Here is a 55,751-nt window from a genome sequence, read left to right as displayed (position 1 = left end):
ACGCCCATCAGCCGGGCCAGCAGCGAGTGCTCGAAGTACGCCGAGTTGTGCACACCGGGAGTGAGCACGACGACCATCGGGTCGGCGACGTTCGCCGCGGCCGCCGCGCGCAGTGCCCGCAGCAGGTGCGACGCGTAGTCCCCGACCGGCCGGACGCGGTGCTGGGCGAACAGGTCCGGGAAGACCCGCGCCATGGTCCGCCGGTTCTCCATCACGTACGACACCCCGGACGGGTTGCGGAGGTTGTCCTCCAGCACCCGGAACGTGCCCTCCTCGTCGCGCACCAGGTCCACTCCGGACACGTGGATGCGCACACCGTTCGGCGGGTTGATGCCGAACGCCTCCCGCTGGAAGTGCTCGCACGAGGTGATCAGCCGCCGCGGCAGCACGCCCTCGCGCAGGATCTGGCGGTCGCCGTAGATGTCGGCGAGGAACGCTTCGAGCGCGCGGACGCGCTGGGCCACACCCCGCTCGAGCTTCGACCACTCGGCCGCCTGGATCACCCGCGGCACCAGGTCCAGCGGGAACGGACGCTCCTGGCCGGACAGGGAGAACGTGATGCCCTGGTCGACCATCGCCCGGTCCAGCGCGAGCGACCGCGAGTTGAGGTCGTGGGCGTCGAGTGCGGCGATCGACTCGTACAGCGCGCGGTACGGACCGCGGACCGTGCCGTCGGCGGCGAACATCTCGTCGTACGCGCCGGCGTGCGGCCGGTCCGGCGAGAGGTAGCCGTCGAACCGGGCTCCCGGCCGGGTGATCCGGCGGGTCGTCGCCTTCCTCGCGCGTCGACCGGAGGGGGGCAGCCGGGGCGGGGTCGCGTTCATGAACGACATCCTCACCCACGTGCCCCTTCGTGCGCGACACTCCCACACCGGTGGGCGCGGTGCGAAACGTCGCTGTAACTCGACAGTGCTGTGCTTTGGTATGGATGAGTGGCAATATGCGTGCTCTCACGAACTGAGAACTACGAGGAGTGACGACGTGGCCCGAGGACCCCAACTCAAGGCGCTCGCCCTGCTGCCTGCTTTCGCCCTGGTCGGATTGACCGTGGCCTGTGGCGCGGGGGGAAGCGGTGCCGGCGACGTCGGCTCGAGCAGTGCCGCTCCGGCGGCCACTGGTTCGGGTGACGCAGGCACGGTCGCGAAGGACGACGCGCTCGCCGCGCTGGTGCCCGCCGACGTCAAGACCGACGGCAAGATCGTGGTCGGCCAGGACCAGAGCTACCCGCCGAACGAGTTCGTCGACGGCGGCAAGGCGACCGGCTTCGACGTCGACCTCGGCACCGCGATCGGCCAGGTGCTCGGCGTGCAGATGGAGTTCCAGAACTCTTCGTTCGACGGCATCATCCCCGGCATCGGCGCCAAGAAGTACGAGCTGGGCATGTCGTCCTTCAGCATCAACGCCGAGCGGCTGCAGTCGGTCGACATGATCTCCTACTACAGCGCGGGTACCTCGCTGGCCGTGCTGAAGGGCAACCCCGACGGCCTCAAGGTCGACGACCTCTGCGGCAAGAAGATCGCCGTGCAGAAGGGCACCACGCAGGTCGAGGACCTCGACAAGAAGACCGCCGCCTGCACCGGCGCCGGCAAGCCCGCCATCGAGGTCACGCAGCTGCAGGCCCAGACCGACGTCAACCTCGCCCTCACCGCCAAGCGCGTCCAGGGCGAGCTGGCCGACTCCCCGGTCATCGACTACGCGGTCAAGCAGACCAACGGCCAGCTCGAGTCGGTCGGCGCGCCATACGACACGGCGCCGTACGGCATCGTGCTGCCGAAGAACAGCGGCGACTACGGCAAGGCCGTGCAGGGTGCGATCCAGAAGCTGATCGACAGCGGCGCGTACAAGAAGATCCTGGACAAGTGGGGCCTGAACGCGACCGGCGCGGTCACCAAGTCGGAGATCAACCCGGCTTCCTGAGTTAAGGACTGAGTTCGTGAGTTCCTCCGAAGCGCCTCCCCCCGAGGCGCCGATCGACGCCGAGCCCATCAAAGCCATCCCGGTGCGCCACTACGGGCGCTGGGTGGCCGGCGTGATCATCCTGTTCGTCGCGTTCATCGTGGTGCGCAGCGTGATCACGAACGACGCCCTGCAGTGGCCGGTCGTCGGGGACTACCTCTTCGACGACCGGATCCTGCGCGGCCTGCAGAACACGCTGATCCTCACGGTGATCTCGATGCTGATCGGGATCTTCGGCGGGATCCTGCTCGCCGTGATGCGGCTGTCGCCGAACCCCCTGACGTCGGGCGCCGCGGCCATCTACATCTGGCTGTTCCGCGGGACCCCGCTGATCACGCAGCTGATCATCTGGAACTTCCTGGCGCTGGCCTACCCCCGGCTCGGGCTCGGGGTGCCGTTCGGCCCGGAGTTCGTCAGCTGGGACACCAACCAGCTGATCACGCAGTTCACGGCGTCCCTGCTCGGCCTCGGGCTCAACGAAGCCGCGTACATGGCGGAGATCGTGCGAGGCGGTATCCAGTCGGTGGACTCCGGCCAGCTGGAAGCGTCGAGCGCGCTCGGCATGAGCCGCACGAAGACGCTGCGGCGGATCATCCTGCCGCAGGCGATGCGGGTGATCATCCCGCCGACCGGCAACGAGACGATCTCCATGCTGAAGACGACGTCGCTGGTCGTCGTCATCGGGTACTTCGAGCTGATGGTCGCGGCGCAGACCATCTACTCGCAGAACTACAAGACGGTGCCGCTGCTCATCACGGCCGCGGCCTGGTACCTGTTCATGACGTCCGTGCTGACGCTGGTGCAGATCCAGATCGAAAAGCGCTTCGCACGCGGTACCTCGCGCGACGTCCAGGAACGGCCTGGCTGGCGGCGCCGCCTGTTCGGGCGAGGCGGAGGAGGAAGGGCATGACCCCGGTCGTTTCCGCGCAGAAGATCTGCAAGAGCTTCGGCAGCGTCGACGTCCTCAAGGGCATCGACCTCGAGGTGCACGAGCGCGAGGTGCTCTGCCTGATCGGGCCGTCCGGCTCGGGCAAGTCGACGCTGCTGCGCTGCATCAACCACCTCGAGAAGATCGACGCCGGCCGGCTCTACGTCGACGGCGTGCTCGTCGGCTACCGGCAGCGCGGCGACAAGCTGCACGAGCTGCGCGAGAAGGAGGTGGCGTTCCAGCGCAAGGACATCGGGATGGTGTTCCAGCGGTTCAACCTCTTCCCGCACATGACCGCGCTGGAGAACGTCATGGAGGCGCCGATCCAGGTGCGGCGCGAGCCGAAGTCCCAGGTGCGGGAGCGCGCGCTGGAGCTGCTGGACCGCGTCGGCCTCGGCGACAAGGCGAAGAACTACCCGGCGCAGCTGTCCGGCGGGCAGCAGCAGCGCGTCGCGATCGCCCGGGCGCTCGCGATGAAGCCGAAGCTGATGCTGTTCGACGAGCCGACGTCCGCACTGGACCCGGAGCTCGTCGGCGACGTCCTGGGCGTGATGAAGCAGCTCGCCAAGGACGGCATGACCATGGTCGTCGTCACGCACGAGATGCAGTTCGCGCGCGAGGTGGCGGACAAGGTCCTGTTCATGGACGGCGGTGTCGTCGTCGAAGAGGGCCCGCCGGACCAGGTCATCGGGAGCCCGCGCGAAGAGCGGACGAAGTCGTTCCTGGCCCGGGTGCTGAACCCGAACGCCTGACGAATTCCGTTCGCGTTCGCTACCTTGGGAGTGGGTGAGGGAGGGGGCTGCCGTTGTGACGACCGAAAACGCGCTGCCTCCTCTCGACCCGTTCGCGGGCATCCCCGACCGCCGCTACGAGGTCAAGGCGTCCGACCTGCTCAAACCCGGCAACGGCGGGTTGCTGCGCTGGCGGCGGCAGGCCACGAACGCGCCGATCGTCTACGTCGAAGACGCCTACATCACCGGCACGCTCGACCTGCGTGCCGCGGACCTCAAGTACCTCTTCCGGTTCGAACGCTGCCGCTTCGAACAGCCACCGGACGTGCGCGAGGCGCACCTGCTCGGCCTGGTCTTCCGCAAGTGCTGGCTGCCCGGGCTCAAGGCCCGCAACATGCGCAGCCGCAACGACGTCCGGCTGATCCGCAGCGTCGTGCAGGTCGACGGCGCCGACCGCGAGATCGAGGAGACGACCGTCCAGCGCGGCGACGACCGCGAACGCGGGATGCCGAACGCCGCGGTCAACCTGACCGACGCCGTGATCGAGGGGTCGCTGGTGCTGACCCGCACGGTGATCGCCCACCCGCACGGCAAGGCGATCCACGCCGACCGGCTCGTGCTGAACGGCGCGCTGCTCGCGTACCGGATGGTCGCGAACGGCGAAGTCCGGCTCCCCGGCCTGCGGACCGGCGGTAACGTCAACTTCTCGGGCGCCACGCTGAACAACCCGGACGGCTTCGCGCTCAACGGCAACGGCCTGCACATCGGCGGCAGCCTGCTCTGCGAAGTCGACAACTACGGGCCGGCCAGCCAGCGGAAACGCTTCTCGGCCACCGGGATCATGTACCTGCCGAGCGCCACCGTGGACAGTGACATCGTGCTGCGCGAGGCCAAGCTGACGGTGTCCCAGCAGGGCCCGATCGCCGTCGACGCGTGGAAGTCCAACGACCCCTACCTCGACCCGCGCCCGGCGCTGGTCGCCGACCGGATGCGCGTCGACGGCAACGTCGAGCTGTCGGACGGCCTGCAGGCGCTCGGCACGCTGCGGATGGTCAACGCCCGGATCGGCGGCTCGCTGCGGCTGGCCGGCGCCGAGGTCAGCGTGGTGCGCGGCAAGTCGCAGCCGTACTACGACCGCGCGCTGCACCTGGACGGCACCGAGATCGGCGGCGACATCGAGGCGACGAGCCTGCGCGTCCCGGCCGGTCAGCTGCGGCTCGCGGACGTGACGGTCGGGGGCAACTTCCTGGCGTGGAACTCGATGTTCCGCCACCCGGGCCGGGACGTGTTCTCCGCGCGCCGGTCGAAGATCGCGGGCAACTTCCAGCTCACGGACGCGACGATCCACGGCACGCTGCGGCTGCAGGGCGTCGAGGTCGGCGGCTCGATCAACCTGGCCGGGACGCGGCTGACGGAGCCGGGCCTGCGCTCGACCAGCAGTTTCTCCCTCGACATCCGCACCGGCCGGATCGGCCGCGACCTGACGCTCCGGGACAACAACAGCCGCCCGTTCGTCGCCGAGGGCGGTGTCAACCTCGACGGCGCCCAGGTCGCCCGCAGGGTGGATCTGCGCGGGTCCGAGCTGGGTTCGCTGCCCCCGTTCCTGGTGGCGCTCGACGCGGGCGACGTCGCGGCGGACGAGTTCACGCTGACGCCGAACGTCCCCCCGACCGGCCGGGTGGTGCTGCGCCGCGCGCACTGCGGAACGCTGACCGACAACGAGGCGTTCTGGGCCGCGTCCGGCGGCATCGAGCTAGAGGACTTCCGCTACGACGCCCTGGGCAAGAGCATCCCGCTGGCCGACGACAAGGCACTGGACCACCGCATCGAGCTGCTGAGCAAGGCCATGCGCGGCTACCGGCCGGGCCCGTACGACCAGCTCGCGCACATGCTCCGCGCGGCGGGGAACGAAGAGCACGCGTCGACGGTCGCGTTGCGCAAGCAGCAGTTCAGGTACGAGGCGCTGGCCCGCGGGTTCAAGTTCTTCGGGCCGGGCGTGCGCCTGTGGAGCTGGCTGCAGCGGTCGATGGTCGGCTACGGCTATCGCCCGGTGCGGGCGCTGGGCTGGCTGTTCACGCTGCTGGTGCTGGGCAGCCTGTGGTTCGGGCTGGGCACGGACGACTGCACCGCCTGGAAGACGGACGAGGTCCACCAGATCATCGCGAACGGGCCGCGCTGCGTGGTGAACCAGCAGGACACGGGGCTGCAGTGGAACCCGGTGATCTACACAGCGGACCTGCTGGTCCCGATCGTGGACTTCGGCAACAAGTCGCGCTGGTACATGCACGGAACGGACAACTGGGTGGCGGCCGGCTTCACGGCGTCGGGCTGGATCCTGGCGACCACGGTGGCGGCGGGCGTCAGCCGCATGCTGCGTCGGGAGAATTGATCCCTCTTCGGCTTTCTAGCGCTGAGGCAATAGTGCGCCAGAATCACCAATTCATGCTTCACCTAACCGCGGTCTCTGACATACCCTCGGTATGCCCCTCGACGTGGAGGTCCCATGACTGCGCCCAACGCCACCGGCCGGATCGAGATCGGTGCCGCGCCCGAAGTCGTCTACGCCCTGGTCAGTGACCCTGGGAAGCTGGCCGAAGTGGCCGAGGAGTACGCCGGGCACCGGTGGGTCGGCGGCTTCGACGGACCCGCCGTCGGGGCGAGGTTCCGGGGTCGGAACCGCCGGGGTTTCCGGCGGTGGAGCACCCTCTCCACCATCACCGATGCCGATCCCGGGCGGCGGTTCGGCTTCGAAGTCACCTCGGTGGCGGGCCTGCCCGTCTCGCGCTGGCAGTACGACTTCGAGCCCGCCGGCGGTGGCTGCGTCGTCGTCGAAAGCATGTGGGAGCGGCGGCCGGCCTGGTTCAAGGTGCCCACCTCGACCGTCACCGGGGTCTGGGACCGGGACTCGGCCAACGCCGGGAACATCGCCGCCACGCTCGCTCGGCTGAAGCGGGCCGCCGAGGTCAGTCGATGAAGCGGGACCAGAAGTCTATGTACCTCGGACCGTCCGGTGGGGCGGTGCTGATGCCGCCCGTCGCGAACTCGCGGTTCAGGTAATCCCGCAGGTCGCAGCCGTAGACGATGATGTCCGTCTGGTACACCGACAGCACCGGGTAGCCCGCCGTTCCGGCGAAGCCCGGGAGGTACCGGTGCCCGCACACCGGCACCAGCTGCGGGACGTCGGCCAGGCGCCGGCGGGCTTCGCGGACCGCGTCCTCCGGGCCGACCGGGCGAGTGCCCCACTCCGGCAGCCAGAAGCCGTTGTGCTCGACGTCGTACAGCACGCCGTCGACCGGCCAGGCCAAGCGTTTGCGCAGCTGTTCGGCGTTTCCGCAGCGCCAGTCGGGCCAGCGGTCGCCGATCGGGACGCCGGCGGACAGGAACGTGCGGTGGTCCGCGGCGAAGCGGAAGCCGAACCGGCGCTCGACGTCGTCGAGCTCGGGTCCGGTCAGCCCGGGACGCACCGGTTCCCGGAGGTTCTCCTGCAGGTGCCGTGCCTCCTCGAAGGTGAGGGCGCCGGCCGGCTGGACGGGGGTCATGGTCCGAAGCCTAAGCGGCGGCTCACCCCGCCGCGCGTTCTTTTCCGCCGTTTTGGCGGGGCACCCCCGTGGGGTGAGTTTGTTCTCTCATCGGCTGAACTCCGGAACAGAGCGTGAACAGTTGTAGTTCACTCTTGCCGTGACTTCACCCCGACCGCAGGCTCGCGTGCGCGCCCCCGAGCTGCGCGGCGACGTCTGGCTGAACACCGGTGGCCGCCCGCTGACCCTCGCCGAGCTGCGCGGGCGCATCGTCCTGCTGGACTTCTGGACCAGCGGCTGCATCAACTGCCTCCACGTGCTCGACGAGCTGCGTCCGCTCGAAGCCGAGTTCGCGGACGTGCTCGTCACGATCGGCGTCCACTCGCCGAAGTTCCTGCACGAGGGCGAGCGCGCGTCGATCGAAGCCGCGGTCCGGCGCTACGAGGTGCACCACCCGGTCGTCAACGACCCGAAGATGGAGCTTTGGTCGCAGTACGCGGTCCGCGCGTGGCCGACGCTGGCCGTCGTCGACCCCGAGGGGTACGTCGTGCACGTTGCCGCGGGCGAAGGGCACGAAGAGGCGCTTCGCCGCGTCATCGCGGACCTCGTTACGAAGCACGAGGCGAAGGGGACGCTTCGCCGCGGCGGCAGCCCGTATGTCCCGGTCGAGGAGCAGGTCAGCGAGCTGCGGTTCCCGAGCAAGGCCGTCGCGACGGCCGAGGGACGCGTCCTCGTCGCGGACACCGGGCACCACTCCGTCGTCGAGTTCGCTTCGGATGGTGAGACGGTCATCCGGCGCTTCGGCAGCGGAGAGCGTGGTGGCCAGGACGGGCCGTTCGACATCGCGACCTTCGCCGAGCCGTCGGGCATCGCGCTGCTGCCCTACGACGTCGCCGAGCGCGCCGGTTACCACGCCGTCGTCGCCGACACCGCCGGTCACCGGCTGCGTGGCCTGGACCTGATCACCGGCGAGGTGACCACGGTCGCCGGCACCGGCACGCAGTGGCGCACCGGACCGGACTCCGGCAAGGGCGTCGAGGTCGACCTGACGAGCCCGTGGGACGTCGCCTGGTACGGCCCAGTCGGCGGGATCGTCGTCGCGATGGCCGGCAACCACACGCTGAGCGTGTTCGACCCGGTTTCCGGCACCATTCGCCGCTTCGCCGGCACGACCGTCGAAGGCCTTCGGGACGGCGACGTCGGCGAAGCGTTCTTCGCGCAGACGTCCGGTCTCGCCGCGGACGGCGACAAGCTGTGGCTCGCCGACGCGGAGACGTCGGCGCTGCGCTGGATCGAGCCCGACGGCGAGTCGTTCACGGTGCACACGGCGATCGGCGTCGACCTCTTTTCGTTCGGCCACACCGACGGCCCGGCCGACAAGGCGCTGCTGCAGCACCCGCTCGGCCTTGCCGTGCTGCCCGGCGACAAGATCGCGATCGCCGACACCTACAACGGCGCCGTGCGCCACTTCGACGTCTTCACCCGCGAAGTGACCACGATCGCCACGGGGCTTTCGGAGCCGCAGGGCCTGCTGCTGCACGACGGCGAGCTGCTGGTCGTCGAGTCGGCGGGCAACCGGATCGGCCCGCTGCCCGCGGGCGAGCCGACGCTCGTCGCGGGTGACGCGCACGCCGTCCGCAGGCCGCCGACGGTGCTCGCACCGGGCGAGATCGACTTTTCGGTGGTGTTCACGGCGCCGCCGGGCGAGAAGCTCGACGACCGCTTCGGCCCGTCGACGCGGCTGGAGATCAGCGCGTCGCCGCCCTCGTTGCTGGCCGACGGCGTGGGCACCGGCACCGACTTGAAGCGCAAGATCCGGCTCGCCGACGGCGTCACCGAGGGCGTGCTGCAGGTGGTCGCGCAGGCGGCGAGCTGTGATGACGGCGGTGAGCACCCAGCGTGCCGGATCACCCGGCAGGACTGGGGCGTCCCGGTCCGGCTCCAGCCGGATGGGGCGCGCGAGCTGAGCCTGGTCATGGCGGGTGAGCCCGCCGAGTAGCATGCGAACCGTGTCTGACGGGGCGAAACTCGAGATCCAGATGCTGCACGACCGCGTGCTGGTGCGGCTGTCCCCGGACGAGGGCGAGCGCCGCAGCAGCGGCGGCATCGTGATCCCGGCGACGGCGCAGGTGGCGCGCCGGCTCGCGTGGGGTGACGTACTGGGCGTCGGGAACAGCGTGCGGAACGTCAAGACGGGCGACCGCGTGCTCTTCAACCCGGAGGACCAGCTCGAGGTCGAAATCAGGGGCGAGGGGCACCTGGTGATGCGCGAACGCGACATCCACGCGGTGGCGACCGAGCAGACCGAGCAAGGGACGGGGCTCTACCTGTAGGGCGGGGTCGTGGCAGACAACGAGGCGCGCGAGCGTGCCGAGGAGCGGGAGTCGGAGCCTGTGGCCTCGGAGTCGCCTCCGGAAGCCGAGCCCGTCGAGGGGCCGACCGATGGGGCCGAGCCCGCCAAGCCGGCTGCCGCAGCCGAGCCCGGTGTGGAGCCCGCCGAGCCTGGCGAATCGCCTGCCGCGGAGCCTTCTGCCGTTGCCACTGATCTCTTTGCCGATGATCTTCTCGGCGAACTGCTCGAAACCCCCACTCCGCCGCCCGTGCCGGAAACTCCCGCGCGGAAGCTGCGGACCGGCCTCGCCCGCGTCATGATGTCCGTCGGGATCGCGCTCGGGCTCTTCGTCATCCTCTACGCCATCGATCTCGTCGCCAGCGCCGGGGATGTTCCGCGGGGCGTGACCGTTGCCGGGATCGAGGTCGGCGGGCTGACCCATGACGAAGCCGAAGCCAAGCTGCGCAAGGAGCTCGAGCCGCGGCTCACCCGGCCCGTTGTCATCCACGGCGGCGATGTCCAGGCCCAGCTCGTGCCTTCGGAGTCCGGGCTCGGGCTCGACTGGCCGAACACCCTCGGGCTCGCCGGGCACCAGCCGCTGAGCCCGATCACGCGCGTCATGTCCTTCTTCACCACTCGCGAAGTCGGCGTCGCGACGCGGACCGATCCGAACCAGATCGGCCAGGCCGTGCGCGAACTCGCCGAGCGCAGGCTGAACCACCCGGCCACCGAAGGCTCGGTCGGGTTCATGGCGGTCCAGGGCAGCGATGGCGGTGTCACGCCCTACCCGGTCCTGCCGCGGCAGGGGCAGCAGCTGGCCGACCTCGACGGCGCCGTGCACGCCGTCACCGAGCACTGGCTCGACCCCGGCGGCGTCAAGCTCGGCATGGCGATCACGCCCGTCAAGGCGACCGCGGCCGGTGTGCAGGCCGCCTACCAGCAGATCGTCGTGCCTGCCGTCGCGAAGCCGGTCGTCGTGCACGGGCAGGGCAAGGACGTTCCGCTCACGCCCGCCACGATCGCGTCGTCGTTCCAGTTCGCCGCGGTCGAGGGCGGGGCCGTCGAGGTCCGCATCGACCAGGGCAAGCTGCAGGCCGCCCTAAAGGACGGGCTCGCGAGCACCGAGACCGACGGCAAGGACGCCCAGATCGTCTTCACCGGCGACCAGCCGGCCGTCGACCCCTCCGAGGACGCCCGGAAGGTCAACTGGGAGAAGACCTTCCTGCCGCTCATCGACGTGCTCAAGAAGACCGACGGCCGGGACCTGCCCGTCGTCTACAGCGCATCGAAGCCCGGCGTGACGACCGACGCCGCCGGTGCGCTCGGCATCAAGGAGGTCGTCGGCGAGTTCACCACCGGCGGCCTGGCCGGCCCGGCCGCGACGAACAACCGGACGCTCGCCGCCCGCTTGTCCGGCACGATCGTCAAGCCCGGCGAGACGTTCAGCCTCGGCGCCCGCTCCGGCCCGCGCACCGCCGACAACGGCTACGTGCCCGCCCCGGCCGACGAAGACGGCACCGGCGCGACCGTCGTCGGCGGTGGTGTCTCGCAGCTCGCGTCCACTTTGTACAACGCGGGCTACCTCGCCGGTCTGACCGACGGCGGCCACCTCGAGCACGACCACTACCTCGACCGCTACCCCGTCGGCCGCGACGCCAAGGCCGTCAACGCCGACGGCAGCCCCGTCGAGCTCAAGCTGACCAACGACTCGCCGACCGGGATCGCCATCCAGGCCATCGTTTCCGGCGACTCCGTGACGGTCCGGATCTGGGGCACCCGCCACTACCGCGTCGACGGCCAGACCGGCGCCCAGACGCCCGGGGACCCGCCGCCGGTCCAGTTCGGCGGGACCAGCCCGTGTCAGCCGTCGATCGGCACGCCCGGCTTCAGCGTCACCGACACCCGCGTGCTCTACGACATCGCGAGTGGCGCCGAAGTCCGCCGGTCATCGCACACCGCGACCTACGGCCCGCGCCCGACCATCCTCTGTTGAGTTGTCAGCGAAGGACCATGCACCCCGCCTCCTCGAAGTCGCGCAGCCACGCCGGCTCCCGCAAGTGCTTGTTCCACCGCAGATCCAGTTTGTCCAATTTGGACAGCCGGGCGATCGACGCAGGAAGGGAGACCAGCAGGTTCTCCCGCAGGTCGAGCTGACGCAGCTCGCCCAATGAACCGATCGACGCGGGCAGCGCCGCCAACCGGTTGCCCCGCAGGTGCAGCTCCCGCAGGGCACCGAGCGTGCCGATCGACTCCGGCAGCGCGGTCAACGCGTTGCGGTACAACCGGAGTTCCCGCAACGAAGAGAACCCGGAGAGGTCGGAAGGCAATTCGGTGAGCCGGTTGTCCGTGCACCCAAGGTACTTCAGCGTCCCCAGCCGGCACCACGCCGGCGGAAAAGCCGTCAGCCGGTTGTCGCTGACGTACAGGTATTCGGTGAGCCCGGCCAGCTCACCCAGCTCGTCCGGCAGCGAGCCGAACTCGTTGTGCGCCAGGTCGAGCGTGTGCACGGACTTCAACGCGGAAATCCCCGGTGGCAACGAAGACAGCCGGTTCGTCGCCAGGTTGAGCACCTCCAGCCCGGTGTGCTCCCACAGCGAGGCGGGTACCGACGAGAGCGAGTTCCGGTAGAGGTCGAGCCGGGTCACGCCGGCCGGCAGCGAGGGGAACGAAGTCAGTCCCTGGCCGCTCAAGTCGAGCGACGTCATGACGGCCTCCGCGTCGCAGGCAGCAACGCCCAGGTGGCCGCATCGTCCGGAGTGGACACCTGGATCCGCAGGCCCGGCACCTCCGACACCGCCAGCTCGGTCAGCCGGAGAGTCATCCGCCCGGCCCGCGGGTGGTGCAACCGCCGCAACCGCGCCCGCGGCTCCGCCACCTCGTGCCGCTCCCACAGCTCGACGAACTCGGGACTCAGCGCCGACAGCCGCCGGATGTCCTCTTCCCAGCCCGGGTCGCCGACGTGCCTGCCGTACTCGGCCCGCATCCGCGCGACCATGTGCGGTACCTCCTCGTCGTAGTTCAGCAGGAACGCCCGCGCGTTCGGTTCGGTCACGCAGCACCACAGCAGGTTCTTGTGCAGGCACGGCATGCTGTGCCACTCCCAGAACAGCTCCTCCTGCGCCGCGTTCGACGCCAGCACGTCGAACCGGCCGTTGACCACCGTCGCGGGCACCGGTTCCAGCGCGCGCAGCACCTCGCGCACCGCGTCCGGCACCACCTCGGATGACGACGGCAGCCGCGACGGCGTCAGCTCCGCCAGCCGGTACAGGTGCTCCCGCTCCGGGTGGTCCATCCGCAGCGTGCGCGCCACCGCGTCGAGCACCTGCGCGCTCGCGTTGATCGGCCGCCCCTGCTCCAGCCACGTGTACCAGGTGACGCCGACGCCGGCGAGCAGCGCCACCTCCTCGCGGCGCAACCCGCTGAGCCGTCGGCGAGGGCCGGGCGCGAGCCCGACCTCCTCCGGGCCGATCCGCGCCCGGCACGCCTTGAGGAACCCGCCGAGTTCCTCCCGGCGGTTCGTGCGGACCTGGGTCTGGGTCATGCGGACATGGTGCCGGAGGGGTACGACAGTTTTTGCCCAAGCAGGTACTCCCAGCACCAGCACCACCAGGCTCTCTCCGCCGGGAACCGGAGAACCGCAAGGTCAGGGACATGACACTGACCACCCCTGCCCCGGCCACGGACCGGGAAGCCCGGCCGGACCGGCGGCCGTGGTTCATGCTGGCCGTCCTGCTGCTCGGCCAGTTCATGGCACTGCTCGACGTCACCGTCGTGAACGTCGCCATGACCGACATCCGCACCGACCTGCACGCGTCCGGCGCCGCGCTGCAGCTCGTCGTCTCCGGCTACACCGTGGGCTACGCGATGCTGCTGATCACCGGTGCCCGCCTCGGTGAGCTGTTCGGCCGGCGCCGGCTGTTCGTCACCGGCACGATCCTCTTCACCGCCTGTTCCGCACTCTGCGGCCTGGCGCCGGACGAAAAGATCCTCATCGTCGCGCGGATCGCCCAAGGCGCCGGAGCCGCGTTGATGATGCCGCAGGTCATCAGCGTCATCCAGGCGCAGTTCACGGGCGCCGCGCGGGCGAAAGCGCTCAGCGCGTACACCGCGGTCATCGCCGTCGCGTTCGTCGCCGGTCAGGTCGTCGGCGGGGTGCTCGTCGGCGCGGACCTGTTCGGGGCGGGCTGGCGGCCGGTCTTCCTGGTGAACGTCCCGATCGGCGTCCTCGTGGCCGTGCTCGCCGTCAAGCTGGTGCCCGGAGGTGCTGCGAAGGCGGGCCGGCGGCTCGATCTCGCCGGGCTCGCGATCGCCGTGCCGGCGGTGGTGCTCGTCGTGCTGCCGCTGGTGCTCGGGCACGAAACCGGCTGGCCCGCCTGGACGTTCGGGTCGATCGCCGTCGGCGCGCTGCTGGCCGTGCTCTTCGTCGTCGTGGAACGCCGCGTGCGCGATCCGCTCGTCGACCTCGCCGTGCTCAAGATCCGCGGTGTCGCGCCGGGCTTGGCCACGCTCGGGGCCGGCGTCGCGTCCTACGGCGGATTCCTCTTCTGCGTGGCGCTGCACCTGCAGTCGGGCCTCGGCAAGACGGCGCTGGCCGCCGGCTTGGCGATGGCGCCGGGCGGGGTCGTCTTCGGCCTGTGCGGGTTCTTCTGGAACCGGCTGCCGCGGCGGGTGCACGCCTGGCTGACCCCGTGCGGTTACGTCGGATCGGCGATCGCCTACGTGCTGCTCGGGCTGGGCCGGGACGGCGGCACGCTGTTCTTCGTGGCCCTGCTGCTCTTCGGCCTGTCGATGGGACCCGCGTTCGGCTCCCTGATGGTGAACGCGCTGACGCACGTCCCGCTCGAGCGCGCGGCGGACGTCAGCGGCCTGCTCACCACCACGTTGCAGCTGGGCCAGGTCATCGGCGTGGCGACGTTCGGCAGCGTGTTCCTGACGCTCGCCACGACGTCGTCCGCGCACGCCCTCACCACGACGATGGCCTGCGCCGCCGCGCTGCTGCTCGCCGGCGCAGGCCTGGCCGTCAGGCGGTAGTGCGGCTGCCGCCCTTGACCCTGCCGTAGATCGCCGAGGCCGCGATGACCCCGACGACGGCGGCGACGATCTGGAAGATGTGCCGGATCCAGTCGATGCCATTGGTGTCGCGAACGCCGAACACCCCGGCGAGCCAGTTGCCGATGAACGCGGCCACGATGCCCACGACGATGGTCAGCCAGATCGGGATCTTCTGGTCGCCCGGCGCGAACAGCCGGCCGAGCACGCCCAGGATCAGGCCCACGATGATGGTCGAGATGATGCCCCAAAGTCCGCCGAGCACAGCTGCCTCCTCGGATAGCGCAATAAGCGCCACGGTGGCACCGATCCCGGCGCATCGCCCGCGCAGACCCCCGATGGAGTGAGACACGGAAAAGCCCGGCCCGGCGCACCCGCGAGGGTGCACCGGACCGGGCCTTGGTCCGAGGTGTTACCTGGTCACGCCGCGACGGCCGTAGGCGCCGGCGGCGATGCTGACCCCGATCGCGGCCAGGACGACCTGCGTCAGGATTTCCAGCCAGTCGATGCCGTTGGTGTCCGCGTAGCCGAGACCACGGGCGATCGCCGTGCCGATGAAGGCGGCGATGATGCCGATCAGGATGGTCAGCCAGATCGGGATGCTCTGCTTGCCGGGGGCTACCAGCCGGCCGAGAACTCCGATGATCAGCCCGACGATGAGTGCGCTGACGATGCCGGCGACAGTCATCACTTTCTCCTCTCAAGGATCCGCGAACCCGGCCATTCGGGTCCGTCGGACTCGGTGAGCGGAGTGCCCGCACCGGGTGACCCCGAAACGCGAAAAGGGCCCTCCTCACGTGAGGAGAGCCCTTTTCGTGACCATCAGAAGGCGGCTTCGTCGAGCTCCATCAGCGCGTTGTCGGCGGCCTCGACGATCGCGCGGCGGGCGGTCAGCTCCGGCAGCACCTGCTTCGAGAAGAACGACGCCACGGCGATCTTGCCCTCGTAGAACGGGACGTCCTTGGCGGACGCGCCCGCGTCGAGCTTCGCGATGGCGACCTCGGCGTGCTTGAGCAGCTGCCAGCCGATGAGCAGGTCGCCGACCGACATCAGCAGGCGGACCGTGTGCTGGCCGACCTTGTTGATGTTCTGCGGGTCCTCCTGCGACGTCGTCAGGTAGCCGATCAGCGAGCCCAGCATGCCCTGGGTGTCCTCGAGGGCCTGCTTGAGCAGCCCGCGCTCGTTCTTGAGCCGGCCGTTGCCCGCCTCGGACTCGATGAACTTCGTGATCTCGCCGGCGACGAAGGCCAGGGACGCGCCCTTGTCGCGGACGATCTTGCGGAAGAAGAAGTCCAGCGACTGGATCGCCGTGGTGCCCTCGTAGAGCGAGTCGATCTTGGCGTCGCGGATGTACTGCTCGATCGGGTAGTCCTGCAGGAAGCCGGACCCGCCCAGCGTCTGCAGCGACTGCACGAGCTGTTCGGTGGCGCGCTCGGAGCCGACGCCCTTGACGATCGGCAGCAGCAGGTCGTTCACGCCGTGCGCGACCTTCTGGTCACCCTCGCCGGTCCACAGCTGGTCCTGGAACGACGCCGTGTACAGGTACACCGCGCGCAGGCCCTCGGCGTACGCCTTCTGCAGCATCAGCGAGCGGCGGACGTCCGGGTGGTGGGTGATGGTGACGCGCGGGGCGGCCTTGTTCAGCATGTTCGGCAGGTCGGCGCCCTGGACGCGCTCCTTGGCGTACTCGAGCGCGTTGAGGTAGCCGGTCGACAGCGTCGCGATGGCCTTCGTGCCGACCATCATCCGGGCGTACTCGATGACCTGGAACATCTGCGCGATGCCGTCGTGGACCTCGCCGAGCAGCCAGCCCTTGGCCGGGGTGCCGTGCTGGCCGAAGGTCAGCTCGCACGTCGTCGAGGCCTTGATGCCCATCTTGTGCTCGACGTTGGTGACGTAGGCGCCGTTGCGCTCGCCCAGCTCACCGGTCTTGGTGTCGAAGTGGAACTTCGGGACGAGGAACAGCGACAGGCCCTTGGTGCCCGGCTTGGTCTCGATGCCGGGACCCTCGGGGCGCGCCAGCACGAGGTGCATGATGTTTTCGCTCATGTCGTGCTCGGCGGAGGTGATGAACCGCTTCACGCCGTCGATGTGCCAGGAGCCGTCCTCCTGCTTGGTGGCCTTGGTGCGGCCCGCGCCGACGTCGGAGCCGGCGTCCGGCTCGGTCAGCACCATCGTGGCGCCCCAGGCCCGGTCGATCATGAGCTGGGCCCAGTGCTTCTGCTCTTCGGTGCCGTTCTTGTTCACGATCATGGCGAAGTTCGGGCCCGCCATGTACATGAACAGCGGGGCGTTGGCGCCGAGGATGAGCTCGGACGCGGCCCACTGCACGGTCGGGGGGAGACCGAAGCCGCCGAGGTCGTCGGTGAGGCCGAGGCGCCACCATTCGCCGTCGAGGAGCTGCTTGTAGCTCTTCTTGAACGACTCGGGGATCTTGACGCTGAAGGTCTTCGGGTCGTACACGGGCGGGTTGCGGTCGGCGTCGGCGAAGGACTCGGCGAGCGGACCGGTCGCGAGCTTGTTGAGCTCGGACAGCACCCCGCGGGCGGTCTCCTCGTCGGACTCGGCGAGCACACCCTTGCCCAGGCGTTCCTGGACGCCGAGCACCTCGAAGAGGTTGAACTCCAGGTCTCGGACGTTGCTCTTGTAGTGGCCCATGTCGTCACTCCAATGTGTTCGGCTCCCCGGCCGGGCACATGTTCGCCTTACTCGCCGGTAACTTCAGGATATTACCTGCGGGTAACTGGAGCAAGCAGATCCGCACTTCCGAGTACGGAAATCCGGGCCTCTTCAGGGGTCAGCGCTGCCCCGGGAGGGCTGTTGTGTCGGCTGTCACGGGCACGTGGCCGTCTTCGGCACGGGCGACCAGTATCCCGCCGCGGAAGGCGATCGTCACGGCGTGCGTCCGGTCCCGCGCGGACAGCTTGCGCAGGATGCTCTTGACGTGCGTCCGGACCGTCTCGACGGACAGGAACAGCAGTTTCGCGATCGCCGAGTTCTCCAGCCCTTCGGCGACGAGCTGGAGCACCTGGTACTCGCGCCGGGACAGCGGCATCCCGCCGCGCGGCGCCGGCGGGCTGTCGTGGGCGAGGTCGCCCTTGGGCACGGTCGACCGCTTCGGCCGGGCGGTGAGCGCGGCCAGCGCCGGGTCGATGTACCGGCGCTCGGTGTGCGCCCGCCGGATCGCTTCGGCGAGCCGTCGTGAGTCGATCGACCGCGGCACGATCGCGTGCGCCCCGGCGGCGATCGCGGCCGCGAGGTACTGCTGGGTGCGGTTCGTGTCCCGGATGAGCGTGACGAGGATCAGCGCCGGGTCGCCGGCGTTGAGCAGCTTCGTCAGGTGGCAGTTCGGGTCGAGCGCCGAGTCGAGCACGACGACGTCCGGCTTGACCTGCTCGCACAGCTGCAGTGCCGCGTGGTGGCTGGCCGCCTGGCCCGCCCAGTGCAGCCCCTGGCTGCGGTGGACGAGCGCGGCGAGGCCGTCGCGGAAGATCGGGACCGGGTCGACGACCGCCACGCCGAGACTTCGCCCGCCGGGTCCGGTCGGCCCGATCGGCCTGCGGGTGGGCTCGATGCCGTGCATCGTGGGCCTCCGTCTCTGCGCCGTCGCTCTTGGGACGCCTGACGCGACCCCTCGGTTCACGCGTCCGGCACCGTCCGGTCTCCCCTGCCGGGACCGGCCAAAAGTGACTCCTCCTGCTTGGTACGAGTCGCGATTGCGCAGCTCATGACGCCATCTCCCCCTCATGGCCTAATCGCTCGGTCACAGCAAACTCTGGGTAGAAAACCTTCCGGGGAAGTGGGCTCGACCGGGCTGGAAAGGACCTGATGGGGCGGTTGGCGCTACTGAGGGTGGCCCGCCTCTTGTTCAACGATTTCGACGATGTTCGGATGCGGTCCGCAGCTCCGCGAACTCGGCCGCGAGCCCGGCCGGCGTCCAGTGCGCGTTGAGGCCGCTCGGGTTCGGCAGCACCCACACGTGGGTGTCCCCGATCCGGTGCTCCTGCCGCCCGACGCGCGCCTTCGGGAAGCCGAACGCGGTCCGGTAGGCGGTGATCCCGACGACGGCCAGCCACCGCGGCCGGTACTCGAGGACTTTCGCTTCGAGCAGCTTGCCGCCTTCGCGGAATTCGTCGGCGGTGAGCTCGTCGGCGCGGGCGGTGGTCCGGGCCACGACGTTCGTGATGCCGAGCTTCAGGTCGAGCAGCTGGTCTTGTTCGTCCGGTTTGTAGAGGCGTGGGGTGAACCCGCTTTGGTGGAGCGCCGGCCAGAAGCGATTGCCGGGCCGCGCGAAGTGCTGCTTCAGCGCGCCGGAGTAGAGACCGGGGTTGATGCCGCAGAAGAGGACGTCGAGACCGGGGGCGAGGACGTCCGGGATGGTGGTGTCGTACGCGGCGGCCAGCTGGTCCTTCGTGGGTCGGGTGCTCACCCGCCCAGTCTCCGGCACCCTCGGGGGATGGACGTCACCGCGGACGGGTGCTCGGTCGAGGTCTACCTGCTGCTGCCGCCGGCCGGGGAGCCGGAGATCGTGCACGCGGCGGTACCGGCGGGGGCGTCGATCCTCGAGCTGGGATGTGGGACCGGACGGGTCACCCACCCGCTGGTGGAGCTGGGCCACGCCGTGGTCGCCGTGGACGATTCGCCGGAGATGCTTGCGCACGTCCGGGCCGCGAAGGTGTTATCGCGGATCGGCGACCTGGACCTCGGGCGGACGTTCGACGCGGTGCTGCTGGGGAGCCATTTGGTCAACACGGCACTCGACGCGGACCGGCATGCGCTGCTCGCCGCCGCCCGGCGGCACTTGGCGCCATCCGGGAGGCTGCTGGTCGAGTGGCATCCGCCGGAGTGGTTCGACGCCGTCGCTTCCGGCCAAGGTGGACGGCTCGGGGCGGTGGAGGTCGAGTTGGCCGATGTCGTCCGCGAAGGCGACCTGCTGTCGGCGGCTGTGCGGTACTCCGCCGGCGGGCGGCAGTGGAGCCAAGAGTTCACCTGCCGCCGTCTCGGCCTCGGCACCCTCCTGGCCTCGGCCGATCTGATCTTCGACGGCTGGCTGACCGATGACCGGACCTGGTTCGCCGCGCAGGCTCGTCGCTGGGGGTGGCGAAATGACCACAGACCTGCGTAACCTGTTGTGATCTCCCGCACAGCGCCGTACCGAGGAGGATTTCGTGCAGCTTCCGATCGTCCTCGGGCTGGTCGCGCTGGTCTTGGCCGTCGCCGCTCTCGTGGTCGTTCTCGAGGACCGCAGGGCCGCCAAGCGGGCCGCCTTGCAGCGGAAAGCCCGGTTAGCGCGTCTCGGCGAAGTGGACCCGCTCGCTCCGGGCCGGCTGCACGCCGACCGGTGAACGCAGGACCGCCAGCAGCAGCGCCCCGAACACCCAGCCGGCTCCCGCGCCGAACGTGTTGTTCATGAGGTCGTCCACGTCGAAGATGCGGTAGGCGTACGGCGCCGTCCCGAAGTTGGCCGTGAGCTGCGTGATCTCGATGAGCAGTGACGCGGCGAAGCCGATCAGGACGGTGCCGGTCAGGCCGCGGCGCCACAGGATCCGGGCGAACACCCCCAGCGGGACGAACAGCAGCACGTTCATGCACGCCTGCTGGAACGTCTGCGTCATGAACCACTGCGACCCGTGCTTGAGCATCTCCGTGTGGATGTCGGTGATCCACTGGAACGGGTGCAGCTGCACCGTCTGGCTCAGCCGGCGCGTGCCGGGGCCGGGCAGCGGCAGGAAGACGACCGCCAGGGTCATGCAGCTGTACAGCAGCACCGCGCCGGTCGTGACGATGCCGCGCAGGCGCAGGCCGCCGTGCCGGGCCAGCTGGGTGATCAGCTGCGGCACCAGGACCACGGTCCACAGCGCCAGGAAGCCGATGAATCCGTACTGCAGGGCGGTGACCTGTGCGTTCGTCATGCCACCGACGTTATGGATCATGACCGGCGAGCACTTCGGTCGAAGAGCCGGACCCCATCGGTCACTCGGCCGAACGGCGCTCGGCCGATCGGTCAGTCGTCTTCGCGTTCCTCCGAGCGCTCGGCCCGCCAGGCGCTGAACACCGTGCCCCCGATCAGCAGCACGACGACGGCCAGCACCACGAGTACGACCTCGATGCCCATGTTTCCCCCAGTTGCCGGAACGATCGCCTCATCGCGTCCGCATTATTCGGTGTTACCGAACCCTCCGTGCGTGCGAGCCTGCCCGGATGGTCCACGTGCGACGGCTGACTCCCGACGACGTCCCCGTGCTGCGCGAAATCCGGCTCCGCGCGCTCGCGGACACACCCGAGAATTTCGGCTCGCTCGTCGCGGTCGAACGCGCCAAGCTCGATGCCGACTGGCGGCGTGGCTCCGGGACCGCGCTTGGTTCGCCGCGTTCGACGGTGACGACGCCGTCGCGCTCGTCTGCGGCTGGCCCGGCGAGCGGGAATGGCTGGTCTTCTCGATGTGGGTTGCGCCACAGGCGCGCGGCCGCGGGCTGGCCGCGGACCTCATCCACGCCGTCCGCGAAGCGGCCCGGGAAGCCGGCGCGGAAGCCATCGGTCTGCACGTCTTCGAGGGGAACGACCGCGCGCGACGCGTCTACGAGCGGCTCGGCTTCGTCCTCACCGGCGAGTCCGAAGTCATAGCCGGAAAAGGGAGACGTAACCGGATGCGGCTTGCGCCGACCCGGGAATGACCACGACGCTCGGCACGTCGAACTCTTGTGGGGGCAACGAAAGGGAACGCTCATGGCACCGGTCCGGGTCGGCATCGTCGGGCTCAGCGCGAACGGCGGCTGGGCCGCCACCGCGCACGTGCCCGCGCTGGCCGCGGTGGACGGCTACGAGCTCCGCGCGCTCAGCGCGAGCAGTGCCGACTCGGCGCGGGTGGCCGGGGAGAAGTACGGCGTGCCGCTGACCTTCGGCGACGCCGGGGAGCTGGCGCGGCACCCGGAGGTCGACCTGGTCGTCGTCGCGGTGAAGGTGAGCGAGCACCGGGCGCTGATCGAGCCCGCGCTGGCCGCGCACAAGCAGGTGCTGAGCGAGTGGCCGCTCGGCGCGAGCCTGGCCGAAACCGAGGCGCTGGCCGAAGCGGCGAAGGACGCCAAGACGGCCGTCGGACTGCAGGGGCGGTCCGCACCCGCGTTGCGCTACCTGCGGGACCTCATCAAGGACGGCTACGTCGGCCGCGTGCTTTCGACGTCGTTGATCGGCTCGGGCGGCAACTGGGGTCCGTCGGTCCGGGCCGGGCGTGACTACCAGCTGCACCCCGAAGGCGGGGCGACCATGCTGACGATCCCGTTCGCGCACACCGTCGACGCGTTCGACATGGTGCTCGGCCGGTTCTCCGAGCTGTCGGCGACGATGGCGACCGTCCGGCCGCGGGTGCGTGACGAGGTCACCGGCGACTCGGTCGCGATGACCGCGCCGGACCAGATCGCCGTCAGCGGCGTGCTGAACGGCGGCGCCGTCGCGTCGCTGCACCTGCGCGGCGGGTCGTCGCCCGCCACGGACTTCCACTGGGAGATCAACGGCACCGAGGGCACGCTCGTCGTCACCGCCGCGGACCCGCTGTTCTGGATCGCGAAGGTGACGTTGCGCGGCAGCCGGACCGGCACGCTGGAGAAGCTCACCGTGCCCACCCGATACGAGCTGCCGCAGCTGGCCGGGCGCGCCGCCGAGCCGTCGTACAACGTCGCGCACGCCTACGCCCGGCACCTCAAGGGCGACCTGCCGGACTTCGCGCACGCGCTGCGCGTGCACCGCGTTCTCGACGCCGTCCAGCGGTCCGCTGACGCTGGGAAGCGGATTCACCCGGACGCAGAGTAACTGTTACCGACGGTAGTAGCTTTTCCGCGAACCCGGACTTACTCTCGGGTAATGGACGACGTTGTCTACGACCGCGAGGGCCGGGGCGAGCCGCTGGTGCTGATCCACGGCATCGGCCACCGCCGTCAGGCGTGGGCACCGGTGTTCCCGCTGCTCACGCCGCATCGCGACGTCATCGCCGTTGACCTGCCGGGCTTCGGTGAGTCACCCGAGCCGGCCGGCGGGTACGGCGTCGAGCCCGCGCTGGTGATGTTCAAGGAGCTCTTCACCGAGCTGGGGCTCGACCGCCCGCACGTCGCGGGGAACTCGCTCGGCGGCCTGCTGTCGCTGGCGCTCGGCCAGGCCGGGCTCGTCCGCAGCGTCACGGCGTTGTCGCCGGCCGGACTGTGGAACCGGACGCAGAAGATGTACGCGATCGCGACGCTCAAGGCCCACCGCGCGCTCGCCCAGCGCACGCCACCGCACGTCGTGCGCCGCATCGCCGCGACGGCGGCCGGGCGCAAGGCGCTGACCGGGATGATCGTCGGGAAGCCGACCCTGCTGACTCCGGACGCCGTCGTCGAAGACGCCCACGCGCTCGCGACCGCGCCGGGTTTCGAGCCGACCGCCGCGCAGTCGCGCGGGGACTTCCGCTTCACCGGGCCGGTCACCGGCGTCCCGGTGACGATCGCCTGGGCCGAGCACGACCGGATCCTCGCCCGGCCGCGCGTCGCCGACCTGCGGAAGGTCGCTCCCAACGGGACGTTCCAGCTGCTGCCCGGCTGCGGGCACGTGCCGATGAACGACGACCCGGCGCTCGTCGCGCGGGTGCTGCTCCAGGGAAGCCGTTAGGTGACATTCGCTTTACGTCCGTCTTTTGACCCTGGTAGCTGACTGCTTCGCGAGGCAGAATCCTCCGCCGTGCGCCCGTTTGGGGACCTTGGGCGCGAATCGGAGGAAACACGCATGAGGCTTTCAACCCGGCTCGTGGTGCTCGCCGCGGCCGCGCTGGCGACGACCGCGGTGACCACCGCACCCGCGTCCGCGGGCCAGCGCCCGGACCCCACCACCGACGTCCGGATCATCGCTTTCAACGACCTGCACGGAAACCTGGCGCCGCCGACCGGCTCCAGCGGCCGCGTCACGCAGTCCGACGGGACCACTGTGGACGCCGGTGGCGCCGCTTACCTGGCCACGCACGTGAAGCAGCTGCGGTCGCAGGTGCGCAACTCGTTCGTCGTTTCCGCCGGCGACAACATCGGCGCGTCGCCGCTGACCTCGGCGCTGTTCCACGACGAGCCGACCATCGACTTCCTGAACATGCTGGGCGTCAACGCGTCCGTCGTCGGGAACCACGAGTTCGACGAGGGCTACAAGGAGCTGCAGCGCATGCAGTTCGGCGGCTGCCACCCGACGGACGGTTGCCAGTTCGACAAGAAGTTCAAGGGTGCGGACTTCCCGTTCCTCGGGTCCAATGTGTACTTCACCAACGGCCTGCCCGCGCTGTTGCCGTTCACCGTCAAGTTCGAGGGCGGCGTGCCGGTCGGCGTCATCGGCGCGACGCTGAAGGACCTGCCGTCGGTCGTGACGCCGGAGGCGATCAAGGGCCTGAAGTTCGGCGACGAGGTCGAAGCGATCAACCGCACCGCGAACCTGCTCGACTTCTTCGGCGTCAAGTCCCAGATCGTGCTGCTGCACCAGGGCGACAGCACCGAGGTCGAGGGCCCGAACGACTGCCGGGTCCTGCCCGGCCCGGCCACCGCGATCGCGAAGGCCGTGACCCCGAAGGTCGACGCGATCTTCACCGGCCACAGCCACCAGCAGTACAACTGCGTGATCAACGACCCGGCCGGCCAGCCGCGCACGGTCATCCAGGGCTCGTCCTTCGGCCGGCTGCTCTCGGTCGTCGACCTGAAGATCAACCTGAAGACGCGCGACGTCGTCCGGTCGGCGACGCAGGCGCACAACGAGATCGTCACCCGCACGGTCACCCCGGACCCGGCCGTGGCGGCGCTGGTCGCCGACGCACAGGCGAAGTCGGGCCCGATCGCGAACAAGCAGATCGGCACCATCACCCAGGACCTGAAGGCGGCGGGGAACGCGGCCGGCGAGTCGGCGCTCGGCGACGTCATCGCCGACGCGCAGCTGGCGGGCACGCAGTCGAACAGTGCGGTCATCGCGATGACCAACCCGGGCGGCATCCGCGCCGACCTGACCTACGCGTCGTCCCCGGCGGGCGAAGGCGACGGCGTGGTGACCTACGGCGAGGCGTTCACCGTCCAGCCGTTCTCGAACATCATGCAGACGATCACGCTGACCGGCGCGAACCTGAAGAACGTGCTGGAGCAGCAGTGGGCGCCGGGGGTGAACCCGAAGTTCCTGCAGATCTCGAGCTCGCTGCACTACAGCTACTCGGCGTCCGCGCCGCAGGGCTCGCGGGTCTCGAACATCACGGTGAACGGCACGCCGGTCGACCCGGCGGCGACGTTCCGCGTGTCGGTGAACAACTTCCTCGCCGCCGGCGGGGACGGCTTCACCGAGTTCACCAAGGGCACCAACCTGGCCGGCGGACCGGTGGACCTGGACGCGCTCGTCGCGTACCTGGGCGCCCACCCGAACCTGGCCCCGCCCGCGGCCGACCGGATCACCCAGCTGCCGTGATCCGGTTTTTCCAAGACGCCGGGTCGACAATGGACCCATGACGACTTGGGAAGACGTCGTCCGCCTGGCCTCGGAACTGCCCGAGGTCGAGGCGGCGACCTGGTACCGCACGCCCGCGCTGAAGGTGGCGGGCAAGGGGTTCGCGCGGCTGCGCACCGAGGCCGAGGGCGGCCTGGTCGTGCTGTGCGGGCTCGACGAGAAGGCCGCGTTGCTGGACTCCGGCGACGCGGCCTTCTTCACGACATCGCACTACGACGGGTACGGCTCGATCATCGTCGACCTCGAACGCGTCGACGTCGATCAGCTGCGTGAGCTGCTCGAGGAGGCGTGGCGGCTGAAGGCGCCTCGCCGGCTCACCACTTGAGTTCGCCCTTGAGCATGCTCATCAGGATCATGTCGTGGCGCTCGCCGTCCGCCGCGACGAACGCCTCGCGGTGGCGGCCGTCTTCGGAGAAGCCGACCTTGCGGTAGACGTGCCGCGCGCGCTCGTTCTCGGCGACGACCCACAGCGTGATCATGTGCAGGCGCATCGAATTGAAGCCGTAGCGGCACATCAGGCGCAGCGCTTCGGTGCCGTAACCGCCGCCGTTGCGGTATTCGGCGTCACCGATGTAGATGTCCAGCTCCGCGTTGCCGATTTCGGGCTCGGCGTCGCGGAGGTCGACGATGCCGATGAGCTTGCCGTCGGCCTCGATCCCCAGGACGACGAGCTCGTAGCTGTTGAGCGGGCGTTCCTCGGCGTGCTTGCGCAGCTGCGCAAGGGAGCGCGGGTGGCTGTTGGTCATCCACCGGCCGACCTCGGGGTCGTGGATCCACGGGTGGATCTTCTCGGCGTCTTCCGGCTCCAGCGCGCGCAGCCGGACGAGCTCCCCCTCGAGCAGCATTTTTCCCCCTAGTCCCGCTTCAGCAGCAGGAAGTCTTGGACGTTCAGCAGGCCGAGGAACTGCCGCACGGGAGTCGGCATCGCTCGGCGGGACTCATCATGCACGAGCTCGGGCGAATGCACGCGGTAATTACGCCGCCGGGTGACCACGGTGCAACTCTCCGCGGCCAGCACGTTCTTGACCCAGTCCGTGTCGGGGCCGTAGGTGAGCGCGACGACGAAGCCGTCGTCCGTGCGGAAGACGTTCAGCGGCGTGCGGTACTCCTTGCCGGACTTCCGTCCTTTGTGGACCAGCAGGCCGAAGCCCGGCGCCCAGTTCACGACGTACTTGTTGATCCGGTTGGTGACCACGCGGTTGAAGCGGGCGAGTCCTTTGGGCAGCACCATGCCCGGGATAATATCAACGCTCGATGAATTAATCGAGCGGGCGACCCCGCTTCCCGGCCCGCGGTCGCCCGATGGTGGGATATGGCGCATGTCGACCGAATGGCCGCTGCGCCAGGACCCGGAAGCCCCGGTGATCATCGCCCTGGCCCTGGTCAACGATCCGGACGCGCTGGGCTTCGTCGTGCTGGACGACGAGGACGACTGGTTCATCAGCGACGGCACCGAGCTGTCCGAGGACGTCGTGGTCAACCGCGAGAGCTTCGGCAAGATGTCGGTGCGCGAGGCCCTCGAGCTGCTCCCGCAGCTGGCCGCGCTGGCCGGCCTGCCGACGGGCATGGCCGCCGACTGGGACCCCGAGCGCCGTACGTGGCTGCTGTCGTCGGTGACGGGTTCCGACGACGAGGACGAGGACATCCGGCTGCTCGGCCAGCGCCGCGCGGCCTGGGAGTTCGAGGGTTCACCGGACGACGAAGCCCAGATCAGCACCGGCCTGACCGAGATCCCGGCCGGCTGGCAGCAGCCGGTGCGCGCGGTCCGCCAGGTCGTCCGCGAACAGGACGGCACCTGGCTGTTCGTCGGCTTCGAGGTCCCCGAGGCGGAGGACTTCGAGGTCGAGGGCCTGGAACTGGAGCACGTCGCGAACCTGTACCCGGACGTCCGGACGGTGCTCAAGGCGGCGCCGGGCCAGGTCTACGACCGCGAGACCCCGGACTCCGAGTGGGAGCTCGTCGAAGGCTGAGAAAAAGTTCGGCGTGGGTTGTCCCGGCGCGCCTTCGCCCGTTCGTCCTTACAGTGGGAGCCGGCGATCGGCGCCGGTCAGGACCTGTGAGGAGTAGTCATGCCCCAGTACGCCGCGATCATCTTCGCCTCCGACGTCGACCCGACGAAGCCCGAGGCCGCGGACATGATGAAGGACTACAACGAGTTCGGCGCGGCCGCCCAGGCCGTGATCCGCGGCGGCGCGGCCCTGTACCCGACCGCGACCGCGACGACCGTCCGCGTCACCGGCGGCAAGGGCGGCGACATCGTCACCACCGACGGCCCGTACGCCGAGACGAAGGAAGCCCTCACCGGCTTCTACCTCATCGAGTGCGCCGATCTCGACGAAGCGGTCAAGGTCGCGGCGCAGATCCCGGGTGCCTGGGACGGCGCCATCGAGGTCCGGCCGGTCGTCGACTTCGGCCGGTGATCCACGCCGGGGACGCGGTCGCGCGGCTGGTCCGGGACGAGGGCACCCGGGTACTGGCCACGCTGGTCCGCGTCACCGGCAGCGTCGACCTGGCCGAAGACGCGGTCCAGGACGCCGTCGTGCGCGCGCTGGAGACGTGGCCGCGCGACGGCGTCCCGGACAACCCGCGCGGCTGGCTCCTGGTGGCGGCCCGCCGTCGCGCGGTGGACGTCGTCCGCCGCGAAGCGAAGCGGCTCGGGAAGGAGGCGGACGCGATGCCCGCGTTCGACCCGTTCCCCGACCCGGTCTCGGTCCGCGACGACCTGCTGCGGCTGGTGTTCACGTGCTGCCACCCGGCGTTGTCGGTGGACGCCCAGGTCGCGCTGGCGCTCCGGACGTTGGGCGGGTTGTCGACGGCGGAGGTCGCCCGCGGCCTGCTGGTCCCCGAAGCGACGATGGCGAAGCGCCTGACGCGAGCGAAGCAGAAGATCGCCCAGGCTCGGATCCCGTACCGGGTGCCCGCGGCGGAGGAACTCCCCGCGCGCTTGGCCGGTGTCGCATCGACGGTGTACCTGATCTTCAACGAGGGCTACACGGGCCGGGTTGCTCTGCGCGCGGAGGCGGTCCGCCTGGCCCGGTTGCTGGCTTCGCTGATGCCGGACGAGCCGACGGCGCTGGGGTTGCTGGCGCTGGTCCTCCTGCAGGACGCCCGCCGCGCGGCCCGGTTCTCCGCGGGAATGCCGGTGCTGCTGGCCGACCAGGACCGGTCGGCGTGGGACTTCGAGCTGATCAAGGAGGGCGTGGAGCTGGTGGGCGCCGGCCTGCGCCGCACACCATCGGTCCCGAACGCCTACGTGGTCCAAGCGGCGATCGCGGCTTGCCACGACCTGGCACCGTCGTATTCGGAGACGAACTGGGACGCGGTGATCTCCTGGTACGACGTGCTGTTGTCGATCCAGGACACCCCGGTGGTCCGGCTCAACCGCGCGGCAGCGGTTGCGGAAAGGGACGGCCCCGCGGCGGGGCTGGCATTGGTGGACGCGCTGGCGGAGCTGGACGATTATCCGTGGTGGCACGCTTCACGCGCGGAGTTGTTGCACCGCTTGGGTTCTGAGTCGGCGACCGACGCTTTGGAACGGGCAGTGGAAACCGGTTTGCCGGACGCGCACGCGGCTCATTTGCGGGTCCGGATACAAAAAGAAAACCCCGGATAGAATGTCCGGGGTTTTACTGAGAGCGGATGACGGGAATCGAACCCGCGTATTCAGCTTGGGAAGCTGATGTTCTACCATTGAACTACATCCGCAGTGCGTCGCCAGCATACACGGCGGCGTGATCCCCGTGTCCAGACCCCTCCCTCCTTGACGTCCGCGCTTCAAGTGACAACACTTGTTGTCGACCTCGGAGGTGAGCGCCATGGAAGAGCCCGAGCTGTTTCGCGAAGGCGGGTTCCGGCTGGCCCAGCGGCTGTTCATCGAAGGGGACATCCGGGGCGACGAACGGCAGGTCGCCCGGCTGCGGGAGTTCGCCCAGGTCGAGGACCAGCGGGCCGATGACGTCGTCGCCTGGATGGCGCAACAGCCCAAGGGACAGGGCCGGAAGCTCTTCGAAGACGCGCTGAAGAGTGGTGCCGCCGCGGAAGGGCCGCTCAAGGCCTTCTTCGACGAGGTCAACGCCAAGCCCTACTGGGTCGACGACGAGCGGCTCGAGCGGGGCGCCAAAGCCATTACCCGGGCCGGGTTGCTGGGCCTCTTCCCGCTCGGGGACATGTCGCTGATGGGCGGCTACCTCGCGTCCCGCGCCACGAAATCCCTGGTCGGTACCGGGGAGATCGAGTACAAGGCCACGCGGCGGCTCGTCGAGACCGCCGCCTGGTGGATCGACGTCACCACGCCCGGCGCCCTCAAGCACGGTGAACAGGGCTACGCCTCCGCCCTCCGGATCCGGGTCGTGCACGCCCACGTGCGTGCCGCCATGAACCGGCGGGCCGACTGGGACTACGCCGCCTGGGACAAGCCCGTCAACCAGGTGCAGACCGCCGGCACCCTCCTGCTCTTCTCGCTCGTCTACGTCTTCGGCACGCAGCTTCTCGGCCTCCGCTACTCCGCGCGCGAACGCGGCGACATCCTGCACCTCTGGCGCTACATCGGCTGGCTCATGGGTGTCGACGACGAGCTGCTGCCCACCTCCGAAGAAGACGCCTGGCGCCTGCTCTGGCTGCTCGCCGCCACCGAGTTCATCCCGGACGACGACTCGAAGCGCCTCGCCAAAGCGCTCATCGAGGCCAACGCCGCCGTCGGCGAGGGGCGCGGCGCCGTCGGGAAGGTGCTGTCGCACGTCTCCGTCGCCGTGCACTCGTCGATCAGCCGGCTCGTGCTCGGGAAGACCAACGCCGACTTCCTCGGGCTGCCGAACGACCCCGTCGCGCAGGCCGCGATCGTCGCCGTGGCGGGCGTCAACTTCGCCGCCGAGACCGTGCGGCGGTTCATCCCCGGTGCCACCGCGCTGCAGGAACGGATCGGCGAGGCCGGGCGCCGCGGGTACGTGAAGCGGCTCGAGAAGCTCTTCGCGCCGGATACGACCTACGCGCAGCACATGCGGGCGGCCTGAACCCACCGGATAGGCTTCGCGGCGTGCTGCTCAGTGACCGTGACCTCCGCAAAGAGCTCGAAGCCGGCCGGCTCGGCATCGACCCCTTCGACGCCGGCATGGTCCAGCCGTCCAGCGTCGACGTCCGGCTCGACCGGTACTTCCGCGTCTTCAACAACAGCAAGTACACCCACATCGACCCGCAGCTGCAGCAGGACGACCTGACCTCGCTGGTCGAGAAGGAGGGCGACGAGCCCTTCGTGCTGCACCCAGGCGAGTTCGTGCTCGGCTCGACGTTCGAGCTCGTCACCCTGGCCGACGACCTCGCCGGCCGCCTCGAGGGCAAGTCGTCGCTCGGCCGGCTCGGGCTGCTCACGCACTCGACCGCCGGGTTCATCGACCCCGGCTTCTCCGGGCACATCACCCTGGAACTGTCGAACGTCGCGAACCTGCCGATCACGCTCTGGCCGGGCATGAAGATCGGCCAGCTGTGCATCTTCCGGCTCTCCAGCGCGGCCGAGTTCCCGTACGGCTCGAGCGAGGCCGGGTCCCGCTACCAGGGGCAGCGCGGTCCGACCCCGAGCCGGGCGTACAAGAACTTCCACCGCGTCGACACCTGGCGCTAGGCCGCGATCTTCTCGTTCCAGTCGATGCGGTGGTTCCACATGAATTCGTTCGGGTCCTCGTCGAACGGCTTCGAGAACACCCGCTTGATGAAGAAGTCGCGGATGACGCGGCCGACCGGGCCGATCACCTTCTGGTCGCCGTTGCGCTTCCCGGCCGCGACCACGGCTTCGACGCGCTCGCGCCGCAGGCTCTCGTACGTGGTCAGCGCACGCTCGACGTCCGGCACGTCGCGCAGGCATTTGCCCAGCGTGACGGCGTCTTCGATGGCCATCGACGCGCCCTGGCCCGCCGCCGGTGACGTCGCGTGCGCCGCGTCGCCGATGATCACCATGCGGCCGCGGTGCCAGACCGGGACCGTCGGGAAGTCGAACGTCGGCCACGCCGGGTAGACCTCGCGGGTCGCGCGGATGATCTCCGTCGCCGGCGTCCGGTCGCGCTCCACCAGGTGCAGCAGCTCGGCGCGCAGTTTCTCGCCGGCCAGCGTCGCCAGCTCGGACGCCGTCGGCTCGGTCTTGCGGGCCGGGTTCGCGAACCACCAGACGCGGCCGTCCTCCGGACTGACGACGTGGCAGAAGAACACGCGCTTGCCGAACACCATGTTCAGCACGCCCGGCTCGTCCGGCAGGGTCAGGCCTTCGGCGAACCCGCCGGTGTTGAGCAGCGGCACGTACCGCGGCGCCGGCGCGTCCGGGTCGATGATCGTGCGGACGCGCGAACGGAGTCCGTCGGCGCCGATCAGCAGGTCGCCTTCGACGTGCGAGCCGTCCGAGAAGTCGGCTCTGACCTGCGAAGACGTCTGGCTCGCGCCGATCAGGCGTTTGCCGTACTCGGCGTGGATCCCGCGCCGGGTGGCCGCGTCGCGCAGGGCGACGTAGAGGTCGGAGCGCAGCACGGTCTGGCTCACGGTGCCGTCCGGCAGGGCGCCGCCGAGGGCGAACTCGGCCAGCCGGGTGCCGTTGCCGAGCCCGATCGACATGCGGGGCGAGTCGAAACCGGTGCCCTTGACGACGTCCTTGAGGCCCAGCGGCAGCAGCGCGTCAAGGCCGTTCACCGCCAGCGTGAGGAACGCACCGACGCCCTCGGCGCCCCGGTCGTAGGCTTCGAACAACACCGGTTCGTGCCCGGCTTCGTGCAGCGCGATGGCCGTGATCGTGCCCGCGATGCCGCCCCCGATGATCAGCGCCTTGGTCATCTCGTTCGTCCCCTCGAATCTCTTAGAAACTAATTCGTTCTGTCGAACTAAAGAGTGGGCTAGGCTGAGGCTCGTGTCAAGTGAGCGAGCGCACCTGGTCGAAGAAGTCCTGCTCAGGTCCCGGGAGCTGTCGACGGAGACGGTCATGTTCCACACCGCGATCTCCGAGACGCGGGGGCTGTCGGCCGTCGACAGCAAGGTCCTGGACTACCTCGCGCGGTTCGGGCCGCAGACGCCGAAGGACCTCGCGCGGCTCTCCGGACTGGCGCCCGCGTCGGTGACCGCGATGATCGACCGGCTGGAACGCAAGGGCATCGTCGACCGCCGGCCGCACCCCGACGACCGCCGCCGCGTCCTCATCGCGCTCGACGAACAAGCCATCGCGAGCGGCATCCACCTGTGGGACAACCTCGTCAAGCGCATGTACGAGCTGTGCGACCGCTACACCGACGACGAACTCCGCACGGTGATCGGGTTCGTCGAGGGGGCCACCGCCCTCACCCACGAATCGACCGCGAAGCTGACCGGATCCACGGACGGGTGAGATTCGGCCCGCGAGGCCCGCTCTCGTGCCAGGCTCCCTAGGTCGTCTCGGCCCCGGAGGTGGCGAGGAGTGCCGTTGCCCGAAAGACCGCTTCGCCTGGTTCTCGTTCTGGCACTGGTCTTCTTGGCCTCGGCGCTCGTGCCGTCGGCCGGCGCGGCCGGTGCCCCGCCTTTCGCGGTGGGCTACGACGACGTCGTCTACGGCGACTTCCTGTACGCGGGCAACGGTGTCCTGCGCTGCCCGGTCGCCGCCGACCACGCGCCGGCCGCCGGCGCGGTCGCCACCCCCGCGGCGTGCGCGAACACCGCGGACCGCAAGGACACCCTGGTCAACGACGACTTCTTCATGCAGTGGGCGGATGTCGACGCCGACCCGGCCACGTTCGACTCCGCGAGCGCGTCGGTGCGCATCCCGCCCGGCGCCCGGATCGTCTTCGCGCGCCTGAACTGGGCAGGCAACACGACGGGCACGACGTGCGGTTTCCGCGAGGGCGTTCCCGCGATTCCACCGCCGGGGAACCCCGCCACGCAGAACGTCCGGCTTTCGGTGGGCAGCGCGAAGCCCGTCGACGTTCGGCCGTCGGGCTTCGCCGAAGACGGCCCGTACTACTCCGCCCACGCCGACGTGACCGGCCAGTTCGCGGGCGCGCCGACCGGCGCCGCGCTCGACGTGACCGTCGGGAACATCTGGGCCCCCAAGGGTTTCGACTGCGCCGGCGGCTGGTCGATCGCCCTGGTCTACGCGTATCCGTCGCGCAACCCCGACTTCGCGCCGAACAAGCGCAAGGTCGTCGTCTACGACGGGCACGTCCGCCAGGCCTCCGACGCCCCCACGGAAACGACGATCACCGGCTTCCGCGCGGCGGCCGCCGACGCGCACGTCGGCGTCACCGCCTACGACGGCGACTGGGGTGGCTCCGGCGACCAGTTCCTGGTCGACGGCACCCCGGCCGCCGAGCCCGCGACCGGCGGGACGTCGAACTTCTTCATCTCCAACGCCGACAACGCTTCCGCGCCGGGCGTGAAGAACAACTTCAGCGTGGACGCGAAGTCTTTCGACGTCGACACCATCCCCGCGGGCGCGACGAGCGCGAAGCTCGGCTTCGTCACCAGCGGGGACAGTTATCTCGCGCAGAACATGGCGTTTTCCGTGCCGGTGCCCGAACTCCAAGCCGCTCTGCGCGTGAAGCAGCCGAAGGCGCACGCCGGCGAGCCGGTGACGTTCACCGTCGCCGTGACCAACCCGGGCGGCGTCGCGGCGTCCGGCGTGCAGGTCGCGGACGAGGCCTTTCCGGCCTGCGCCAAGCCACTCGGCACGCTCGCCCCGGGTCAGACGGTCACCTACGACTGCACCGGCCCCGCCCCGGCCGACGACTTCACGAATGCCGTGAAGGCGACCGGCACGAGCGCCCTCGGCGACGCGCTCGACGGCGCCGCGACCGCCGCCGTCGACGTCGTGCACCCGTCGTTGGGCATGACGAAGACGGCCGACAAGCCCGCGTACCGCGCCGGCGACACCGCGACCTTCACGATCAAGGTCACGAACACCGGCGACGTCGGGCTTTCCGGCCTGCGGGTCACCGACGCGAAGGCACCTTCGTGCGCGCTCACCGGAGCTCTCGCACCGGGCGAAAGCCGCACGACGACGTGCACGGCGAAGGCCCCGATCGCCGACGGCGTCAACACCGCGGCCGCGGCAGCCACCGACGACTTCGGCAAGCAGGTCACGGCCACCGCGGATGCGCCCGCGCCGACGATCGCGCCCGCCGTCGAGGTCACCAAGACCGCGAACCCGCCGGTGATCCACGCGGGCGACGCCGTGACGTTCTCCGTCGCGGTCAAGAACACCGGCGACAGCCCGCTCTCACCGGTGAAGGTCACCGACGACACGACGACGTCGTGTTCGCGCACGTTCGACGGCCTGGCCGCGGGCGCGACGCAGGCGTACACGTGCACGGCGAACCCGTCCACGACGACGACGTCGCACGTGACCGCCACCGGCACCGACCTCGCGGGTCAGCCGGTGACCGCCACCGCGCCGTCGACCGTCACGGTGATCACGCCGGCCCTGACGCTCACGAAGGACGCCTCGCCCGGTGTCGTCCGCGCCGGCGACCCGATCACGTTCACGATCACGGTCGCCAACGCCGGCGACGCGCCGCTGACCGAGGTCGCCGTCACCGACGACCGCACGCCGGCGTGCGCACGAGTGATCGGCGCGCTCCCACCGCAGGGCAGGCAGAGGTACACCTGCACCGCGCCGGCCCCGCCGGACGACTTCACCAACACGGCGGCCGCGTCGGGGAAGGACCAGCTCGGCCGCACGGTGAAGGTCACCGACGACGCCGTGGTCGACGTGATCCACCCGCGGATGGCGCTCGCCGCGCAGGCTTCGCCCGCCGCTGTCCGCGAAGGCGACACGGTGACGTGGACGATCACCGCCACCAACACGGGCGACGTGCCGCTGACCGGCGTGACGATCGCGGATGACCAGGTCAAGGCGTGCGCGAAGCCACTCGGGACGCTCCAACCGCAGGCGGCTTCGACGTACACGTGCACGACGGTCGCGGGCGCCACCGGCTTCACGAACAAGCCGGCGGTGACGGGCCTGGACCCGACGGCCCACCCGGTGACGGCGACCGCGGAGGCCGCGTTCGCCGTGCAGCACCCGGCCGTGGCGCTCACCGCGGAGGTCACGGGCGGGCCGTTCCGCGAAGGCGACGCGGTGCCGCTGCGGATCACCGTGCGCAACACCGGTGACGTGCCGCTGGCCGGCTTGCGGGTCACGGACTCGTCGACGCCCGGCCAGCAGGCCACGACCACCCGGGCCACCGGTCCGCAGGCGCGAGCCACGGGCTGTGCCCAAGTGCTCGACGGCGCCCTCGAACCCGGCACCACCCGGGACTTCGGCTGCACCCTCACCGCGCCGGCCGACGACCTCACGGCGACCGTCCGGGTCACCGGTACACCCCCGGTCGGCCCGCCGGTCACGGCCGAAAGCACCGCGAAGGTCGACGTCATCCACCCGGCCATCGCCGTCACCAGGACCGTCGAGCCGCGAGTCGTCCGCCCCGGCGACACCGTCACCTCGGCGATCACCGTCACCAACACCGGCGACAGCGTGCTGCGCGACGTCTCCGTGGCCGATCCCGGCGCACCGGCATGCGCCAAACCCCTGGGTTCACTCGAACCGCGAGCCACGCAGAACTACAGCTGCACTCAAGTCGCCGGCGAAGCCGACTTCACCGCCACCGCGGCCGTCACCGCCACTGACGCCACGAACCGTCCCGTGACCGCCACCGCCGGGGAACCGGTCGATGTCATCCACCCGGCGATCACCATCACGGACGACGCGACGCCCGCGCAGGTCCGGCCAGGCGACACCGTCACGTTCACCCTCGTCGTCGCGAACGCCGGCGACGTCCAACTGACCGACGTGTCCATTGCGGACAGTCGCACTCCGGCGTGCGCTCAGTCCATCGGCACCCTCCCTCCCGGCGCTTCCCAGCACCACTCCTGCACGGTAAACGCCGGCACCGACAATTTCGTGAGCTCCGCCACCGCGATCGGCACCGATCCGACGAACCGCCAGGTCAGCGCGACCGACGAGGCCTCCTACACCGTCCAGCACCCGGCGCTCTCCATCACGCAGGAAACGAAGGGCCCCTTCCACGAGGGCGACGCCGTGCCCCTCGCGATCACCGTCGCGAACACCGGCGACGTTCCCCTGACCGACGTGAAGGTCAGCGAGCCCTGCGTGAAGGCCTTCGACAAGCTCGAAGCCGGCGCGAGCCAGAAGTTCGACTGCACCACGACCGCGCCGCAGGACGATGTCGTGAGCACGGCGAAGGTCACGGCCACGGCCCCGATCGGCCCGCCGATTGCCGCGGAGGACACCGACGGGATCGATGTCATCCACCCGGCCGTGAAGATCACCAAGGACGCGAAGCCGGGCACGGTCCGGGTGGGCGACGACGTCACGTTCACGATCAGCGTCACCAACACCGGTGACGTCCCGCTGACCAGCGTGTCCGTTGTGGACGACGAACCGTGCGCGAAGAAACTCGGCACCCTGGCGGCCGGGGAAAAGCGGATCTACACCTGCACTCGAAAAGCGCCGGACGACGACTTCACCACCGTCGCCGAAGTCACCGGAATGGACCCGGTCAATCGCTCCGCGCAATCGAAAGCCGAAGGGAAAGTCGACGTCGTCCACCCCGAGATCGCCCTGATGAAGGACGCGGCGCCGTACCGAGTCCGCCCGGGCGACGTCGTCACGTTCTCGATTCTGGTCAAGAACACCGGTGACGCGCCGCTGACCGCCGTGTCCGTCGTGGACGACCACACGACGTCGTGCGCGCACACCGCACCTGACCTGGCCGCGGACGCCGAAATCACCTACACCTGCACGACTGTCGCGGGCAACGAAGGCTTCACGAGCAGGGCGACCGTCACCGCCCAGGACCCGACCGGCCGTCCGGTGACGGCGTCCGGGGACGCCACGTTCGAAGTCCGAAGCGGCTGAACGGAGTAACGCCGGAGCGTCCGATTGCCGCGGGTTCCATGTCGGTCGTCGAATGCCCGGCCCGGGAAATGTGACCAGTGCGTTCGTAGGGTTCTCGCTGTAATCGTTCCGTGATACGTTCTCGCGCCGTGTCCCCCATTGGTGAACGTGGTCGCGTGGTGATGGTGTCACTCAGTGTGCTGCTCGGCGTTTTCTCCGCCGCGACAGGCACCTGGATGGCCACCGCGGAAGGAAACACGGCCGAACTCGGCGCCGCGGCCTTGGTGCTGCCCGACGCGCCGGGCGGTGCCGGGGGTGGCAGCAGCACCGACGTCGCCGGCGGGCAGTCCCCGGCCCCGAAGCAGGCCACGACCGAGGCTCCCGCACCGACGACGTCCAGCGCGGCCCCGGCCCCGACCGAGACGTCCGAAGCCCCGAAGCCGACGACGTCCGAAGCGGCCCCGCCGCCGAGCACCAAGGCCGCGGCCCGCGTCGCGTCCTCGACCACCGAGCAGGTCATCTCCCTCGTCAACGACGAGCGCGCGCAGGCAGGCTGCAAGCCGCTGGCCGAGGAATCGCACCTGACCAAGGCCGCGCAGGACTACAGCGACGACATGTCCGCCCGGAACTTCTTCGCCCACACCAACCCCGAAGGCGTCACGTTCGACCAGCGCATCAAGGTCGCCGGCTACTCGAAGCCGGGCGCGGAGAACATCGCGAAGGGGCAGACGTCCGCGGCGCAGGTCATGGACGCCTGGATGAACTCCGAGGGCCACCGCGCGAACATCCTGAACTGCTCGCTGACGAAGATCGGCGTCGGGTTCACCAAGGCGGGCAACTACTGGGTCCAGGACTTCGGGTACTGAGGGCTGCTAGGCGGGGTTGTTCCAGCGCTCCGCAATGTCGCCGTAGCGGGCGAGCACGGTGGCCCGCAGGTCGGGATCGGTCCGCGGCACCGGCTCGATGAACACCTCGGTGACGTCGTTGAACGACTCGGTCAGCTCGGCCGCGATCCGCACGCAGGCGCGTTCGACGTCGCCGGCGCCGAGTGAGTCGTCGAAGTCGACGCGGGTGCAGACGAGGACCTGGTCGGTGCCCATCAGCATCGTCTGCAGGTCGACGACGGCCTCGATCTCCGGCGCGGCGGAGAGGTGGTCGCGGACGCCGCGGACGATCTCCGGGTTGGCCTGGCGGCCGATGAGCAGGCCGCGGTTGGTCCGCCCGAGCAGGTAGGCGACGAAGGCGAGCAGCACGCCGATGACGATCGAGGCGACGCCGTCCCAGACCTCCGAGCCGGTGATCTGGTGCAGGCCGATGCCGGCGAACGCGACCAGCAGGCCGATCAGCGCGGCGGAGTCCTCGAACAGCACGGTCTTCGGGGTCGGGTCGTCGATCAGGCGGAGGTATGCCCAAAGTGATCGGTTTTCGGCCTTCGACTCCCGGACGGTCTGCCGCACCGCCTGCACCCACGACGTGCCTTCGAGCACGAAAGCCACCGCCAGCACGATGTAGCTGAGGATCGACGTGCTCTGCGCCTCGCCGTGGCCGAACAGCGTCGAGACGCCCTCGTAGAGCGCGAACATCGAGCCCGACGCGAAGATCGACACGGCGGCGAGCAGCGACCAGAAGTAGCGCTCCTTGCCGTAGCCGAAGGGGTGCACGCGGTCGGCCGGGCGGTCGGAACGTTTCAACGCGGTCAGCAGCAGGACCTCGGTGAAGGTGTCGGCCACCGAGTGGGCCGCTTCGGAGAGCATCGCGCCCGAGCCGGTGATGATGCCCGCGATCAGCTTCATGATCGCGATCGCCAGGTTCACCCCGCCGGCGAGCAGGACGGTCAGCGTGCTTTCGCCACCGGGCTTTTCGGGTTCCTCGCTCACGGTGGTGAGCGTAATGGTCAGAGGCGGCGCAGGCCGTGCAGCACGCGTTCCATCAGCGCCACGGCCGGACGGCCGTCGGTGTTCACGCGGGTGTCGTGGATCGTGACCAGGCCCTGCTCGGCCATGTCGTCGAGCAGCACCCGGGCGACGCCGAGCGGCACGCTGAGCCGGGCGGCGACCTCGGCGACCGAGCGCGGGTGGTGGCAGAGCGAGCGCACCGAGCGGAACTCGCCGGTCAGCCGGGCGCCGTTCCAGTGCGCGCCGGCCCGCGTCGAGACCATGGCTTCGATCGCCAGGTGCCGCCGCGACTGCGTCCGGCCGCGAGTGAGGACGTACGGGCGGACGAGCGTCCGCTGGACCGGCACGTAGCCGGCGTCGACGATCCGGCGTTCCTCGAGGGGTTCGTCGCTGCGGAGAGCGTGCCGGCCGACAGAGGGGAGATGATCTTCCCCGCGCCCGGCCGGCTTGGTCCGCGGGTCCTCGCCCATCCTCGCTGCCCCCTGATTCCGTCATCGTCGAAGTGGCCTCGCTGGCAGCGGTGGCGGCGAGGAAAGGCCAGGATACGCCGGACCACTGGGCTTTTGGCCAACGTTTCTTGTTGGCCTGATGGGCCATTTCGGTGAATATCATGAACAATATTCGGGAAATCGATTGCTTTGACAAAATCCCAGCTAGTGGACGCGAAGATCGGTGACGACGGGTAGCTCAGCGGCTACGGAAATGCGCGAATGCCGTTTTTCGCGCAATGAAAACGGCCCCGGCCAGGAAGTCCTGGCCGGGGCCGTGCACATTTTCGATCTGTGTGTCACTCCTCCGCGAGTGACGGCGCACCGAGAGCGATCGGTTTCGGCTCCGGCTTGCGCTTGACCGACTCCAGCAGCATCTGCGCGACGTCGACGATCTCGACCTTCTCGCTCGCGCTGCCGTCGGCCTGGCGGGCCGTGAGGCCGTCGTTCAGCATCACCTTGCAGAACGGGCAGCCGGTCGCGATCTTCGACGGCGCGGTGCCGAGCGCCTCGTCGACGCGCTCGACGTTGATCCGCTTGCCGATCTTCTCTTCCATCCACATCCGCGCGCCGCCGGCACCGCAGCACATCGACTTGTCGCCATGCCGCGGCATCTCGCGCAGCTGCGCGCCGGTCGCGCCGACCAGCTCGCGCGGCGCCTCGTAGACCTTGTTGTGGCGGCCGAGGTAGCACGGGTCGTGGTAGGTGACGTCCTCGGCGACCGGCGCGACCGGCACCAGCTGCTTCTCGCGAACCAGGCGGTTCAGCAGCTGCGTGTGGTGCACGACGTCGAACTGGCCGCCCAGCTCCGGGTACTCGTTGGCGAGGGTGTTGAAGCAGTGCGCGCAGGTCACGACGACCTTGCGCGTCTTGCGCTCACGTCCCTCGAACACCGAGTTCAGGATCTCGACGTTCTGCTGGGCGAGCATCTGGAACAGGAACTCGTTGCCCGCGCGGCGGGCCGGGTCACCGGTGCAGGACTCCTCCGAGCCCAGCACCTTGTACTTCACGCCGGCCATGTGCAGCAGCTCGGCGACCGCGCGGGTCGTCTTCTTCGCGCGGTCCTCGAACGCGCCGGCGCAGCCGACCCAGAACAGGTACTCGGCGTCGCCCATGTCGCCGTCGAACACCGGGACCTCGAAGTCCAGGTCCTTGGTCCAGGCCAGCCGGTCCTTGGCGTTCTGGCCCCACGGGTTGCCCTTGTTCTCCAGGTTCTTGAACATGCCGTTCAGCTCGCTGGGGAACGACGACTCGATCATCACCTGGTAGCGGCGCATGTCGACGATGTGGTCGACGTGCTCGATGTCCACCGGGCACTGCTCGACGCAGGCGCCGCAGCTGGTGCAGGACCACAGGACGTCGGGGTCGATGACACCGCCGTCGTCGCCGATCAGGGCTTTCTGGGACTCGGCGATGGCCAGGACGTCGATCCCGGCGTACATGTTGTCCCCGGACAGGCCGACCTCGTCGCCCGCCATGTCGCGCTTGCCGCCGGCCAGCAGGTACGGCGCCTTCGCGTAGGCGTGGTCACGCAGCTGCGTGATGAGCAGCTTCGGCGACAGCGGCTTGCCCGTGTTCCACGCGGGGCACTGCTCCTGGCAGCGGCCGCACTCGGTGCACGTCGAGAAGTCCAGCCAGCCCTTCCAGCTGAAGTCCTCGATCTTGCCGACGCCGAAAGTGTCCTCGTCCGGGTCGGCTTCCTCGAGGTCGAGGACCTTGCCGCCGCTCATCATCGGCTTGAGCGCGCCGAGGGCGACGCCGCCGTCCTGCTCGCGCTTGAAGTAGATGTTGAAGAACGCGCTGAAGCGGTGCCACGCGATGCCCATGGTCATCGTTCGGGCGACGACGATCAGCCAGACCGTGGCGCTCATCAGCTTGACGAACGCGAAGACCGTGACCAGGTTCGGGCTGGCCGGCAGCAGCTCGCCGAGCGGGTTCGAGACGAAGGCGGCCCAGGTCGGCGTCTCGTGCGCGCCCAGCGCGGACTTCGCGGCGCGGACGCCGATGATGCCGATGCCCTCGATCAGGACGACGGCCTCGATGAAGTAGGCCCACTTGAAGTTGGAGCCCTGGAAGCGGCTCTGGCGGTCGGCGCGGCGCGGGTGGTTGCGCTGGCGGATCGCCATCAGCACCAGGATGCCGACGATCGTGCCGACCCCGAGCAGCTCCATGAGCAGCTGGAACGGCGGGAAGTCGTCGAGGATCGGCCATCCCCAGTGCGGGACGAAGACCTCGCCGTAGGCCTCGAACAGGGCCAGCGAGCCGAGCAGGAAGCCCCACATGACGAGCCAGTGCGCGGGCCCGACGCTGCGCTTGCGGTTCATCCGCGTGTGCGCGGCGAACTCCTTGATCAGCGTCTTCATGCGCGGCATGAAGGGCCCGTTGCGCGTCGAGTCGGGCTGCCCGAGGCGGATCACCCGCACGAAACGGGCGATCGTCGCGGCGAACATGCCCCAGGCGACGAGGCCGAGCACGACGGAGATCCCGCCGAGCGTCAGTTGCAGAGCGCCCATCGTTCGGGTGCCTTTCGTCCGGAAAAACTGTGGTGGTGCCGGGAGACTAACCGTCCTTACTGATGAGTAACCCGTTGAGTGGGCCTAAGTCCCACCGATGTGGTGTACGTCGCTCTTTGTTTCGGGACGATCGTTCAGGTAGTTTTCACCCTATGGGTGCGTACCTTCTCCTCGCGCTGGCGATCGCCGCCGAGGTCTCCGCGACGATCTCGCTGAAGCTCTCCGAGGGCTTCTCCAAGCTCGGGCCGTCGATCGTCGTGGTGGCCGGGTACGCCGTGGCGTTCGTGGCGCTGTCGTACGTGCTGAAATTCGGGTTGCCGATCGGCGTCGCGTATGCGATCTGGGCCGCGGCCGGCGTCGCCCTGGTCGCGATCGTGGGTGTCGTGTTCCTGAAGGAACCGGTCAACGCGGCGATGATCGCCGGGCTGGCGCTGGTCATCGGTGGTGTCGTGCTGATCGAGATCGGGAGTGCATCGACGTGAAACTGCAGGTCGACGGCCGCAAGGCCCGTGGCGACAAGCGGCGCGCGGAGATCATCGAGGCGACGCTGCGGGTGATCGAGCGGGACGGCGTCGCCGGCGTCACGCACCGGATCGTCGCGGCCGAGGCCGGCGTCCCGACGACGTCCACGACGTACCACTTCTCGTCGCTGGACGACCTCCTCATCGCGACGCTCATCTCGTGCGCCCGCGACATGGCGACCGAGGTCTACTGGATGATCGACCGGGCCCGCTCACGCGGCTCGCGCGGCGCCGAGGAGGTCGCGGGCCTGCTCGCGGAGGCCTTGGGGCCGCGACGCGGGCGGACGATGGCCGAGTACGAGCTGTACCTGCTGGCCGCGCGGAAACCGGAGCTGCGCCCGGCCGCGCGTCGCTGGCTGGACGTCCTGACGTCGATGGTCCGCCACGACGACGAGGTGGCGTTCCGGGTGTTCCTCGCGGGCATCGACGGGCTGCTGATCCAGGGCCTGATCGACGACGAGCCGCCGTCGGCGGACGAGCTGCGCCCGGTGGTGGACTACCTGCTGAAACCGCGTTGACGCCTGGCTTATTTTCGGATCATGCGGACCTTCGGTGACTACGAGCTCGACGACGATCGGACGCGGCTCGACCTCGACGTGGTGTGGAAGTTCCTCTCGACCGAGGCGTATTGGGGCCGGTGGCGCACGCGTGCGCAGGTCGAGGCCGCCATCACCGGGTCGTGGCGAGTGGTCGGCGCCTACCGCGGCGACGAGCTGGTCGGCTTCGCGCGCGCTTTCTCCGACGGCGTCAGCTCGGCGTACCTGGCGGACGTGTTCGTCGTCGACTCCGCCCGCGGCACCGGGCTGGGCAAGGAAATCGTGCGGGAGATGATCGACAACGGCCCCGGCGCCGGGTTCCGGTGGATGCTGCACACCGCCGACGCGCACGGGCTGTACCGGCAGTTCGGCTTCGGTGAGCACACGAAGGGCCGTTACCTGGAGCGCGAGGGCGTCAACCAGGAAGCCCTGCGCTGAACAGCCGGCCGTCGCCGGTGAACCCGAGGCGCCGGTAGAGGCTCGTGGCTTCCCGGTTGCCGGCGGCGACCTGCAGCGTCACGGGTCTGGGTGCGGCCCAGGCCAGGATCGCGCGGACCAGCGCCTCGCCGACCCCGCGCCGGCGAGCGTGCGGAGCGACCCACATCGTGCCGAGTTCGACGGCGTCGCCGCGCGGGAAGCCGGTCGCCATTCCTGCGGCTCGGCCATCGGCGTCGACGATGACGTTGTGGGTGCCTGCCAAGCGGTCTCGCCAGCGCTGCTCGGGTGCGTCGGCCCAGTCGTCCGGGCCGGCGACGCGGATCGACAGGGCCCGGCACCGATCCGTCCCGGTGCCGGGCCCGCTCACGGAACTCAGCCCTTGTTCTCGTACACCGGCGTGATCACGGCGCGAGCCAGGGTGTGGCCGAACATGTTGAAGCCGAGGAACGCCGCCGTCGCGTCCTCCGGGACCTCCAGCTTGTCGACGTCGAGTGCGTGCACCGCGAAGTAGTAACGGTGCGGGCCGTGCCCGGGCGGGGGCGCCGCGCCGAGGAACTGCTTGACCCCGCCGTCGCCCTTGAGCGTGACCGCGCCTTCGGGCAGGCCGGAACCGTCGCCCGCGCCGGAGGCCAGCTCCGTCACCGACGCCGGGAGGTTGAACACCGCCCAGTGCCAGAAGCCGCTGCCGGTCGGGGCGTCCGGGTCGTAGCACGTGACCGCGAAGCTCTTCGTCTCCGCGGGGAAGCCTTCCCAGGCCAGCTGCGGCGACCGGTCCTCGCCGCCGGCGCCGAAGATGCCCGAGAGGTGGGGCGTGGCCAGGGTTTCGCCGTCGGCGACATCGGTGCTGCGGAGGGTGAAGGACGGCACGTCGGGCAGGGATTCGTACGGGCCGGGTGCTTGCGGCATGGATCCTCCTGATCACGGAACTGGAGCCTGGCGCCAGGTTAGGCCCCCTGAGCCACCCCCGCGTGTCAGGGACGGATCTCAGGGTCTTTCGGGGGGTTACCCCCATGTGCCGCCCCCGCACCTGGCCATACCGTTTCTCACGCAGAGGAAACTCACTGAGGGGACCAACGACCATGGCGCGCCCGCTTCTGGCTCTGGGTGGCATCGTCCTGATCGGCGTCGGCCTGGCGACCGCGTTCGGCTGGGGCTGGGGATCGGACTTCGAGAACGACAAGACCCTTTCGGAGACGATTCGCAGCGTGAAGCTGGAAGGCGACTCGGGGTCGGTGAAGATCCGCACCGGCACGGGACCGTCGACGGTGCACGAAAAGATCAACTACCACTGGCGCAGCAAGCCGGGCGACACGTTCTTCCGCGTCGACGGCGACCAGCTCGTGCTCAGCGACTGCGGCAACAACTGCTCGGTCGACTTCGAGGTGGTCGTGCCCGAGGGCGTGCCGGTGACCGGCCGGATGGACTCGGGCGGCCTGGACGTCGCCGGGGTGGCGAGCGTGGACGTCCAGTCGGACTCCGGCCACGCCCGCGTCGAAGACGTGCCCGGCCTCGTGAAGCTGCGGCTCGAAAGCGGCGGGATCGACCTGTCGGACGTCGGCGAGGTCCAGGTGCACGCCGACTCGGGCAGCATCAAGGCCGAAGGCGTGCGGGGCCCGGTCGACGTGACGGCGTCGAGCGGCAGCGTCGACTTCTCCTTGGCGCAGGCCAACAACGTCAAGATCAAGGCCGACAGCGGCAGCGTCGACGTCGAGGTGCCGGGCGGGCCGTACCGGGTCGTCGGGGACAGCGACAGCGGGCACCGCTCCATCGACGTCCCGACCGACGGCTCCGCGCCGAACACGCTCGACCTCACCACCGACAGCGGCAGCGTCACGGTCCGCGCGGCCTGACTTTCCTTACTACGGGGGTTTTTCACCATGGGCAAGATCGAACGGCGCGTGCTGGCGGCCGCGCTGCTGGGGGCCGTCACGATGTTCGGCGTCGTGGCGTTCACGCGGGGGGAGGGATCCGTGGCGCCGGCGCAGGGGGTGCCGGTCGCCGCGGATTCCCACTATCGAGTGACTTCGTGGGTCGGCACGCCGGCGGAAGTCGCTGTGCAGCAAGGAAATGCTGATTTCTTCTTCTCTTCCTGGGCCGGCCACCGCTCCTGAATCGTCGGTGGTCGCTGTTAGGAAGGGAGCACGCCGAAGGCCGGCGTGCAGGGGAGGAACCGGATCATGGATGGGCGCCGGATCGCCGCGGTTGTCGCGGCGGTCGTGGTCATGGGGGCCGTACCGGCTGTGGCTTCAGCAGCTTCTTCGCTGACGTGGCAGCCATGTGCGACACAGCAGGAATCGGCAGCCGAATGCGCGACGGTCGACGTGCCGATCGACCGCGCACGGCCGGAATCGGGGTCGGCGCGGCTCGCGCTGACCCGGCTGCCCGCGCTCGATCCGGGCGGGCGGATCGGTTCACTGCTGGTGAACCCGGGTGGGCCGGGCGGCTCCGGCGTCGGGTTCGTGCAGTTCGGCGGACTGGCGTCGCCGGACCTCGCGCGGCTGCGGCAGCGGTTCGACGTCGTGGGCTTCGACCCGCGCGGCGACTGGTTCAGCACGCCACGTATCACCTGCGACCCGGCGACGTTGTTCGATCCGGCGCTCGACCGGTTCCCGTCGTCCCGGCCGGGGTTCGAGGCGCTGGTGGCGCACAACCGCGCGGCGGGCGAAGACTGCCTGGCCCGGACCGGGCCGTTGCTGGCGAACGCGGACACGCAGAGTGCTGCCGAGGACATCGAGACGATCCGCGTGGCGCTCGGCGAGCCGAAGATCTCGTGGCTGGGCCTGTCGTACGGCACCGAGCTGGGCGCGGTCTACGCGTCGAAGCACCCTGGCCGGGTCCGCACGATGGTGCTCGACGGCGCGGTCGACCACGCCCGCCCGCTGCGCCAGGCGATCATCGAGGAGGCCGCGGCGACCGAAGACGCGCTGGTCCGGTTCGCGGACTGGTGCGGCAGCTCGGCGGACTGTGCCTTGCGGGGGCGTGACGTACTCCGCTTCTACGACGACGTCGTGGGCCGGGCGGCACGCGGCACGGTGTGGGCGAGCGACCTGGGCCGCCCGGCGACGGCCGACGAGATTTCGGCCGGCGTCTACAACCACCTCTACATCCGCGAGGAGTGGCCGGCGCTGGGCAAGGCCCTGGCCGCGGCCGGCGGCGAGTTCCCGGACGCTCGCGGGCTCACCGAGCGGAACCAGTTCCTGTCCCCGATCTACGGCGCGTACCGGGCGATCGGCTGCCACGACTTCCCGTCACCGTTCACCGGACCGGCGGACCTGGGGGCAATGGCCGGGCTGCTCCGCGCGGTGGCGCCGCACAGCTGGCGGTATTCGGAGTACTGGGACTTCACCAGCGGCTGCACGGGCTGGTCGATCCCGGCGAAGAACCCACCGCAGGCCCACCCGGTCCACGGTGCCCCGCCGATCCTCGTGGTCGGCGGCGCCCACGACCCGGCGACACCGCTGTCCTGGGCCCGCGGCCTGGCAGCGAGCATCGACGGCGCGGCCCTGCTGACCCGCACCGACGACGGCCACACGGGGCTGTTCAACTCGGCCTGCGCCCGCGCGGCCGAGGTGGAGTACCTGGTGAGTGGGGTCACACCCACTTCCGGGCACATCTGCCGCTGAACCCGGGAACAAGAACCCGGACCGGCTCGTTAGGCTGGATACGAAGGTTGAGTGCGGTCGACTCAAGTACGACTTGACGAGACGCACGAAGGCCCGACTAAACTTGCCAGAGCCTCGCTCAAGGCGAGGAAGAACGTGCAGGTCACGTACATAGCAGGCTTACACAGGAGGAAAGCACCATGGCGCGAGCGGTCGGCATCGACCTCGGCACGACCAACTCGGTCGTCGCTGTCCTGGAGGGCGGCGAGCCGACGGTCATCGCCAACTCTGAAGGCTCCCGGACCACCCCCTCGATCGTCGCCTTCGCCAAGAACGGTGAAGTGCTGACCGGTCAGCCGGCGAAGAACCAGGCCGTGACGAACGTCGACCGGACGATCCGGTCCGTGAAGCGGCACATCGGCACCGACTGGAAGACCGAGATCGACGGCAAGAACTACACGTCGCAGGAGATCAGCGCCCGGGTGCTGATGAAGCTCAAGCGCGACGCCGAGGCTTACCTGGGCGAGACCATCACCGACGCGGTGATCACCGTTCCGGCGTACTTCGAGGACGCGCAGCGGCAGGCCACCAAGGAGGCCGGGCAGATCGCCGGCCTGAACGTGCTCCGCATCGTCAACGAGCCGACCGCCGCCGCGCTGGCGTACGGCCTGGACAAGGGCGAGAAGGAGCAGACCATCCTGGTCTTCGACCTCGGTGGTGGCACCTTCGACGTCTCGCTGCTGGAGATCGGCGAGGGCGTCGTCGAGGTCCGCGCGACCTCCGGTGACAACCACCTCGGTGGTGACGACTGGGACGAGCGCATCGTCAAGTGGCTGGTCGACAAGTTCAAGGCCACGAACGGCATCGACCTCACCAAGGACAAGATGGCGCTGCAGCGCATCCGCGAGGCGGCGGAGAAGGCGAAGATCGAGCTGTCCAGCTCGAACTCGGCCGGCATCAACCTGCCCTACATCACGGTCGACGCCGACAAGAACCCGCTGTTCCTCGACGAGCAGCTCTCGCGCGCCGAGTTCCAGAAGATCACCTCGGACCTGCTCGAGCGCACCCGGAACCCGTTCAACAACGTGATCCGCGACGCGAACATCGCCGTCGGCGACATCGACCACGTCGTGCTCGTCGGTGGTTCCACCCGCATGCCGGCCGTGTCCGACCTGGTCAAGGAGCTGACTGGCGGCCGCGAGCCGAACAAGGGCGTGAACCCGGACGAGGTCGTCGCGGTGGGCGCGGCCCTGCAGGCCGGTGTCCTGAAGGGCGAGGTCAAGGACGTCCTGCTGCTGGACGTGACCCCGCTGTCGCTGGGCATCGAGACCAAGGGTGGCGTGTTCACCAAGCTCATCGAGCGCAACACCACGATCCCGACGAAGCGCTCGGAGATCTTCTCCACCGCGGACGACAACCAGCCGTCGGTGCAGATCCAGGTGTTCCAGGGTGAGCGCGAGATCGCCGCGCACAACAAGAAGCTCGGCATGTTCGAGCTGACCGGTCTCCCGCCCGCCCCGCGTGGCGTGCCGCAGATCGAGGTCACCTTCGACATCGACGCGAACGGCATCGTGCACGTCCTGGCCAAGGACCTGGGCACGAACAAGGAGCAGTCGATGACGATCACCGGTGGCTCCGCGCTGCCGAAGGACGACATCGAGCGGATGGTCAAGGACGCCGAGGCGCACGCCGAGGAGGACAAGACCCGTCGCGAAGAGGCCGAGACCCGCAACCAGGCCGAGACGCTGGTCTACCAGACCGAGAAGTTCCTCAAGGACAACGACGACAAGCTGCCCGAGGACCTCAAGGGCAAGGTCAAGTCCGCGATCGACGAGTCGAACGAGGCGCTCAAGGGCACCGACTCGGCGAAGATCCGCGAGTCGATCGAGAAGCTGAACACCGCTTCGCAGGAGCTGGGCACCGCCCTGTACGCCAACGCGAACGCCGACTCGGCCGCGGGTGCGGCCGGCGCCGAAGGCTTCCCGGGTGCGGCCGGTGGCGACGCCGGTGCGGCCGGCGGCCAGGCCAAGGCCGATGACGTGGTGGACGCCGAGATCGTCGAAGAGGACGAGAAGAAGTGACCCACAGCTACGACGAATCCGAGAACCAGGGCCGCGGCCCCGAGGAGCCGGTGGTCGTGCGGGATCGGCGGCGGGTGGACCCCCAGACCGGGCAGGTTCGCCCGCCCGGTCCGGCCCACGCCGCGCCGGAGCCGGAGGAAGCGCCCGTGGAGCACGCGGGCCCCTCGCTCGGCGAGTCCATTGTGGACGACTCGGTGTCGGTGGTCTCCGACGTCGAGAAGGAGCTGGCCGAGCGCACCGCCGACCTCCAGCGCCTGCAGGCGGAGTACGCCAACTACCGCAAGCGCGTCGAGCGTGACCGCGAGGCGGTCGTGATCGGCGCGAAGGCGACGGTGGTGAACGACTTGCTGCCGCTGCTCGACGACCTCGAGCGGGCCGACCAGCACGGTGACCTCACCGGGGCGTTCAAGGCCGTCGGCGACAAGCTGATCAGCGGCCTGCAGCGCGCGGGGCTCGAGTCGTTCGGCAGCGAGGGCGAGGCCTTCGACCCGAGCGTGCACGAGGCCGTGCAGCACAACACCTCGCCGGACGTGGCGGGCCCGACGGTGACCGTGGTCATGCGCCGCGGCTACCGCTTCGGCGACCGGGTCCTGCGGGCGGCGCTGGTCGGGGTCACCGACCACGAGCCCGGCGGCCCGGCGGAGCACCCGCCCGTCGGTGGCGAGCTGCCGCTCGGCGGCGGACTCGATGACCAGCAGCAGTAAGCAGTATCCGGTTCACCTGGAAGGAGGAGGCGCCCGATGAGTGCTCGGGAATGGGTCGGCAAGGATTTCTACCGTGAACTGGGCGTCTCCTCCGACGCCACGGCCGACGAGATCAAGAAGGCCTACCGCAAGCTGGCCAAGGAGAACCACCCGGACGCGAACTCCGGCAACGCGCAGGCGGAGCAGAAGTTCAAGGCCGTCTCCGAGGCCTACGGCGTGCTTTCCGACGCGAGCAAGCGCAAGGAGTACGACGAGGCGCGGCGGCTGTTCGGCGGCGGGGGCGGTTTCAACTTCCCCGGCGGCGGTGGCGCCGGCGGCTTCGACATGGGCGACATCTTCGGCCAAGCCGGCGGTGCGGGCCAGCAGCAGGGCTTCGGCGGGCTCGGCGACATCCTCGGCGGGCTGTTCGGCCGCGGCCGGGCGTCGGCGGGCGCGACGGCGAACCGGCCGCAGCGCGGGGCCGACGTCGAGACGGACGTCCGGATCGACTTCGTCGAGGCGGTCAAGGGCGCGACCCTGCCGCTGCGGCTGTCGAGCCCGGCGACCTGTTCGACGTGCGGCGGCAACGGCGCGAAGCCGGGTACGTCGCCGCGGACCTGCCCGACCTGTTCCGGTTCGGGACTGGTCAGCCGAAGCCAGGGCGCGTTCGCGTTCTCGGAGCCGTGCCGTGACTGCCGCGGCCGCGGGCAGATCATCGACGACCCGTGCCCCGAGTGCGGTGGCGAAGGCGTCAGCACGCGGACCCGCACGCTGACCGTCCGGATCCCGCCGGGCGTCGACGACGACCAGCGGATCCGGCTGGCCGGTCAGGGCGAACCGGGCCGGGGTGGCGCGCAGGCGGGCGACTTGTACGTCCGGGTGCACGTGGCTCCGCACGCGCTGTTCGGCCGCAAGCCGAAGTCGCTCGACCTGACGCTCACCGTGCCGGTGGACTTCACCGAGCTGACGCTCGGCACCACGATCACGGTGCCGACGCTGGACGGCAAGGTCTCGCTCAAGGTGCCGCCGGGTACCGCGAGCGGGCGCGTGCTGCGCGTGCGCGGCAAGGGCATCGCCAAGCGCGACGGCTCACAAGGTGATCTGCTCGTCACCCTCACCGCGGCGATTCCCGCCAAACTGGACGACAAGGCGCGCGAAGCACTGCAGGCGTACGCCGAGTCGATGGCCGGGCACGACCCCCGGCCCGAGATCACTGAGCTGCTCGAAGGCAGGTGAGTGGGATGTTCGGCGGGATTCCCCAGGAAGGGGACGAAGAGACCCCGGTGTTCGTCATCTCGGTGGCGGCACAGCTCGCCGGGATGCACGCGCAGACGTTGCGCACCTACGACCGGCAGGGCCTGGTGTCGCCGGGCCGCACGTCCGGCGGGGGGCGGCGCTACTCGATGCGGGACATCGCGCTGCTGCGCGAAGTCCAGCGCCTGTCGCAGGAGGACGGCGTCAACCTGGCCGGCATCAAGCGCATCATCGAGCTGGAGAACCAGGTCGACGCGCTGCGGGCCCGGCTCGCCGAGCTGACCGAAGAACTGGCCGCGGCGTACGTCGCGGGGGAACAGGCCGCAGCGGCGGCGCACGCGTCCTACCGCCGGGACCTGGTGCCGCTCAACCAGCAGACCGCGATGGTGGTCTGGCGGCCCAAGCGCCGCTGACGTTCCGACGCACCGAAGGCCTCCCCGGGTGACCGGGGAGGCCTTTGTGCGTCAGAGGTCCAGCCGTGGCCAGTCCGCGAGGTCGCGCAGCATCCGGCGGTCGTGCGTCGCCACGACCACCGCGGCCGGGGTTTCGAGCAAGGCCTCGGTCAGCTCCTCGACGAGCACCGCCGACAAGTGGTTGGTCGGCTCGTCGAAGACGAGGACGTCCGGGCGGCCGGCCAAGCGCAGGGCCAGGTCGAGCCGCCGCTGCTGGCCTTGGGACATGCGGCCGACCGGCGTGCGCAGGGCTTCGGCGTCGAGCAGGCCCATGGCCGAAAGCGGCACACCCGCACGCTCGAACAGCCGGCGAGCGGTGAACTCTTCCGGCCACGCCGGGACTTCCTGGCCGATCAGGGCCACTTTCGCGCCGGGCAGGTGCCGGACCGAACCCGTCGTCGGCGTGAGCTCGCCGGCGAGCGCGGACAGCAGTGTCGACTTGCCCGCACCGTTCTCACCGGTGACGAGCAGGCGGTCGCCGCGGTCGAGGGACAGCGTCACCGGTCCGGCGAGGCGGCCGGCGACGCCGACGTCGTGCAGGCGGACCAGAGCTCGGGCGCCGGAGCCGAGATCGGGCCACCGCAACGACAACGGCGGCTCGGGCACGGTCACGCGGTGCGCCTCCAGCGCCGCCCGCTCCCGGTTGAGCGCCTGGACGACGCCGGGTGCGCGGGACTGGCGCTGGTGCCGTCCGGTGCCCTTGTCCGGCCGCCAGCCCGTGCTGAGCCGGTCGCGCGCCTGCGACACCGCGAGCGTGAGCTGCCGGTGCGTGTCCTGCTGTTCCTCGAACTCCTGCACCCAGCGTTCGCGGTCGCGGCGGCGGCCGTCCTGCCAGGCTTGATAGCCGCCGGCGTAGCTGCGCGGACGGCCGTCCTGGCTGGGGTCGAGGTCGAGGAACTCGGTCGCGACGTCGCTGAGCAGCGCCCGGTCGTGGCTGACCAGCGCGACGCCGCCGTCGTGGCCGCGCAGGCGGTCGGTGAGGAACGCGAGGCCGGCGGCGTCGAGGTGGTTGCCGGGCTCGTCGAGCAGCAGGAAGTCGTGCCGCGCACCGAGCAGGCAGGCCAGGCGCACGCGGTAGCGCTGCCCGACCGAGAGCGTGCCGAGCTCGCGAGTCCGGTCGGCGCAGGCGCCGAGGGCTTCGAGGGCGACGTCGACACGGCGTTCGGCGTCCCACGCGTCGAGGCGCGTGGCCGCGTCGAGTGCGGCGGCGTAGCGGTCTTCGGTGTAGTTCTCGGCTGCCGCGTCGAGCGCTCGCAAGGCGTCTTCGGCGTCGCGCAAGGCTTCGGTGGTCAGCGTGCCGACGGTCTCGCCGGACCGGAAGGGCAACGCCTGCCGGGCGACGCCGACGGTGCCGGTCCGGTGGACGGTGCCGTGGTCGGGCGCCCGAAATCCGGCGAGGACGTGCAGCAGCGTGGTCTTGCCGCGCCCGTTCTCGCCGACGATCGCCAGCCGTGACCGGGCCGAAACGGTGACGCTCACGTCGTGCAGGACGCGACGGGAGCCGAGCGTGACGCCGACGCGCTCCGCGCGCAGGTGGGCGTGTTCGGGCAGGAGGGAAGTCAAGGGATGCTCCGCAGCTCTGGAGGGAGCCGGGCAGCACGAGAGGGGCCGCCCGGCAAGGCCGGAACGGCGGGCAGGGAAACGAGATCGGTGCGCCGCCGTCAGCGGCGACTGCGCAACCTCGCGAAGACGGCGAAGGAGAACGTCATGATCGCGAGGCTAGTGCGGTGCGGAGATGCGGCCAACCGAATTTCGACGCGCGGAAGGCGGCCCGCGGGCAAGCCGGGCCGCCACGCCGGCCGCGGGCAGCCGGGCAGGTGGCTGCCCGCGGCCGGCACCTTTGCGCCGCGGGGGCGTCAAACCTTGAAGTTCAGCAGCTGCTTGACCTCCGCCGTCCGTGACTCGATGACCCGACGGGCCAGATCGCGGGCCTGGGCGTTGACTCCGCCGCTCGCTCCGTTCTCCGTCTGGGCCAGCTCGACCGCTCCCTGCTGCTGGCCGGTCAGCACGTCGAGGAACTTGCGCGAGAACTCACCGGAAGGAGCCGTCCGGAGTGTGCCCAGCAGGTCCGGGGAGGTCATCTTCATGCCGCCGTGGCCTGCGTGGGCCTGGGGGTTCATGTCCATCGTCTCGGGCTGGCCCCAGTCGCGCAGCCAGCGCTTCATGTCGTCGACCTCGGTGAGCTGCGTCGATTCGATCGCCGCTGCCAGCTCCTTCAGGGACGGTGGCAACGCGTGGTCGCGAGCCAGGCGGACGATCTCGATGCCTTGCTGGTTCTGGGGGATCAGCATCTGCAGGAACATCACGTCGGCCGCGTTGTACGCGGGCGGGGCCGCCGTCGCGCTGCAGCCGGTCAGCAGCAGCGCGACGACAGCCAGCCACACTCTCACTGGCGCTGCCACAGCGCCGGGGTGTTCGGCGGCTCCCAGCCCGCGATCGCCGTGTGCGGCTGGAGGCAGCGGTAGCTCACGCCGTTGTACGTCACCACGTCGCCGGCCTTGTACGCCGTTCCCGCCGCCCACGTACCGCTCGAAGGCGGCGTCGTCGGGGTGGTGGTCGGCGGGCGGGTCGTCGTCGGGGGCGGGGTCGTCGTGGTCGGCGGCGGGGTCGTTCCGCCGCCGCCGATCTGGAGGTCGACGCAGCTGTAGAACGCGTTGGCCGTGTCGGAGATGTTCCAGATCGCCAGCACCTTCACCCGGCCCGAGTACCCGGCCAGGTTCACCGTGTGCTGCACCGTCGCCGGGGGCTGCTGGTTGTTGCCGTTGAACGACGCGACGAGCGTGTTGCCGACGTAGTACTCGTAGCTCTTCGTGGCGTGCCGGGCGGTGAACACCCAGTTGAACGTCACCGAAGTGCCGACCGACTTGGCCGGCCACGGCTTCGACTCGTCGGCCAGCTCGGCGAACTGCGACAGCCCGGCGTTGCAGCTGCGCAGGCCCTTGGGGCCTTCGACGCTCTGGGGTTCGTAGACGATCTGGCCGCAGTTCGGCACCTTTCCGGCCGCGCAGTTGGCCTGCCGGCTGGGCGGGTCCGAGATGTAACCGTGGGCGCTCGCGGTGGTGGCGGGGAGGACGACGACCAGCACCGGGGCGAGCAGAACACCGGCAGCGGCCGCGAAGAGCTTGCGATTCCAGGTCATTTCGGCTCCTCGAGGGGGAACAGCGTTGTTCCGGAGGGAGGACGAGCGAGCACATCCGGGGAAGATGTGGTCTAGACCATAAGGCGATTCGGGCACAACGGTCAACAAACAACAGCCGTTCGGAGACTTCGCTAGCCCGCTCGGCTCAGTGCGAAGGTCGGGGCGGTTGCTGCAGGTGTTCGCCGAAGAACGACGTCACCCGGCGCCACGCGTCTTCCGACGCCTCGTGGTGGTAGGTGAACCCGACGACCTTGAGCAGCAGGTTCAGCGGCGGCGCGACCTCGATCTTGTTCGCGAAGCCGTGGCTCGCGCCGGCGTACTCCTTGACGTCGTGCGGGATCTCACGCTCGGTGAGCGCCGTCTCGAGCTTGGCCGCCGCGCCGCGCAGCGAGAAGTCCTTCTTGCCGAAGCTCGCGACGATCGGGCACGCGTCGTCGAGCACGGACAGGTTCTTCGGCAGCTGCCCGTAGTAGGGCGCCGACGCCTCGAAGCCGCGTGACGCCGCGACGAGCGCGAAGCCGCCGCCCATGCAGAACCCGGCGATGCCGATGCGGCCCGAGCAGTCCTCCCGCGCGGCCAGCAGCGAACGCGACGCCTCGATGTCGTCGAAGGTCCGGCCCTGGTTGGCGAACATGTCGGAGAACACGCGGCGGACGCACCGGCGGAAGCCGCCGCGCGAGTACAGGTCGGGGCTCAGCGCGAGGTAGCCCGCAGCGGCGAAGCGGTCGGTGATGTTCTTCGTGTCCTGGCTCAGCCCGAACGCGTCGTGGATGAGCACCACGCCCGGGTGCGGGCCCTCGCCCGCGGGCTCCGCCAGGTAGCCGCCGATGGTCCCGTCCGGAACCGGAATGGTCATCTCCATATCGGCAACATAGCGAGAATCCGGCTCGCACGCGCGGCCTGCTGAGAGTTCCTCAGTCCAGGGTGAACGGGTCGAAGCGGATGCGTTCGAGCTCGATGCCGGTGGTCAGCAGCTTCGCGATCGTCGCCCGGATCATCGGGGGCGAGCCGGAGACGAGGATGTCGTGGTCCTTCCAGGCGCCACGCTGGGTCACCGCGTGGGCGAGCGTGCCGCGGTCGCCGCCGGGGATCGCGCCCTCCTCGGTCACCGGGGTCACCGTCAGCCACTTCGACACCGCGGTCAGCCGGCGGAGGTCGTCCAGCGCGTAGAGGTCCTCGGGTCTTCTGCCGCCGAAGAACAGGTGCACCGGCGGGTTGCGCTTCCAGTGCGCGAGGTCGTCGAGGATCGAGACGAACGGGGTGACGCCGGTCCCGCCGGCGATCATCAGCAGTTTC

The 55,751-nt window shown here is 69.9% G+C and carries 56 protein-coding genes and 1 tRNA gene (2 of these 57 only partly in view); 33 read left to right on the top strand and 24 right to left on the bottom strand.

Features of this window, described 5'->3' with window-relative positions; genetic code table 11:
- Positions 1-833 carry the 5' portion of a circularly permuted type 2 ATP-grasp protein gene (locus QSK39_RS11300; RefSeq protein WP_285477994.1) on the bottom strand. The gene continues 823 nt to the left of window position 1, outside the view, so only the first 833 of its 1,656 coding nucleotides appear in the window; its start codon is at positions 831-833; its stop codon lies off the left edge, out of view.
- A 148-nt stretch (positions 834-981) separates the two neighbouring features.
- Here QSK39_RS11300 and QSK39_RS11295 point away from each other — a divergent pair, with 148 nt between their 5' ends.
- From QSK39_RS11295 to QSK39_RS11275, 5 genes are all read left to right on the top strand, one after another.
- Positions 982-1,917, top strand: coding sequence for an ABC transporter substrate-binding protein (locus tag QSK39_RS11295; protein WP_285477560.1), 936 nt, complete (start codon positions 982-984; stop codon positions 1,915-1,917).
- A 16-nt stretch (positions 1,918-1,933) separates the two neighbouring features.
- Complete coding sequence (locus QSK39_RS11290) at positions 1,934-2,866, top strand: amino acid ABC transporter permease (protein ID WP_285477559.1); 933 nt, start codon at positions 1,934-1,936, stop codon at positions 2,864-2,866.
- Positions 2,863-3,636, top strand: a complete 774-nt coding sequence (locus QSK39_RS11285; protein ID WP_285477558.1) for an amino acid ABC transporter ATP-binding protein — start codon at positions 2,863-2,865, stop codon at positions 3,634-3,636. The genes QSK39_RS11290 and QSK39_RS11285 overlap by 4 nt, the downstream gene beginning before the upstream one ends.
- Positions 3,637-3,691: 55 nt before the next feature.
- Positions 3,692-6,004 (top strand): oxidoreductase, encoded by a 2,313-nt coding sequence (locus QSK39_RS11280; RefSeq protein ID WP_285477557.1) that lies wholly within the window; start codon positions 3,692-3,694, stop codon positions 6,002-6,004.
- 114 nt (positions 6,005-6,118) lie between these two features.
- The gene (locus QSK39_RS11275; protein WP_285477556.1) at positions 6,119-6,589 is read left to right on the top strand and encodes an SRPBCC family protein; all 471 of its coding nucleotides are present in this window, start codon (positions 6,119-6,121) and stop codon (positions 6,587-6,589) included.
- Here the strand turns inward: QSK39_RS11275 and QSK39_RS11270 are convergent.
- Complete coding sequence (locus tag QSK39_RS11270; protein WP_285477555.1) at positions 6,579-7,154, bottom strand: hypothetical protein; 576 nt, start codon at positions 7,152-7,154, stop codon at positions 6,579-6,581. The genes QSK39_RS11275 and QSK39_RS11270 overlap by 11 nt on opposite strands.
- A 166-nt stretch (positions 7,155-7,320) precedes the next feature.
- Between QSK39_RS11270 and QSK39_RS11265 the strand changes: the two genes are divergently transcribed.
- From QSK39_RS11265 to QSK39_RS11255, 3 genes are all read left to right on the top strand, one after another.
- Positions 7,321-9,132 (top strand): NHL domain-containing thioredoxin family protein, encoded by a 1,812-nt coding sequence (locus QSK39_RS11265; protein WP_285477993.1) that lies wholly within the window; start codon positions 7,321-7,323, stop codon positions 9,130-9,132.
- 1 nt (position 9,133) lies between these two features.
- Positions 9,134-9,466 (top strand): GroES family chaperonin, encoded by a 333-nt coding sequence (locus QSK39_RS11260; RefSeq protein WP_285477554.1) that lies wholly within the window; start codon positions 9,134-9,136, stop codon positions 9,464-9,466.
- A 267-nt stretch (positions 9,467-9,733) separates the two neighbouring features.
- Positions 9,734-11,458, top strand: a complete 1,725-nt coding sequence (locus QSK39_RS11255; protein WP_502873257.1) for a VanW family protein — start codon at positions 9,734-9,736, stop codon at positions 11,456-11,458.
- A gap of 4 nt (positions 11,459-11,462) precedes the next feature.
- Here QSK39_RS11255 and QSK39_RS11250 read toward each other — a convergent pair whose 3' ends face one another.
- Both QSK39_RS11250 and QSK39_RS11245 read right to left on the bottom strand, forming a co-directional pair.
- Positions 11,463-12,170 (bottom strand): leucine-rich repeat domain-containing protein, encoded by a 708-nt coding sequence (locus tag QSK39_RS11250; protein ID WP_285477553.1) that lies wholly within the window; start codon positions 12,168-12,170, stop codon positions 11,463-11,465.
- Complete coding sequence (locus tag QSK39_RS11245; RefSeq protein ID WP_285477552.1) at positions 12,167-13,006, bottom strand: helix-turn-helix transcriptional regulator; 840 nt, start codon at positions 13,004-13,006, stop codon at positions 12,167-12,169. The genes QSK39_RS11250 and QSK39_RS11245 overlap by 4 nt, the downstream gene beginning before the upstream one ends.
- Positions 13,007-13,116: 110 nt before the next feature.
- On the opposite strand from QSK39_RS11245, the gene QSK39_RS11240 reads away from it, so the two are divergent.
- Entirely contained in the window at positions 13,117-14,496 is a 1,380-nt protein-coding gene (locus tag QSK39_RS11240) for an MFS transporter (RefSeq protein ID WP_285477551.1), read from the top strand.
- On the opposite strand, the gene QSK39_RS11235 is transcribed toward QSK39_RS11240, so the two are convergent.
- From QSK39_RS11235 to mug, 5 genes are all read right to left on the bottom strand, one after another.
- The gene (locus QSK39_RS11235; protein ID WP_285477550.1) at positions 14,486-14,779 is read right to left on the bottom strand and encodes a GlsB/YeaQ/YmgE family stress response membrane protein; all 294 of its coding nucleotides are present in this window, start codon (positions 14,777-14,779) and stop codon (positions 14,486-14,488) included. The genes QSK39_RS11240 and QSK39_RS11235 overlap by 11 nt on opposite strands.
- 147 nt (positions 14,780-14,926) lie before the next feature.
- Positions 14,927-15,202, bottom strand: coding sequence for a GlsB/YeaQ/YmgE family stress response membrane protein (locus QSK39_RS11230; RefSeq protein ID WP_284743054.1), 276 nt, complete (start codon positions 15,200-15,202; stop codon positions 14,927-14,929).
- Between the two features lie 134 nt (positions 15,203-15,336).
- A complete protein-coding gene (locus QSK39_RS11225; RefSeq protein WP_285477549.1) occupies positions 15,337-17,172 on the bottom strand; it encodes an acyl-CoA dehydrogenase in 1,836 nt (611 codons plus the stop codon).
- Between the two features lie 139 nt (positions 17,173-17,311).
- The gene (locus tag QSK39_RS11220; RefSeq protein WP_285477548.1) at positions 17,312-18,097 is read right to left on the bottom strand and encodes a response regulator transcription factor; all 786 of its coding nucleotides are present in this window, start codon (positions 18,095-18,097) and stop codon (positions 17,312-17,314) included.
- 285 nt (positions 18,098-18,382) lie between these two features.
- On the bottom strand, positions 18,383-18,943 hold the full coding sequence (gene mug, locus QSK39_RS11215; RefSeq protein ID WP_285477547.1) for a G/U mismatch-specific DNA glycosylase: 561 nt from the start codon (positions 18,941-18,943) through the stop codon (positions 18,383-18,385).
- Positions 18,944-18,970: 27 nt separating this feature from the next.
- On the opposite strand from mug, the gene QSK39_RS11210 reads away from it, so the two are divergent.
- Entirely contained in the window at positions 18,971-19,639 is a 669-nt protein-coding gene (locus QSK39_RS11210; protein WP_285477546.1) for a class I SAM-dependent methyltransferase, read from the top strand.
- 160 nt (positions 19,640-19,799) lie between these two features.
- On the opposite strand, the gene QSK39_RS11205 is transcribed toward QSK39_RS11210, so the two are convergent.
- Complete coding sequence (locus QSK39_RS11205) at positions 19,800-20,426, bottom strand: VanZ family protein (RefSeq protein ID WP_285477545.1); 627 nt, start codon at positions 20,424-20,426, stop codon at positions 19,800-19,802.
- 195 nt (positions 20,427-20,621) lie between these two features.
- Here QSK39_RS11205 and QSK39_RS11200 point away from each other — a divergent pair, with 195 nt between their 5' ends.
- The 5 genes from QSK39_RS11200 to QSK39_RS11180 all read left to right on the top strand — a co-directional run bounded on the left by QSK39_RS11200 (position 20,622) and on the right by QSK39_RS11180 (position 25,324).
- Entirely contained in the window at positions 20,622-21,188 is a 567-nt protein-coding gene (locus tag QSK39_RS11200) for a GNAT family N-acetyltransferase (RefSeq protein WP_353051042.1), read from the top strand.
- Between the two features lie 52 nt (positions 21,189-21,240).
- Complete coding sequence (locus QSK39_RS11195; protein ID WP_285477544.1) at positions 21,241-22,320, top strand: Gfo/Idh/MocA family protein; 1,080 nt, start codon at positions 21,241-21,243, stop codon at positions 22,318-22,320.
- Between the two features lie 51 nt (positions 22,321-22,371).
- A complete protein-coding gene (locus QSK39_RS11190) occupies positions 22,372-23,151 on the top strand; it encodes an alpha/beta fold hydrolase (RefSeq protein WP_285477543.1) in 780 nt (259 codons plus the stop codon).
- A 114-nt stretch (positions 23,152-23,265) separates the two neighbouring features.
- A complete protein-coding gene (locus QSK39_RS11185; RefSeq protein WP_285477542.1) occupies positions 23,266-24,960 on the top strand; it encodes a bifunctional metallophosphatase/5'-nucleotidase in 1,695 nt (564 codons plus the stop codon).
- Between the two features lie 37 nt (positions 24,961-24,997).
- Positions 24,998-25,324: an MmcQ/YjbR family DNA-binding protein gene (locus QSK39_RS11180; RefSeq protein WP_285477541.1), complete on the top strand. Its 327-nt coding sequence runs from the start codon at positions 24,998-25,000 to the stop codon at positions 25,322-25,324.
- On the opposite strand, the gene QSK39_RS11175 is transcribed toward QSK39_RS11180, so the two are convergent.
- Entirely contained in the window at positions 25,314-25,844 is a 531-nt protein-coding gene (locus tag QSK39_RS11175) for a GNAT family N-acetyltransferase (protein WP_285477540.1), read from the bottom strand. The genes QSK39_RS11180 and QSK39_RS11175 overlap by 11 nt on opposite strands.
- An 8-nt stretch (positions 25,845-25,852) precedes the next feature.
- On the bottom strand, positions 25,853-26,230 hold the full coding sequence (locus QSK39_RS11170) for a nitroreductase family deazaflavin-dependent oxidoreductase (protein WP_285477539.1): 378 nt from the start codon (positions 26,228-26,230) through the stop codon (positions 25,853-25,855).
- An 88-nt stretch (positions 26,231-26,318) separates the two neighbouring features.
- Between QSK39_RS11170 and QSK39_RS11165 the strand changes: the two genes are divergently transcribed.
- From QSK39_RS11165 to QSK39_RS11155, 3 genes are all read left to right on the top strand, one after another.
- The gene (locus tag QSK39_RS11165; protein ID WP_285477538.1) at positions 26,319-26,969 is read left to right on the top strand and encodes a hypothetical protein; all 651 of its coding nucleotides are present in this window, start codon (positions 26,319-26,321) and stop codon (positions 26,967-26,969) included.
- 99 nt (positions 26,970-27,068) lie between these two features.
- Positions 27,069-27,419, top strand: coding sequence for a YciI family protein (locus QSK39_RS11160; RefSeq protein WP_285477537.1), 351 nt, complete (start codon positions 27,069-27,071; stop codon positions 27,417-27,419).
- Complete coding sequence (locus QSK39_RS11155) at positions 27,416-28,612, top strand: RNA polymerase sigma factor (protein ID WP_285477536.1); 1,197 nt, start codon at positions 27,416-27,418, stop codon at positions 28,610-28,612. Before QSK39_RS11160 ends, QSK39_RS11155 begins: the two co-directional genes overlap by 4 nt.
- 21 nt (positions 28,613-28,633) lie before the next feature.
- On the opposite strand, the gene QSK39_RS11150 is transcribed toward QSK39_RS11155, so the two are convergent.
- Positions 28,634-28,704: transfer RNA gene (locus tag QSK39_RS11150), tRNA-Gly, on the bottom strand.
- Positions 28,705-28,814: 110 nt separating this feature from the next.
- Here QSK39_RS11150 and QSK39_RS11145 point away from each other — a divergent pair.
- Both QSK39_RS11145 and dcd read left to right on the top strand, forming a co-directional pair.
- A complete protein-coding gene (locus QSK39_RS11145) occupies positions 28,815-30,008 on the top strand; it encodes an oxygenase MpaB family protein (protein ID WP_285477535.1) in 1,194 nt (397 codons plus the stop codon).
- Positions 30,009-30,031: 23 nt separating this feature from the next.
- Complete coding sequence (gene dcd / locus QSK39_RS11140; protein WP_285477534.1) at positions 30,032-30,613, top strand: dCTP deaminase; 582 nt, start codon at positions 30,032-30,034, stop codon at positions 30,611-30,613.
- Here the strand turns inward: dcd and QSK39_RS11135 are convergent.
- Entirely contained in the window at positions 30,610-31,806 is a 1,197-nt protein-coding gene (locus tag QSK39_RS11135; RefSeq protein WP_285477533.1) for an FAD-dependent oxidoreductase, read from the bottom strand. The two genes, dcd and QSK39_RS11135, sit on opposite strands and share 4 nt — an antisense overlap.
- 73 nt (positions 31,807-31,879) lie before the next feature.
- Between QSK39_RS11135 and QSK39_RS11130 the strand changes: the two genes are divergently transcribed.
- The 3 genes from QSK39_RS11130 to QSK39_RS11120 all read left to right on the top strand — a co-directional run bounded on the left by QSK39_RS11130 (position 31,880) and on the right by QSK39_RS11120 (position 37,719).
- Positions 31,880-32,350 carry a MarR family transcriptional regulator gene (locus tag QSK39_RS11130; protein WP_285477532.1) on the top strand — a complete coding sequence of 157 codons (471 nt, stop codon included), beginning with the start codon at positions 31,880-31,882 and terminating at the stop codon, positions 32,348-32,350.
- 75 nt (positions 32,351-32,425) lie between these two features.
- On the top strand, positions 32,426-36,874 hold the full coding sequence (locus QSK39_RS11125; RefSeq protein ID WP_285477531.1) for a CLIPPER-2 domain-containing protein: 4,449 nt from the start codon (positions 32,426-32,428) through the stop codon (positions 36,872-36,874).
- Between the two features lie 155 nt (positions 36,875-37,029).
- Complete coding sequence (locus QSK39_RS11120) at positions 37,030-37,719, top strand: CAP domain-containing protein (RefSeq protein WP_285477530.1); 690 nt, start codon at positions 37,030-37,032, stop codon at positions 37,717-37,719.
- A 6-nt stretch (positions 37,720-37,725) separates the two neighbouring features.
- Here QSK39_RS11120 and QSK39_RS11115 read toward each other — a convergent pair whose 3' ends face one another.
- From QSK39_RS11115 to QSK39_RS11105, 3 genes are all read right to left on the bottom strand, one after another.
- The gene (locus QSK39_RS11115; protein WP_285477529.1) at positions 37,726-38,730 is read right to left on the bottom strand and encodes a cation diffusion facilitator family transporter; all 1,005 of its coding nucleotides are present in this window, start codon (positions 38,728-38,730) and stop codon (positions 37,726-37,728) included.
- A gap of 17 nt (positions 38,731-38,747) precedes the next feature.
- On the bottom strand, positions 38,748-39,218 hold the full coding sequence (locus QSK39_RS11110; protein ID WP_285477528.1) for a DUF742 domain-containing protein: 471 nt from the start codon (positions 39,216-39,218) through the stop codon (positions 38,748-38,750).
- 317 nt (positions 39,219-39,535) lie between these two features.
- Positions 39,536-41,749 carry a (Fe-S)-binding protein gene (locus QSK39_RS11105; RefSeq protein WP_285477527.1) on the bottom strand — a complete coding sequence of 738 codons (2,214 nt, stop codon included), beginning with the start codon at positions 41,747-41,749 and terminating at the stop codon, positions 39,536-39,538.
- Between the two features lie 152 nt (positions 41,750-41,901).
- Between QSK39_RS11105 and QSK39_RS11100 the strand changes: the two genes are divergently transcribed.
- The 3 genes from QSK39_RS11100 to QSK39_RS11090 are packed head-to-tail and all read left to right on the top strand — an operon-like array spanning position 41,902 to position 43,244.
- Positions 41,902-42,231 (top strand): DMT family transporter, encoded by a 330-nt coding sequence (locus QSK39_RS11100; RefSeq protein WP_285477526.1) that lies wholly within the window; start codon positions 41,902-41,904, stop codon positions 42,229-42,231.
- Entirely contained in the window at positions 42,228-42,788 is a 561-nt protein-coding gene (locus QSK39_RS11095; RefSeq protein ID WP_285477525.1) for a TetR/AcrR family transcriptional regulator, read from the top strand. The genes QSK39_RS11100 and QSK39_RS11095 overlap by 4 nt, the downstream gene beginning before the upstream one ends.
- Positions 42,789-42,809: 21 nt before the next feature.
- On the top strand, positions 42,810-43,244 hold the full coding sequence (locus QSK39_RS11090; RefSeq protein WP_285477524.1) for a GNAT family N-acetyltransferase: 435 nt from the start codon (positions 42,810-42,812) through the stop codon (positions 43,242-43,244).
- On the opposite strand, the gene QSK39_RS11085 is transcribed toward QSK39_RS11090, so the two are convergent.
- Both QSK39_RS11085 and QSK39_RS11080 read right to left on the bottom strand, forming a co-directional pair.
- Entirely contained in the window at positions 43,222-43,611 is a 390-nt protein-coding gene (locus QSK39_RS11085; RefSeq protein ID WP_285477523.1) for a GNAT family N-acetyltransferase, read from the bottom strand. The genes QSK39_RS11090 and QSK39_RS11085 overlap by 23 nt on opposite strands.
- Before the next feature lie 5 nt (positions 43,612-43,616).
- On the bottom strand, positions 43,617-44,150 hold the full coding sequence (locus QSK39_RS11080) for a YbhB/YbcL family Raf kinase inhibitor-like protein (RefSeq protein ID WP_285477522.1): 534 nt from the start codon (positions 44,148-44,150) through the stop codon (positions 43,617-43,619).
- 173 nt (positions 44,151-44,323) lie between these two features.
- On the opposite strand from QSK39_RS11080, the gene QSK39_RS11075 reads away from it, so the two are divergent.
- The 7 genes from QSK39_RS11075 to QSK39_RS11045 all read left to right on the top strand — a co-directional run bounded on the left by QSK39_RS11075 (position 44,324) and on the right by QSK39_RS11045 (position 51,277).
- Positions 44,324-45,094 carry a DUF4097 family beta strand repeat-containing protein gene (locus tag QSK39_RS11075; RefSeq protein ID WP_285477521.1) on the top strand — a complete coding sequence of 257 codons (771 nt, stop codon included), beginning with the start codon at positions 44,324-44,326 and terminating at the stop codon, positions 45,092-45,094.
- 27 nt (positions 45,095-45,121) lie between these two features.
- Complete coding sequence (locus tag QSK39_RS11070) at positions 45,122-45,355, top strand: hypothetical protein (RefSeq protein ID WP_285477520.1); 234 nt, start codon at positions 45,122-45,124, stop codon at positions 45,353-45,355.
- A gap of 210 nt (positions 45,356-45,565) precedes the next feature.
- Positions 45,566-46,867, top strand: coding sequence for an alpha/beta hydrolase (locus QSK39_RS11065; protein WP_353051041.1), 1,302 nt, complete (start codon positions 45,566-45,568; stop codon positions 46,865-46,867).
- Between the two features lie 179 nt (positions 46,868-47,046).
- Entirely contained in the window at positions 47,047-48,927 is a 1,881-nt protein-coding gene (gene dnaK, locus QSK39_RS11060; protein WP_285477518.1) for a molecular chaperone DnaK, read from the top strand.
- Entirely contained in the window at positions 48,924-49,631 is a 708-nt protein-coding gene (grpE, locus tag QSK39_RS11055; protein WP_285477517.1) for a nucleotide exchange factor GrpE, read from the top strand. Before dnaK ends, grpE begins: the two co-directional genes overlap by 4 nt.
- A gap of 36 nt (positions 49,632-49,667) precedes the next feature.
- Positions 49,668-50,846: a molecular chaperone DnaJ gene (gene dnaJ / locus QSK39_RS11050; protein WP_285477516.1), complete on the top strand. Its 1,179-nt coding sequence runs from the start codon at positions 49,668-49,670 to the stop codon at positions 50,844-50,846.
- Positions 50,847-50,851: 5 nt separating this feature from the next.
- Complete coding sequence (locus QSK39_RS11045) at positions 50,852-51,277, top strand: heat shock protein transcriptional repressor HspR (RefSeq protein WP_155548123.1); 426 nt, start codon at positions 50,852-50,854, stop codon at positions 51,275-51,277.
- A 51-nt stretch (positions 51,278-51,328) separates the two neighbouring features.
- Here the strand turns inward: QSK39_RS11045 and QSK39_RS11040 are convergent, their stop codons facing one another.
- The 5 genes from QSK39_RS11040 to QSK39_RS11020 all read right to left on the bottom strand — a co-directional run.
- On the bottom strand, positions 51,329-52,879 hold the full coding sequence (locus QSK39_RS11040) for an ABC-F family ATP-binding cassette domain-containing protein (protein ID WP_285477515.1): 1,551 nt from the start codon (positions 52,877-52,879) through the stop codon (positions 51,329-51,331).
- Positions 52,880-53,172: 293 nt separating this feature from the next.
- Positions 53,173-53,706 carry a DUF305 domain-containing protein gene (locus QSK39_RS11035; RefSeq protein ID WP_285477514.1) on the bottom strand — a complete coding sequence of 178 codons (534 nt, stop codon included), beginning with the start codon at positions 53,704-53,706 and terminating at the stop codon, positions 53,173-53,175.
- The gene (locus QSK39_RS11030; RefSeq protein ID WP_285477513.1) at positions 53,703-54,455 is read right to left on the bottom strand and encodes a lytic polysaccharide monooxygenase; all 753 of its coding nucleotides are present in this window, start codon (positions 54,453-54,455) and stop codon (positions 53,703-53,705) included. The genes QSK39_RS11035 and QSK39_RS11030 overlap by 4 nt, the downstream gene beginning before the upstream one ends.
- Positions 54,456-54,600: 145 nt before the next feature.
- A complete protein-coding gene (locus QSK39_RS11025) occupies positions 54,601-55,317 on the bottom strand; it encodes a dienelactone hydrolase family protein (RefSeq protein WP_285477512.1) in 717 nt (238 codons plus the stop codon).
- Between the two features lie 52 nt (positions 55,318-55,369).
- Positions 55,370-55,751, bottom strand: partial view of a globin domain-containing protein gene (locus QSK39_RS11020; RefSeq protein WP_285477511.1) — the 3' end only. It continues 794 nt past the right edge of the window; the window shows 382 of its 1,176 coding nt (coding positions 795-1,176); the start codon falls outside the window, past its right edge — the gene reads right to left on this strand; it ends in the stop codon at positions 55,370-55,372.

This window comes from Amycolatopsis sp. NBRC 101858, from assembly GCF_030269325.1.
GTDB lineage: Bacteria > Actinomycetota > Actinomycetes > Mycobacteriales > Pseudonocardiaceae > Amycolatopsis > Amycolatopsis ponsaeliensis.
This window is presented reverse-complemented; position numbering and strand designations above follow the sequence as displayed.

Coding starts and splice junctions, on each gene's coding strand:
- QSK39_RS11285 (WP_285477558.1), top strand. CDS start 2,863: ATGACCCCGGTCGTTTCCGCGCAGAAGATCTGCAAGAGCTTCGGCAGC.
- QSK39_RS11275 (WP_285477556.1), top strand. CDS start 6,119: ATGACTGCGCCCAACGCCACCGGCCGGATCGAGATCGGTGCCGCGCCC.
- QSK39_RS11270 (WP_285477555.1), bottom strand. CDS start 7,154: ATGACCCCCGTCCAGCCGGCCGGCGCCCTCACCTTCGAGGAGGCACGG.
- QSK39_RS11260 (WP_285477554.1), top strand. CDS start 9,134: ATGCGAACCGTGTCTGACGGGGCGAAACTCGAGATCCAGATGCTGCAC.
- QSK39_RS11250 (WP_285477553.1), bottom strand. CDS start 12,170: ATGACGTCGCTCGACTTGAGCGGCCAGGGACTGACTTCGTTCCCCTCG.
- QSK39_RS11245 (WP_285477552.1), bottom strand. CDS start 13,006: ATGACCCAGACCCAGGTCCGCACGAACCGCCGGGAGGAACTCGGCGGG.
- QSK39_RS11240 (WP_285477551.1), top strand. CDS start 13,117: ATGACACTGACCACCCCTGCCCCGGCCACGGACCGGGAAGCCCGGCCG.
- QSK39_RS11230 (WP_284743054.1), bottom strand. CDS start 15,202: ATGACTGTCGCCGGCATCGTCAGCGCACTCATCGTCGGGCTGATCATC.
- QSK39_RS11225 (WP_285477549.1), bottom strand. CDS start 17,172: ATGGGCCACTACAAGAGCAACGTCCGAGACCTGGAGTTCAACCTCTTC.
- QSK39_RS11220 (WP_285477548.1), bottom strand. CDS start 18,097: ATGCACGGCATCGAGCCCACCCGCAGGCCGATCGGGCCGACCGGACCC.
- QSK39_RS11210 (WP_285477546.1), top strand. CDS start 18,971: ATGGACGTCACCGCGGACGGGTGCTCGGTCGAGGTCTACCTGCTGCTG.
- QSK39_RS11205 (WP_285477545.1), bottom strand. CDS start 20,426: ATGACGAACGCACAGGTCACCGCCCTGCAGTACGGATTCATCGGCTTC.
- QSK39_RS11200 (WP_353051042.1), top strand. CDS start 20,622: ATGCCCATGTTTCCCCCAGTTGCCGGAACGATCGCCTCATCGCGTCCG.
- QSK39_RS11195 (WP_285477544.1), top strand. CDS start 21,241: ATGGCACCGGTCCGGGTCGGCATCGTCGGGCTCAGCGCGAACGGCGGC.
- QSK39_RS11190 (WP_285477543.1), top strand. CDS start 22,372: ATGGACGACGTTGTCTACGACCGCGAGGGCCGGGGCGAGCCGCTGGTG.
- QSK39_RS11185 (WP_285477542.1), top strand. CDS start 23,266: ATGAGGCTTTCAACCCGGCTCGTGGTGCTCGCCGCGGCCGCGCTGGCG.
- QSK39_RS11180 (WP_285477541.1), top strand. CDS start 24,998: ATGACGACTTGGGAAGACGTCGTCCGCCTGGCCTCGGAACTGCCCGAG.
- QSK39_RS11175 (WP_285477540.1), bottom strand. CDS start 25,844: ATGCTGCTCGAGGGGGAGCTCGTCCGGCTGCGCGCGCTGGAGCCGGAA.
- QSK39_RS11170 (WP_285477539.1), bottom strand. CDS start 26,230: ATGGTGCTGCCCAAAGGACTCGCCCGCTTCAACCGCGTGGTCACCAAC.
- QSK39_RS11165 (WP_285477538.1), top strand. CDS start 26,319: ATGTCGACCGAATGGCCGCTGCGCCAGGACCCGGAAGCCCCGGTGATC.
- QSK39_RS11160 (WP_285477537.1), top strand. CDS start 27,069: ATGCCCCAGTACGCCGCGATCATCTTCGCCTCCGACGTCGACCCGACG.
- QSK39_RS11145 (WP_285477535.1), top strand. CDS start 28,815: ATGGAAGAGCCCGAGCTGTTTCGCGAAGGCGGGTTCCGGCTGGCCCAG.
- QSK39_RS11135 (WP_285477533.1), bottom strand. CDS start 31,806: ATGACCAAGGCGCTGATCATCGGGGGCGGCATCGCGGGCACGATCACG.
- QSK39_RS11110 (WP_285477528.1), bottom strand. CDS start 39,218: ATGGGCGAGGACCCGCGGACCAAGCCGGCCGGGCGCGGGGAAGATCAT.
- QSK39_RS11105 (WP_285477527.1), bottom strand. CDS start 41,749: ATGGGCGCTCTGCAACTGACGCTCGGCGGGATCTCCGTCGTGCTCGGC.
- QSK39_RS11100 (WP_285477526.1), top strand. CDS start 41,902: ATGGGTGCGTACCTTCTCCTCGCGCTGGCGATCGCCGCCGAGGTCTCC.
- QSK39_RS11090 (WP_285477524.1), top strand. CDS start 42,810: ATGCGGACCTTCGGTGACTACGAGCTCGACGACGATCGGACGCGGCTC.
- QSK39_RS11080 (WP_285477522.1), bottom strand. CDS start 44,150: ATGCCGCAAGCACCCGGCCCGTACGAATCCCTGCCCGACGTGCCGTCC.
- QSK39_RS11075 (WP_285477521.1), top strand. CDS start 44,324: ATGGCGCGCCCGCTTCTGGCTCTGGGTGGCATCGTCCTGATCGGCGTC.
- QSK39_RS11070 (WP_285477520.1), top strand. CDS start 45,122: ATGGGCAAGATCGAACGGCGCGTGCTGGCGGCCGCGCTGCTGGGGGCC.
- dnaK (WP_285477518.1), top strand. CDS start 47,047: ATGGCGCGAGCGGTCGGCATCGACCTCGGCACGACCAACTCGGTCGTC.
- dnaJ (WP_285477516.1), top strand. CDS start 49,668: ATGAGTGCTCGGGAATGGGTCGGCAAGGATTTCTACCGTGAACTGGGC.
- QSK39_RS11045 (WP_155548123.1), top strand. CDS start 50,852: ATGTTCGGCGGGATTCCCCAGGAAGGGGACGAAGAGACCCCGGTGTTC.
- QSK39_RS11030 (WP_285477513.1), bottom strand. CDS start 54,455: ATGACCTGGAATCGCAAGCTCTTCGCGGCCGCTGCCGGTGTTCTGCTC.
- QSK39_RS11025 (WP_285477512.1), bottom strand. CDS start 55,317: ATGGAGATGACCATTCCGGTTCCGGACGGGACCATCGGCGGCTACCTG.